The organism is Nitrosomonas sp. HPC101 (assembly GCF_009833125.1).
GTDB lineage: Bacteria > Pseudomonadota > Gammaproteobacteria > Burkholderiales > Nitrosomonadaceae > Nitrosomonas.
In genome coordinates this window covers 57672-115342 of record NZ_QRCC01000005.1, presented here as the reverse complement: position 1 = coordinate 115342, position 57671 = coordinate 57672, and the positions used below count along the sequence as shown (strand labels likewise).

General features: G+C 49.0%; 42 protein-coding genes and 2 pseudogenes (2 of these 44 cut by a window edge). 16 read left to right on the top strand and 28 right to left on the bottom strand.

What is annotated here, in order from left to right; all coding sequences use genetic code 11:
* Positions 1-694 carry the 5' portion of an ABC transporter ATP-binding protein gene (locus ABO04_RS04635; RefSeq protein ID WP_160809523.1) on the bottom strand. Its footprint begins 125 nt before the window's first position, so only the first 694 of its 819 coding nucleotides appear in the window; it begins with the start codon at positions 692-694; its stop codon lies beyond the left edge, outside the window.
* A 124-nt stretch (positions 695-818) separates the two neighbouring features.
* Here ABO04_RS04635 and ABO04_RS04630 point away from each other — a divergent pair, with 124 nt between their 5' ends.
* Positions 819-1694 (top strand): thermonuclease family protein, encoded by an 876-nt coding sequence (locus ABO04_RS04630; RefSeq protein ID WP_160809522.1) that lies wholly within the window; start codon positions 819-821, stop codon positions 1692-1694.
* Positions 1695-1827: 133 nt separating this feature from the next.
* On the opposite strand, the gene ABO04_RS04625 is transcribed toward ABO04_RS04630, so the two are convergent.
* Positions 1828-2514, bottom strand: coding sequence for a TIGR04211 family SH3 domain-containing protein (locus ABO04_RS04625; protein ID WP_160809521.1), 687 nt, complete (start codon positions 2512-2514; stop codon positions 1828-1830).
* Positions 2515-2613: 99 nt separating this feature from the next.
* Positions 2614-2805 (bottom strand): hypothetical protein, encoded by a 192-nt coding sequence (locus ABO04_RS04620; RefSeq protein ID WP_160809520.1) that lies wholly within the window; start codon positions 2803-2805, stop codon positions 2614-2616.
* 116 nt (positions 2806-2921) lie between these two features.
* On the opposite strand from ABO04_RS04620, the gene cutA reads away from it, so the two are divergent.
* The 3 genes from cutA to ABO04_RS04605 all read left to right on the top strand — a co-directional run bounded on the left by cutA (position 2922) and on the right by ABO04_RS04605 (position 5916).
* Entirely contained in the window at positions 2922-3260 is a 339-nt protein-coding gene (gene cutA / locus ABO04_RS04615) for a divalent-cation tolerance protein CutA (RefSeq protein ID WP_164504265.1), read from the top strand.
* Between the two features lie 12 nt (positions 3261-3272).
* Complete coding sequence (dsbD, locus tag ABO04_RS04610) at positions 3273-5213, top strand: protein-disulfide reductase DsbD (protein WP_160809518.1); 1941 nt, start codon at positions 3273-3275, stop codon at positions 5211-5213.
* A gap of 157 nt (positions 5214-5370) precedes the next feature.
* A complete protein-coding gene (locus ABO04_RS04605) occupies positions 5371-5916 on the top strand; it encodes a TlpA disulfide reductase family protein (protein WP_160809517.1) in 546 nt (181 codons plus the stop codon).
* A 411-nt stretch (positions 5917-6327) separates the two neighbouring features.
* Here the strand turns inward: ABO04_RS04605 and apaG are convergent, their stop codons facing one another.
* Positions 6328-6711, bottom strand: a complete 384-nt coding sequence (apaG, locus tag ABO04_RS04600) for a Co2+/Mg2+ efflux protein ApaG (protein WP_160809516.1) — start codon at positions 6709-6711, stop codon at positions 6328-6330.
* Here apaG and ABO04_RS11785 point away from each other — a divergent pair.
* Positions 6710-7030, top strand: a complete 321-nt coding sequence (locus tag ABO04_RS11785; protein ID WP_164504260.1) for a hypothetical protein — start codon at positions 6710-6712, stop codon at positions 7028-7030. The two genes, apaG and ABO04_RS11785, sit on opposite strands and share 2 nt — an antisense overlap.
* A gap of 535 nt (positions 7031-7565) precedes the next feature.
* Here the strand turns inward: ABO04_RS11785 and ABO04_RS04595 are convergent.
* Positions 7566-8099 (bottom strand): hypothetical protein, encoded by a 534-nt coding sequence (locus tag ABO04_RS04595; RefSeq protein WP_160809515.1) that lies wholly within the window; start codon positions 8097-8099, stop codon positions 7566-7568.
* 519 nt (positions 8100-8618) lie between these two features.
* Between ABO04_RS04595 and ABO04_RS04590 the strand changes: the two genes are divergently transcribed.
* Entirely contained in the window at positions 8619-9014 is a 396-nt protein-coding gene (locus ABO04_RS04590) for a DUF2007 domain-containing protein (RefSeq protein ID WP_240141424.1), read from the top strand.
* Positions 9015-9400: 386 nt separating this feature from the next.
* On the opposite strand, the gene ABO04_RS04585 is transcribed toward ABO04_RS04590, so the two are convergent.
* The 5 genes from ABO04_RS04585 to rpsO form a co-directional block, all read right to left on the bottom strand.
* Entirely contained in the window at positions 9401-12595 is a 3195-nt protein-coding gene (locus tag ABO04_RS04585) for a multidrug efflux RND transporter permease subunit (RefSeq protein ID WP_160809514.1), read from the bottom strand.
* Positions 12596-12612: 17 nt separating this feature from the next.
* Entirely contained in the window at positions 12613-13821 is a 1209-nt protein-coding gene (locus tag ABO04_RS04580) for an efflux RND transporter periplasmic adaptor subunit (protein ID WP_160809513.1), read from the bottom strand.
* A gap of 88 nt (positions 13822-13909) precedes the next feature.
* Positions 13910-15463 (bottom strand): efflux transporter outer membrane subunit, encoded by a 1554-nt coding sequence (locus ABO04_RS04575; RefSeq protein WP_160809512.1) that lies wholly within the window; start codon positions 15461-15463, stop codon positions 13910-13912.
* 332 nt (positions 15464-15795) lie between these two features.
* Entirely contained in the window at positions 15796-17925 is a 2130-nt protein-coding gene (gene pnp / locus ABO04_RS04570) for a polyribonucleotide nucleotidyltransferase (protein ID WP_160809511.1), read from the bottom strand.
* A 179-nt stretch (positions 17926-18104) separates the two neighbouring features.
* Entirely contained in the window at positions 18105-18374 is a 270-nt protein-coding gene (gene rpsO / locus ABO04_RS04565; protein WP_160809510.1) for a 30S ribosomal protein S15, read from the bottom strand.
* Positions 18375-18752: 378 nt separating this feature from the next.
* Here rpsO and ABO04_RS04560 point away from each other — a divergent pair, with 378 nt between their 5' ends.
* Entirely contained in the window at positions 18753-19301 is a 549-nt protein-coding gene (locus ABO04_RS04560) for a DUF488 domain-containing protein (RefSeq protein WP_160809509.1), read from the top strand.
* 12 nt (positions 19302-19313) lie between these two features.
* Here ABO04_RS04560 and zwf read toward each other — a convergent pair whose 3' ends face one another.
* The 10 genes from zwf to galU all read right to left on the bottom strand — a co-directional run bounded on the left by zwf (position 19314) and on the right by galU (position 33236).
* Positions 19314-20804, bottom strand: a complete 1491-nt coding sequence (zwf, locus tag ABO04_RS04555; protein ID WP_160809508.1) for a glucose-6-phosphate dehydrogenase — start codon at positions 20802-20804, stop codon at positions 19314-19316.
* A 3-nt stretch (positions 20805-20807) separates the two neighbouring features.
* Positions 20808-21716 carry a phosphogluconate dehydrogenase (NAD(+)-dependent, decarboxylating) gene (gene gnd, locus ABO04_RS04550; protein WP_160809507.1) on the bottom strand — a complete coding sequence of 303 codons (909 nt, stop codon included), beginning with the start codon at positions 21714-21716 and terminating at the stop codon, positions 20808-20810.
* Positions 21717-21785: 69 nt separating this feature from the next.
* Entirely contained in the window at positions 21786-22868 is a 1083-nt protein-coding gene (locus ABO04_RS04545) for an ADP-ribosylglycohydrolase family protein (protein ID WP_160809553.1), read from the bottom strand.
* A 275-nt stretch (positions 22869-23143) separates the two neighbouring features.
* Positions 23144-24337 carry a J domain-containing protein gene (locus tag ABO04_RS04540; protein WP_160809506.1) on the bottom strand — a complete coding sequence of 398 codons (1194 nt, stop codon included), beginning with the start codon at positions 24335-24337 and terminating at the stop codon, positions 23144-23146.
* A 97-nt stretch (positions 24338-24434) separates the two neighbouring features.
* Positions 24435-25610: a pyridoxal phosphate-dependent aminotransferase gene (locus ABO04_RS04535; protein ID WP_160809505.1), complete on the bottom strand. Its 1176-nt coding sequence runs from the start codon at positions 25608-25610 to the stop codon at positions 24435-24437.
* Entirely contained in the window at positions 25607-27724 is a 2118-nt protein-coding gene (gene ovoA / locus ABO04_RS04530) for a 5-histidylcysteine sulfoxide synthase (protein ID WP_160809504.1), read from the bottom strand. The genes ABO04_RS04535 and ovoA overlap by 4 nt, the downstream gene beginning before the upstream one ends.
* A gap of 188 nt (positions 27725-27912) precedes the next feature.
* Positions 27913-29634, bottom strand: a complete 1722-nt coding sequence (locus ABO04_RS04525) for a hypothetical protein (RefSeq protein WP_160809503.1) — start codon at positions 29632-29634, stop codon at positions 27913-27915.
* Positions 29635-29656: 22 nt separating this feature from the next.
* On the bottom strand, positions 29657-31021 hold the full coding sequence (locus tag ABO04_RS04520) for an NAD-dependent succinate-semialdehyde dehydrogenase (protein WP_160809502.1): 1365 nt from the start codon (positions 31019-31021) through the stop codon (positions 29657-29659).
* A 26-nt stretch (positions 31022-31047) separates the two neighbouring features.
* Positions 31048-32157, bottom strand: a complete 1110-nt coding sequence (locus tag ABO04_RS04515) for a hypothetical protein (protein ID WP_160809501.1) — start codon at positions 32155-32157, stop codon at positions 31048-31050.
* A gap of 200 nt (positions 32158-32357) precedes the next feature.
* On the bottom strand, positions 32358-33236 hold the full coding sequence (gene galU, locus ABO04_RS04510) for a UTP--glucose-1-phosphate uridylyltransferase GalU (protein WP_160809500.1): 879 nt from the start codon (positions 33234-33236) through the stop codon (positions 32358-32360).
* A gap of 174 nt (positions 33237-33410) precedes the next feature.
* Between galU and ABO04_RS04505 the strand changes: the two genes are divergently transcribed.
* Positions 33411-36695, top strand: a complete 3285-nt coding sequence (locus tag ABO04_RS04505) for a mechanosensitive ion channel domain-containing protein (protein WP_160809499.1) — start codon at positions 33411-33413, stop codon at positions 36693-36695.
* An 82-nt stretch (positions 36696-36777) separates the two neighbouring features.
* Here ABO04_RS04505 and dnaJ read toward each other — a convergent pair whose 3' ends face one another.
* The 4 genes from dnaJ to purB form a co-directional block, all read right to left on the bottom strand.
* Positions 36778-37887, bottom strand: a complete 1110-nt coding sequence (dnaJ, locus tag ABO04_RS04500; RefSeq protein ID WP_160809498.1) for a molecular chaperone DnaJ — start codon at positions 37885-37887, stop codon at positions 36778-36780.
* A gap of 174 nt (positions 37888-38061) precedes the next feature.
* Positions 38062-40002 carry a molecular chaperone DnaK gene (gene dnaK, locus ABO04_RS04495; RefSeq protein ID WP_160809497.1) on the bottom strand — a complete coding sequence of 647 codons (1941 nt, stop codon included), beginning with the start codon at positions 40000-40002 and terminating at the stop codon, positions 38062-38064.
* Between the two features lie 63 nt (positions 40003-40065).
* A complete protein-coding gene (gene grpE, locus ABO04_RS04490; protein ID WP_160809496.1) occupies positions 40066-40653 on the bottom strand; it encodes a nucleotide exchange factor GrpE in 588 nt (195 codons plus the stop codon).
* A gap of 137 nt (positions 40654-40790) precedes the next feature.
* On the bottom strand, positions 40791-42167 hold the full coding sequence (gene purB, locus ABO04_RS04485) for an adenylosuccinate lyase (protein ID WP_160809495.1): 1377 nt from the start codon (positions 42165-42167) through the stop codon (positions 40791-40793).
* Positions 42168-42285: 118 nt separating this feature from the next.
* Between purB and ABO04_RS04480 the strand changes: the two genes are divergently transcribed.
* Positions 42286-42900, top strand: a complete 615-nt coding sequence (locus tag ABO04_RS04480) for a glutathione S-transferase (protein ID WP_160809494.1) — start codon at positions 42286-42288, stop codon at positions 42898-42900.
* A 286-nt stretch (positions 42901-43186) separates the two neighbouring features.
* The gene (locus tag ABO04_RS04475; protein WP_160809493.1) at positions 43187-43456 is read left to right on the top strand and encodes a Rho-binding antiterminator; all 270 of its coding nucleotides are present in this window, start codon (positions 43187-43189) and stop codon (positions 43454-43456) included.
* A gap of 22 nt (positions 43457-43478) precedes the next feature.
* Here ABO04_RS04475 and ABO04_RS04470 read toward each other — a convergent pair whose 3' ends face one another.
* On the bottom strand, positions 43479-44204 hold the full coding sequence (locus ABO04_RS04470) for a glycosyltransferase (protein WP_160809492.1): 726 nt from the start codon (positions 44202-44204) through the stop codon (positions 43479-43481).
* Between the two features lie 389 nt (positions 44205-44593).
* Positions 44594-44854, bottom strand: coding sequence for a hypothetical protein (locus tag ABO04_RS04465; protein WP_240141422.1), 261 nt, complete (start codon positions 44852-44854; stop codon positions 44594-44596).
* On the opposite strand from ABO04_RS04465, the pseudogene ABO04_RS12040 reads away from it, so the two are divergent.
* The 6 genes and pseudogenes from ABO04_RS12040 to ABO04_RS04440 form a co-directional block, all read left to right on the top strand.
* Positions 44816-45140 (top strand): annotated as a pseudogene (locus tag ABO04_RS12040) (IS1595 family transposase); the annotation flags it as partial. The gene ABO04_RS04465 and the pseudogene ABO04_RS12040 sit on opposite strands and share 39 nt — an antisense overlap.
* Positions 45141-45357: 217 nt before the next feature.
* Positions 45358-53838 (top strand): glucoamylase family protein, encoded by an 8481-nt coding sequence (locus ABO04_RS04460; RefSeq protein ID WP_160809490.1) that lies wholly within the window; start codon positions 45358-45360, stop codon positions 53836-53838.
* Between the two features lie 467 nt (positions 53839-54305).
* Positions 54306-54944: a uracil-DNA glycosylase family protein gene (locus tag ABO04_RS04455; RefSeq protein ID WP_240141421.1), complete on the top strand. Its 639-nt coding sequence runs from the start codon at positions 54306-54308 to the stop codon at positions 54942-54944.
* Between the two features lie 310 nt (positions 54945-55254).
* On the top strand, positions 55255-55542 hold the full coding sequence (locus ABO04_RS04450; RefSeq protein WP_160809489.1) for a coiled coil domain-containing protein: 288 nt from the start codon (positions 55255-55257) through the stop codon (positions 55540-55542).
* 42 nt (positions 55543-55584) lie between these two features.
* Positions 55585-55743, top strand: a complete 159-nt coding sequence (locus ABO04_RS04445; RefSeq protein ID WP_160809488.1) for a DUF1328 family protein — start codon at positions 55585-55587, stop codon at positions 55741-55743.
* A gap of 88 nt (positions 55744-55831) precedes the next feature.
* Positions 55832-56098 (top strand): hypothetical protein, encoded by a 267-nt coding sequence (locus ABO04_RS04440; protein ID WP_160809487.1) that lies wholly within the window; start codon positions 55832-55834, stop codon positions 56096-56098.
* A 50-nt stretch (positions 56099-56148) separates the two neighbouring features.
* On the opposite strand, the pseudogene ABO04_RS12035 reads toward ABO04_RS04440, so the two are convergent.
* Both ABO04_RS12035 and ABO04_RS04435 read right to left on the bottom strand, forming a co-directional pair.
* Positions 56149-56334: pseudogene (locus tag ABO04_RS12035) on the bottom strand (integrase core domain-containing protein); the annotation flags it as partial.
* A 223-nt stretch (positions 56335-56557) separates the two neighbouring features.
* Positions 56558-57671, bottom strand: partial view of a GNAT family N-acetyltransferase gene (locus ABO04_RS04435; RefSeq protein ID WP_160809486.1) — the 3' portion only. Its footprint extends 122 nt past the window's final position; only the last 1114 of its 1236 coding nucleotides appear in the window; its start codon lies off the right edge, out of view; its stop codon occupies positions 56558-56560.

The following is a 57671-nucleotide window of genomic DNA, read 5'->3' as shown; positions in this document are numbered from 1 at the left end:
CACGCACTTCATCCGGTGTCCCATGTGCAGCAATTACTCCGTCTGCCAAAAAATAAACGTAATCAACAATCCGCAGTGACTCCTGAATGTCGTGTGTTACCAGAATAGAAGTCATACCGAGCGTGTCAGTCAAGCGCCGGATCAACCCTCCAATCACACTCAACGAGATTGGATCCAGGCCGGTAAATGGCTCATCGAACATCATCAGCATCGGGTCCAGCGCAATCGAGCGAGCCAGCGCCACACGCCGTGCCATTCCACCGGAAAGCTGGGCTGGCATCAGATGATGTGCTCCACGTAAACCCACTGCATGCAGTTTCATCAGTACCAGATCCCGGATCATCGATTCAGGGAGATTGGTATGCTCACGCATCTGAAAAGCAACGTTATCGAATACTGACAAATCCGTAAACAGGGCTCCAAACTGAAACAACATACCCATCTTGCGCCGCAGTTTAAATAATTCATCCCGGCCAAGTTCATGTACCACCCGCCCTGCCACACTGACAGAACCGGCCGATGGCTTGGCTTCACCGCCAATCAGGCGCAGCAGTGTAGTTTTTCCTGATCCGCTCCCACCCATGATGGCAATCACCTGTCCCCGGGATATATTCATATCGACACCATTCAGAATTACCCGGGAGCCATAGGAAAAATTAACATTTTTGAATTCAATCAGCGGAAGGGTAGCCATCAGTTTTTGTCTTTCAACTTCCAAAAGTTCAGCGACATAAGTAACATCTCCACGGTTGCGCGCCAATCCAGATACCGGTTACGCCAATCTCCCAGCCCAAACATTTCCCTGACACAATCCATTTATGCATTTTACCAGAGCCCCTCGGATACAGCCCAACCTGTCATTCTTTTTCCTGAAATTCTGTCTTTTTACAATTATTCCAGTTGTTCTGCATACTCAACCGGGCCTGGCCGACACCATCTATCGCTCTACGGATCCCCATGGTCAATCCCTTTATTCGGACATCCCCACGGCAACTGCAAAACCACTGCAGCTTGCCACCCAGCCAGCCCAGAACAAGCACCGGATCATCCGGGTTATCGACGGTGATACCGTCGTGCTCGAAAATAACAAACGAGTAAGATTGCTGGGCGTGAATGCACCCGAAATCGAAAATCGGTTTCGCCCGGCAGAACCAGGCGGAATTGAAGCAAAAAAATGGCTGCAAGGAAAGCTATCAGGGCGCAACGTCTATCTGGAACATGACCGGCAAACACAAGATCACTATAAAAGAATGCTTGCTCACCTGTATCTTCCGGACGGTGAACACATCAACCTATCCCTGGTGGAAAAAGGACTGGCCACCGTCAATCTGATCCCCCCAAATCTGCTGCACGCCAGTACCCTGATCAAGGCACAACAACGGGCGGAAGCAAAGGAACTCGGAATCTGGTCAATGAAACAATACCAGCCACGCCAGTTGATCAAACTTGCCGAAAAACCGCTTGGCTGGCAACGCTACCGGGTAAAAGTCACAGCACTCAAACGCAATCGCCGGTTCAGCCGCCTCATTGTTAGCAAAAATATCGACCTCTCTATTGCCAACCGGGATCTGGCCCTGTTCCCATCTCTGGAAACCTATCTGAATAAATCATTGGAAGTACGCGGTTGGGTATCGCGCAAAAAAAACCGTTTTTCGATACACATTCAGCATCCAAGTGCACTGATTCTGTATTAACAGGTCATTGCGCGATCAAAACTGTAAAGCGCATGGACAGGCAGAAGTCAACACCATGCAACGTCACGAGCAAGTTCCACAAAAATTTCTCGACAGCCTGCTAATTCAAACTTAATTACAAATCCGGATACTGTTAAAAATCATTGTAACGTGACCGCTTGCGCCATTGAATTCGTGGAATAACCAGTCCCAGAAATAAACCAGCAAATAACACCAGCGCACCTGCGTAAAACCACTCACGCTCAACCTGTTTACCCAATGTCTGGTTTTCTTGCTCAAGCTTGCCAAGCTTTGTCGTCAAAACATCTGTTTGCCGCCGCATTTCCTGATTCTGATTATCAAGCTGTACGGCATTGGCAGCCAACTGCTTTATTTTAGACAGCTCGGTTTCCAGCTGATTATTATGCTTCTCAAGCGTTGCTACCCGCCGTATCATTATTTCATATTCATGCCTGATAAAATCAGCCTGGGCGCGCGGACTCTCTCTCTCCGTAGGATTGCCGGATCCTGAAAATTGATTGCTTAATTCTTCAAGCAATATCCGCGCCGCCGGCTCAACCATCAGATGACGCGCCAGCACCCATCCCTCGGCTCCTCCGACAGCCCGAACCCTGGAATAACCTTTATCCCGATCTTGTTCCAGTATTTCCAGCTCAGCGCCACTTTTCAGCATCTTCACAATTGCATGCTTATGGCTGGGACCTGTCCGCATCAGCACTTCCACCTGATCACTGGTATAGCCTTTTTCAGCTCGAACCGTCAGTGGCAACATACACAGAAAAATGACAAAAACAATCAGAGAACAGGTAAGTTTACTCATTTCACGTATAGTGTGGTTCCGGAAACACGGCAGCACAATTATTACTAACAGATACCGAACATCCGGATTTCATGCTGGCCTGATCCAAGAATGCTGGTGCTACTTGTCATCGAATCCTGATATGAAATACTTGATCAGCAGGACCATGAAAAAAGGGAAAGCACTCAATGTTGTCATCAAATAGTGCTCATAGGTAAACTGATCCCCTTCATCCATAATGATATAGGTAAAGAAAACACCAATAGGAAAAATTACCGTAATGGACTGGAGTAATACAAACAGATTTTTCATCGTACTGCCTTACACCATCTTCTTATTGCCATGGAAAATTATATTTCAACTACAATAGCATATCATATAAATTCAGATGGATTATGCTGGGGCAGCAATTCCCAAAACCGTATGAAATGACCGAATCATCCCGAATCCTGCTTGTTCTGACCAGCTTTCCGGACGAAGCAAGTGCCAGAAAGCTGGCAAAAGTACTGGTTGATCATCGGTTGGCAGCATGTATTAATATTTTGCAAGAGTGTACTTCAATCTACCGCTGGCAAGATCACATTGAAACAACCAGTGAAGTACCGGTTCTGATCAAAACCACCCGGGGGCGCTACCAGGATGTGGAACAGGCGATTAAATCACACCACCCCTACGAACTCCCTGAAGTTATTGCTGTCTTTCTCGATAACGGATTGCCTGCTTACCTGCAGTGGGTTGCCAATGAAACAACTGAAACAGATATCTAACCGAGATAACCAATGCGCTGGATAAAATTCATTTTAATTTTGCTGTCACTCTGCCTGATCAGCACGCACGTCCTGGCCGAAGAAAGCCGGTCCGGGGGATTAATGAGTATTCTGCAACGTCTGGGGATGAATACTGACCAGGCCGAACAGGAGCTATTGCCACCAGATGAAGCGTTCAAACTGTCACTTGAAGTACGGGATGACCACACGCTGGTCGCTCATCTGACACCAGCCAAGGATTACTATCTTTATCGTGACAAGATCGCTTTTGAATCAAAAAGTGAAGGGATCCACATCGAGCAAGTCACGCTGCCATCCGGGAAGATGAAGGATGATCAGCTTTTTGGCAAAACTGAAGTGTACTACCAGCCCCTGGAGGCTGTTATCACACTACGTCGGGACAAACCTGTTCCGGAACAACTCTCCCTATCCGCCTCCTACCAGGGTTGTAATGAACCGATTGGTGTATGTTATGCACCCATCAACAAGGAAAAGGAACTACTGCTGCCTGTCCTTAAGGCCATGGTAAGCACAGCGGCTGACGTCATCAGCAGCAGCGCTCAGGCCGCGAGCACAAACCCCACCGCTGAGTTATTCCAGGTACCCGGTGATGCGCCGCTGTTTGAAACAGAATCCTACAAAATAGAACGCCTGTTCGCTAGTGGCAATTTCTGGCTGATTTTGAGCGGTTTTTTCGGCATCGGCCTGCTACTCGCCTTTACGCCCTGCGTATTCCCCATGTTTCCGATTCTGTCCGGCATCATTGCCAGCAAGGGGCAACAGATGTCAAAACTGCGCGGCTTTATGCTGGCGCTCGCCTATGTACTGGGCATGTCGATCACTTACGCCATCGCCGGCGCGGCAGCAGGCCTGTCTGGTGCAATGCTGTCTGCTGCACTGCAAAACGCCTGGGTGCTTGGAACGTTTGCGCTGGTCTTCACTGCACTGGCATTTTCGATGTTTGGTTTCTACGAATTGCGATTGCCCGCTTCCATACAAAACAAACTGGTTGAGGAAACCGGTCATTTCAGAGGGGGACAATTTGCTGGTGTATTTGGAATGGGTGCACTGTCTGCCCTGATCGTCAGCCCCTGTGTCGCCGCACCACTGGCTGGTGCATTAATCTACATCAGCCAGACACGCGATGTCATACTGGGCGGTTCAGCTTTGTTTGTCATGGCGCTCGGAATGGGCGTGCCACTGTTGCTGCTGGGAGTCTCTGCCGGCGCACTGCTGCCCAGATCCGGTGCGTGGATGAAATCCATCCAGCAATTTTTCGGTGTCCTGCTGCTGGCTGTCGCCATCTGGCTGATCTCGCCTGTAATCACGGAAGTTACGCATATGCTACTCTGGGCAGCGTTACTGATCATTTCCGCCATCTATCTGCATGCGCTTGATCCACTTCCCAACCAGGCACCGGGCTTCAGTAAATTCCTCAAAGGAGTGGGTGTCATTGCACTATTGACTGGTATCGCATTACTCATCGGCGTCCTGTCCGGCAGCCGGGATGTTTTGCAGCCGCTATCCAGATTCAATCTGGCTGCAATGCCTCTTTCCGCACAGCTTACCGAATCACCAGCAAGCACAAACAACCTTCTGCCGTTCAAGCAGGTAAAAACAGTCGCAGAACTGGATGAACTCATTCGGAAATCACGGGGACGTTACGTCATGATCGACTTTTACGCTGACTGGTGTGTTTCCTGCAAGGAAATGGAACGTTTCACCTTTACCGATCCGCATGTCCAGGAGCGCCTGAAAAATGTCGAACTGGTTCAGATCAACGTAACCGAGGGAACACCGGATGACACCGCACTGCTCAAACGTTTCAAGCTCTTCGGGCCACCCGGAATCTTGTTTTTTGACTCGCAAGGGGTCGAGATCCCCAACATCAAAATCATTGGCTATCTCGACAAAAAAGACTTTGTTACCGTGCTGGATGCAATACTACTCTGATAATCAGGAAGCAACCTATCCACACCCGCACCATTTCACAGGCATGACAAGTTCACATCATGTCTTGAGTACGTCGCCTGTATAGAGAATACCCGATACTGATATTCGCTATCTATGTGCTGTACCGCGTAAAATCCACTTCTTTCCGGAATCCTCTATGTCCAGACCCAACAAATTTTCATTTTACGTTATTGTCGCTATCCTTTCTCTGGCCGCCGGTGTTGCCTATAAATCCAGAGAAATGGGTATCACAACTACCCTGCCGGATAGCGTCAGGCAGGTTGCAGCAGAAACATTCTTCAACACGACACTCTCAACCCCGGAAGGTATTCCTCAGGCTATGTCGCAATGGCAGGGGAAAGTTATTGTTGTCAATTTCTGGGCAACCTGGTGTCTACCCTGTCGGGATGAAATTCCTGAGTTGATCGATACGTATACGACGTACCACCAGAAAGATTTTGTTATCGTCGGAATCGCCATAGACAACGCCGAAAAAGTCGCTGCGTTCAGCAAGGAGTTCAATATCAACTATCCTGTCCTGGCCGGGGAATTCGATGCCTTTACACTGGCAGAGGCTATGGGTAATCCGCAGGGTGCCCTGCCCTTCACCGTGACTATTGATCGCAATGGTACGATCATCGATACCCACTTGGGGCGAATCAAGAAACAGCAGATAGAGAAAATCATTCAACCGATACTGTAACACCCCCTTTATATCGTAAGACTGGTAAAAGTGTTATTTCTCTGGAGAAAATCATCTCAAGTTCTTACCCAGGATGCCTGAACAGAAATTACCAGCGCATCTAATCCTTGCTGCTCAGCTTCAAATGATTAATGTATCAATGGAACGGAAATGGAATCAGCCGAGGTAAAATCCATCTTGTTTGAATAGCAACTCCATAAGAATCACTTCATTACGTTCTCGACTGCGAACCACTATGGCTTTCAGGCTGTCCGTACAGCAAAAATATCGCCGACTCTTTTTTGCAGATCCAGCCGGTTGCTGAACTCCGATAGACAATATTTTGGTGAAATCTTCCTCCCCCAACGGAGTTGGAATCAGATATAGCGCAAGCATACCGCAGAGCATTGTCAGCGGATCAACGTTCACAAATCAGTGTAGCACACGCGGCACGCTCAGAATGAATTCAGGAATTTCCACCGAAAAATGAAAACCATCTTCAGCTACCATCTGGTAAAACCCCTTCATGGAGCCCGCAACAGAGGAAATTGCAGTTCCACTGGTGTACTCAAAACTCTCGCCAGGTTTAAGCAAAGGTTGCTCCCCAACCACACCTAACCCCCGTACCTCCCGTATCGCTCCACCAGCATCGGTGATGATCCAGTGGCGGCTCACCAGTTGAGAAGCCACGTTCCCTGTATTACTGATCGTAATCGTGTAGGCAAACACATACTGTTCCTCTGCGGGATCTGACTGATTCTGCAGGTAAGCAGTATGCACTTCCACCTTGATGTTATATTTCTGGTCATTTTTCATGCTGCATATTCCACACTATTTTGCAGGCAACAGCAAGCAACTCTATGCGGTAGCTTGGAATGCGTGCATCCTTGTACGTATTCCCATGCCGGACGGCCGTGCATACTTGAGCGATATGGCCAAAGGTACCCGCTGGGCGACAGACAACGGCGCCAAACTAGCCAACATCAGCTATAATGGAGCGACATCTGGCAGCGTAGCTGTGAGCGTCAACTACTCCGACAATATAATGGTGCAGTACGCACAGAGCTGCACGGCAACACAGTTAAGGAAGATGATAAGCCAGACCTCAGCTTTACCTGGAACACTATTCCGCTGAGTGATGACAGCATGCCCTGGTAGCGTACGTCTTTGATGCTGCTGGCAAGCAACTTGGGAGTGTCCTCGTCGGTTACTATAAACGTAAAAATAACGACGCCGGCTCCACGATAGAACCGCCACTACAGATTATTCGATTCAACCTCAAGGATGGCCGGAAAGTTGGTCATTTCGAAAATATCGAGATAAAGGCTGACAATAACACCCACAAAATTAATCTGAAAATCGATGGTAATTCAATTGCCGCTATTAACGATAAATCATTGAACTATCATTGGAATACATGGGGCAGCGCACCGAGCGACAGCATGCTAATGGTGACCGCCGAAGCACCCAATATCACAAGATCGTAATCAGTCAAACAATTACCGTAAGGAACTGATCACCACTGGCTTTCAATTTTCTAACAGTTAAACATCCTGTTTGCGCAGGGTGTTTTTGGCAGAAAACTGAAAATCTAATCTGTTCAGTATCTCAGCGCGAAGCGCATCACAGCGTCAGGGATCAACAACCTGAGTCTTATCAACAGCTATGCATCAACGATCATGCTTCCCTGCTTCGGGGACAGGTTCTGCAAATTTTGTCTGCCCGCCAAATTCCTTGCGTACAGCCTGCTCTTTAAATTCTTCCTGATTCGATTCATCCCCGAACTCTCTGCGCGTTGCCTGTTCTTCAAATTCCATACGCTCATCCTGTATTTCATTACCCTGAATTACTGGCTGTATGGCAGACTTACCAGTAGCTTCTGCGCCAGACGCCACGATATACACGGGCTGGAAAAGATTTGAATTCCGGAAAATAGAAAAAATATGCGCTGTATCCTGTTTATTTGTCAGGATCTGCTGATCGAATCCTGAAATAGCCGGGTGTGCCGTTCGCAAAGGTAATAATGCCACCCTCATGCTGGCTGAGGTATCCATAGCATCAGCTATAATGGCAGGAAACGAAAACACAGGTGATGACAAACCTGTCAGGCTGGCAATGAAAGTAATTGTAGCAACGTGTCGCATGGCATGCCCTCCGGATAAATGATGATGAAAATAACGAAATACCTCTTGTATAAACAGCATCAGGAGTCAAGTTAACCCTGCAGTATAGTATTTCTGTAGTGCAGCTCCAGGCAGAAGGAAAATGATCGCATTTGGTTTATTTGGATTTGGTCATTGCTCCCTTTACAAAGTCAGCAGAAAACCTCTTTACCAGATGGCAGGAAAATGACTATTTCAGCTTACTGGACAGCAGATGATGTCATTATTCCTGCTACGCTAGCATTGATCTGACAAAGTGCACCATGCACTTCGTATACAAGCAGCAGGTCGTAGTACTAAAGCTGAAACTCATGACACTATTGCAACAACCGTTTTCCTGCCAGAACTGCTCGAAGGTCGTATGTGCTGGTATTCGATCACCCATATCGCTCGGCATCACGCAGATCTGACCGTTATACTCAAAGCTGTAGCAGGAAATTTTTCACGTTAAGCCGCTATATTACTGCCATCATAGCTGCCCGGCCACAACTATCGCTGCGCGAAACATTGCACGATTCCAGACTGCCAGCTTTGGTGCTATCGACCCATGGGAAGCAAAAAATGACTGGTGATGTCAGTTTGATCAAATCATTATGTAATAATCTTGTTCGCTATATGAAAAAACTTTATATCGCTAATAATTTGCTGGAAGCGCACATCATTCAGGATCTGCTGGAAAGTGCCTATATCCCATCCAGGTTGTTCAATGAGTATGCGCAGGGAGGCGTGGGAGAAATTCCATTTACCCATGCTTATCCTGAGGTATGGGTTGTACGCGATCTTGACTACGATCGCGGACGGGCAATCGTTTCAACCTACGAGCAGATGCCACAAGTGACTGATAGCATTTTCTGCCCGAAGTGTGGTGAGGAAAATCCGGGTAATTTCCAGCTATGCTGGCAATGCGGTGCTGGGCTGGAGGTTGTCAAGGAAAGATTTTACCCCCCCAGCGTATGAAAAACTACCCCGAGGGAAAGGATGTTGCGATCAAACTGCGTTCTGCGCTATTTATCTACGAAAATCGTGAACAGTGAATTTACTGCAAACAAATAGCCTTTCAATTCTTTATAAAACCTAGAGGCACGCCGGCGAATCCTCCACCAGGGAACCTCTGAAAAACGTCAGCGAGGCAGTCAGTTCAAGGAAAAAGACAGCAAAAAAGCGGAGTTTATTCGCAATAAATGAGCATTTTGAGCCGACTTTTAACACATAAATGAACAACGCAGGTGGTTTTTCAGGGGCTCCTCAACATCGCGCATGTATGTTCCTGTTCCTTACCTCGGTTATGTGTCAGTGCCACCTGCAGTTCTTTATCCTTGCAGGCATTCAGCTCGAAATAACCATCATTTGCCATCAGCATCTTCCTTATTGCTGGCAATAATTGCCTGATTTCCAGTTTCAGTTTGTACGGCTTCGGAAACAGGGCGTCTGCTGCGATGGGTAATTTTTCCGATAAGCACGAAAAAAAGTGGTACAAAAAATATAGCCATAAAAGTAGCCGCCAGCATACCTCCAAGCACGGTAGTGCCGATAGCTATACGACTGGCAGCGCCTGCTCCGGATGAAATTGCAAGTGGAAACACTCCCATGATAAAGGCCATGGAAGTCATGATGATCGGACGGAAACGAACCCGGGCTGCTTCCAGAGCAGCTTCGGTCAGTGATGCACCGTTGGCATATAAGTCATTGGCGAACTCTACAATAAGAATAGCGTTTTTAGCGGATAACCCAATCAGAGTAATCAATCCAACCTGGAAATAAATATCATCGGTTAATCCACGCATCCAGATAGCCAGCAATGCACCCAATATGCCGAAGGGTACCGCTAAAATGACAGCAAATGGAATGGACCAGCTTTCATATAAAGCAGCCAAGACTAAAAACACCATGAGCAGAGCAAAGGAAAGTATCCATATTTTTTGCCCACTGTCCGCCTTTTTTTCCTGATAGGTAATTCCGCTCCAATCGAGAGCGTAGCCCTTGGGTGCCAGTACTTCATCAGCTACTTCCTGCAGTGCACTCAGAGCCTGTCCGGAGCTGTAGCCTGGTGCTGCACTTCCCAGCACGAGTGCGGAATTGAATCCGTTGAAATGAGTCACCGGATCCGGACCGCTGTTGAACTCGGCGGTCACCACAGAATCGAGCGGTATCATTGTACTGGTTGTTCCGGATTGGGCACGAACGTAGATATTGCGAATATCATCCGGGCTGGATCGATACTCGGGTGGCGCCTCGGTTTGTACACGATAAACGCGGCCAAACTTGACAAAGTCATTCACGTACAAGTTACCAAAATAAGCCTGCATCGTATCGAAGACATCCGATATGGGTACACCCAGGGCTTTGGCACGTTCGCGATCTACATGGGCATATAGTCTGGGGGCACTGACACGGAAGTTGGTGCCGGCCATGCCGATGGCCGGATGTTCCATGACCTTGTTTACAAATGCCTGGGCTGTTTCGGCAAATTCTGAAAAATCTCCTCCGCTTGGATCCTGCAATTGAATTGAAAAGCCACCTGTTGCACCCAACCCTCGGATCGAGGGTGCGTTAAAGGAAAGTATCAGCGCTTCAGGGATTTTTGCAAATTCACCAAATGAACTGGCAATCAGGTTCTGCACCTGGTTTTCAGTGTCTTTTCGTGTATCCCAATGGTGCAGTGGCACGAACATCGTGGCGTGATTCGGGCCACGGCTACTGAAAACAAAATTCATGCCAGCCATTGCATCAGTCGAATGAATAGCCGGAATGGATAGAAAATAATCTTCTATTTTTTTCAGAACCTTTTGGGTACGAGAAATGGATGCGCCATCCGGAAGTTGAACGATCGTAATAAAATAACCCTGATCCTCTTCCGGAAGAAAACCTCCCGGCACCGTTTTGAACAAGCCGACAGCAAAAAATATCACTATTAAAAAGATGAAAATTGATAACGCCGATTTTTTTATGATCGTACCGGCCATGTTGACGTAACGCGCTTGTGCCCAGTCAAATGTTCGGTTAAAAATTTTCCATAGCCTGTTAGGAGAATCATGACCAGGTTTAAGCACGATGGCACATAAAGCAGGGCTGAGTGTCAGCGCGACGAAACCGGATATCATGACTGACAACGCGATCGTTATGGCAAATTGTTTGTACAGTTCACCGGTAATACCGCCTAAAAATGCAACGGGCAGGAATACCGAAGCAAGCACCAGGACGATGGCAATCAGTGCCCCGAATAATTCCTGCATGGCCTTTATTGCGGCATTTTTAGGCGTGAGGCCATTGGTTATATGGCGTTCGACGTTTTCCACCACGACAATCGCATCATCCACCACGATACCAATGGAGAGCACCATGCCAAACAGAGTGAGTGTATTGATTGAGAACCCCAGTGCCTCCATCCCCATAAACGTACCAATGAGAGAAATGGGCGCTGCGACAGCCGGTATCAGCGTGGCACGCCAACTTTGTAAAAAGACGAAAACAACCAGCACGACCAGCAGCAAAGCTTCCGCCAGCGTTTTTACAACCTCATTGATTGAAACTTCAATGAATGTGGTGGTATCGTAAGGCACATCATAGGACGCACCAGCAGGAAAATCCTTGGCAAGCGCGTCCATTTCATTACGGATACGCTGTGCTGTTTCAAGCGCATTGGCGCCAGGTGAAAGATAAGTCAGCAAAAAGGTATTGGGTCGTCCGTTCTGGCGCGCTTGCAGATCATAGGATTGTGCACCCAACTCTACTCGTGACACGTCTTTCAATCGCACCATGGAGCCATCCGGATAAGCCCGGATGATCATGTCTTCAAATTCCTTGACCTCGCTCATCCGCCCCTTGGTCATAACGGGAATGGTGAGCTCAGTCTCATTGATTACTGGCTCGCGGCCAATTCTCCCAGCAGGAAAATCCCGATTCTGCTCACGAACGGCAGCAACAATATCACTCGGTGTGAAATTGAGCTGCGCCATCCGGACAGGATCGAGGATCAGCCGCATGGAATAATTCTGACCGCCAAAGATTGAAGCATCTCCAACACCGGGAAGTCGTTTTATATTGTCGAGTACTCTGAGTACGGCGTAGTTCGACAAAAATATGGTGTCGTGAGCAGGGTCGGTAGAGCTCAGTGCAACAACCAGCAGTAGATCAGGTGAGGTTTTCTTGACCGTTATCCCTTGCCGGATCACCTCATCAGGCAGTTGCGGTTCAGCCAGTTTCTGCCGATTCTGGGTTTGTACTTGTGCGATATCGATATCCGTCCCAATTTCGAATGTGAGCCTCATTGTCATGTGGCCGTCGTTTGTGCTGGTGGATTCGTAATACAGAAGATTATCGATACCCGGTAGCTGCACTTCTATCGGGCGTGCAACGGCCTCCGCCACCACATCCGCACTGGCACCCGGATAATCCGCATCAATTTGAACAACAGGCGGTGTGATCTCAGGAAACTGGGCAACCGGGAGATCACTCAGGGAAACCAGACCGACAATTACGATGATGATGGACAATACCGATGCAAAAATCGGTCGCTCAATAAAAAAACGGGAATTCATGGCACGCCTTACGCGGTTTATTCTTGATGATTGCTTGAGGAGGTCTGGTTTTCTTCTTTCTGCTGGTAAGGGACAGGATCTACTTCAACGCCTGGATGGACTCTGTGAATTCCTTCCACGATCACCTGCTCTCCTGCACGCAGGCCGCTTTCAATCAACCATTCACTGCCACGCCATGCGCTGGCCAGTACTGGACGGAGTTCTGCCTTCCCTTCATTAATAACATAAACGAATGAGCCGCTCGGCCGTTGCTGCACAGCACGCTGGGGAATCAAAACTGCTCCTGTTCTGCTGTAACCTTTAATGCGAATTTTGACAAACTGGCCCGGGTAGAAGTGAGCTTCTCCGGGGGGATTTTTGCCGGCCGGGTTGGGAAACATGAATCGCCCCAGCAGCATGCCGGTTTCAGGCCGTATCACGATATCTTCAAAATCCAGCAATCCTTCTTCCGGATAGATACTGCCATCGGAAAAAGTCATCACACCACGCAGCTGAAAAATACTTTCAGGTCTCTCAATCTTGTGCTCAGAAAGCTCACGGCGAAGGCGCAACAAATAACTTTCTGGAATATTCACATTGACATACATAGGATCCAGCTGATCGATGGTGGTCAACAGATTGGTCTGAGCTTCGATCAGGCGTCCTTCATAAAACTGACTGCGGTTAATCCGGCCTTCTACCGGTGCAGTGATAAGTGTGTTGTCCAGGTCAAATTTAGTCCTGATCACATCGTTCTGTGCCGCATCCAGAGTCGCTTTCGCACTGCGTACCTCAGCTATAGCATCATCAACATCTTTTTTGCTGACTGCTTTTTGTTTCAACAGTGGTTGCACCCGGGCCAGATCCTTGTTGGCTTGTTCCAGCCGAGCCTGTGCCTGGGCGACCATTGCCTTACTGCCCAGATAAGCGGCTCTGAAAGGAGTTGGATCAATCAGATACAGCTTGTCACCTTTTTTGACATTACGCCCTTCAATAAAAAATATTTTTTTGATGATACCGTCTACCTGTGAGCGAATTTCAACGGGTCGGAAAGATTCCGTTTGTCCAATGAACTCGGGTTCATCCGCGATTGTGCGGGTGGTAACAGTGGTTACTTCAACCTGCGGGGGAGGGGGAGGAGAATCTGTAGGTGATTTTGAACACCCTGCCAGAAAAGCAAGGAGCAGCAAGCAACCTGTTATGCCCGGATTGGCGTGTGTGGCCGTCTGACGAAGCGTTTGATACATAATATTATTCTCGGTAGCTCGGAAGAAATAATCAAAAGATATTCTGAAGTCGGGATAAAAATCATGAAAGGGCTGTTTACAGCTTGTTTCAGTGGTTGTGCAGCAGACCAGTGGATATAGGCAGCGGTACATCAGCATCGACACCATCAGTGATCCAGCCCCCACCCAGTGCCTTGTAAAGCTGGACAACAGAAACCAGATGCAAATGACGGGCAGCTACAAGTGCAGATTCGGCATCAAACAGCTTGCGTTTTGTCAGCAGCACATCAACGTAACTCGTAATGCCTCCCTGATAGCGCAGATCAGCTATCTGTAAAGCTGAACCCAATGCCTCAACCTGTTTCTGCTTGGCATGGTACTGATCGTTTGCCGTTCGAATGGCAGCAAGTGCATCTTCAACCTCCCTGAATGCTACCAGAATAGTTTGTTCGTACTGTGCCAGCGCCTGTTTTGCCTGTGCTTCTGCCGCCCGCTGTTCATAGCCAAGTGTTTGTGCGTTCAGCAATGGTCCCGCAATACCAAATCCAGCAGTACCGAATTTGCTGTCAGAATCCAACAGACTTGACAGCCCCGGGCTGGAAAATCCAAAAAATCCGGTTAACGTTATTCTGGGGAAACGAGTGGCCTTGGCCACCCCGATTCTGGCAATAGCTGCCTTAAGGGTTTGTTCCGACTGTAAAATATCTGGGCGTCGCTGTAATAACTCGGAAGGCAGTCCGGGGGGAATAGTAAGAGGAGTAGATTGCCCACTCAGTGAATATCCTCGCGCTATCGGTGCAGGCGTTCTTCCTGTCAGCACACTCAACTCATTTTCCTTTTGAGCAATCTGCCTTTCCAGTTCTGCCACCTGGGCAGCGGCGGCAGCACGTTCTGCTTCAAACTGATCCAGATCAAGACGGGTAGCCAGCCCCCCTTCCAGTTGCGCTCTGGAAATGACGACAGACTCCTCCCATGAAGTCAGTGCGTTGCGTGCAATTTCCAGTTGGGTATCAAACTGTAAAAGATCGAAATAGGATTGTGCCACTGAACTGACTAACGTCAGAACAACCGCACGGCGGTTTTCTTCGCGCGCCAGCAGATCTGCCCGGGCAGCCTCATTAGCACGGCGGATTCTGCCCCAGATATCCACCTCCCAGTTCAAAATACTCTGTCCGTAATAGTTATAGGGCGTCGGAAATCCCTTGCGGCTGAATCCCCCCAGAGTATCTATCGGTGCGTTACCTTCGACGGTGAGATTCGGAATAAAGTCCATCCGAGCAATCCCCAGACGAGCCTGAAGTTCCTCAACGCTGGCCGCCGCCTGCTTAAGATCCTTGTTTTCGACCAAAGCCTGATCGATCAGCAATTGCAGCTTCTCATCCTGGAGCAGCTCCCACCAGGGAAGATTGGCAATAGATTGCCCTTCTGTCTGAGATAAACGGAATTTTTCTGCGGCATCCACCTGAGGACGTGAATAGTCTGGACCCATTGCGCAAGAGGTGATCAACAGGCTTGAACATAACAGCAGAACAGGTGTTTGATAGCGATCCGACTGAGTTGAAACGGATCTCCTATATTTAATGCGAGATATTACGGGCAACCGGAAAAGTATGGATGTAACAATTCCGAATATTCGAAAATGGGAACTTAAATGCGACGACATACCATTCCTTTTTTAAACCCTTAATGAATAAGGGTCTATTATGCCTTGACTTTTAACATCTGACCAAAATTCAACAGGGATACCGGACGAACAGATCTGCTGAAAACAGGACTGACGTATTTACACGAATACTGCTTGCATAGTCAGTAAAACTGATAGCAAAAAAGTATTCGCACCTTATTTCTGCTTAGCGACAGAAAAAACCGAACCTCGCAATAAATTAAAAAGTGGAGAAGGTTTTCCTGGAAACGTCATTCCTGATTGAAACAAGTCCAGCCTCCGGAGAATACCCTGGGATAAAGACAAATCGTAGTTTATTGTTAAACGTCCGTTTATTTTTCACCATTTTCCAGAACGGCTGCGGCTGCGGCCTCCGCATCAGCTGTGGCAGCCTTCATGCTAAGTCGCAGCCGACCCTTTTCATCTGCCTCCAGCACTTTAACACGAACAATCTGGCCCTCCTTAAGGTGATCAGCAACACTTTCGACTCGCTCATTGGCAATTTGAGAAATATGAAGCAAGCCGTCCTTCCCTGGCAGGATACTGACGATAGCACCGAAATCAAGCAGCTTAAGTATTGTCCCCTCGTAAATTTTGCCAACCTCAACGTCTGCAGTAATATTTTCAATCCGTCTTTTCGCCTGTTCACCGCCTTCACTGCTCACACTGGCAATTGTTACAGAGCCATCATCAGAAATATCAATAGTCGTTCCGGTTTCCTCGGTTAGCGCACGAATAACAGCCCCGCCCTTACCAATCACATCACGTATTTTCTCAGGATTAATCTTGAATTTGATGATGCGCGGTGCATGAGCCGACACACTGTCTCTCGCGATCGGAAGAGACTGCTTCATAATATCCAGAATATGGAGCCGCCCTTCTTTCGCTTGCAGCAAGGCTATCTGCATGATTTCTTTAGTGATCCCTTGGATCTTTATATCCATTTGCAATGCAGTGATGCCCTGTTCGGTACCTGCAACTTTGAAATCCATATCGCCCAGGTGATCTTCATCACCCAGGATATCAGTCAACACGGCAAATCGATTGCCCTCCTTGATCAATCCCATGGCAATACCAGCAACATGCGCTTTCAGGGGCGCTCCTGCATCCATGAGCGCAAGACACCCCCCGCACACAGAAGCCATCGAACTTGAACCATTTGATTCTGTAACTTCGGAAACCACCCGCATCGAATAGCCGAACTCCTCCACTGGCGGCAGGACAGCGAGCAAGGCACGCTTAGCCAGTCGTCCATGCCCGATTTCACGCCGTTTGGGTGATCCCACTCGTCCGATTTCACCCGTAGCAAAAGGAGGCATGTTGTAATGAAGCATGAAACGGTCAGAATAATCTCCCTGGAGCGCATCAATTTTCTGTTCATCCCGGGCAGTTCCCAGTGTAGTTACTACCAGTGCCTGTGTTTCACCCCGTGTGAACAGTGCCGAGCCATGAGTACGTGGCAAGACACCATGACGAATGGTAATGGGTCGAACCGTACGTGTTCCACGACCATCAATACGGGACTCCCCGTCAAGAATGCTGTTGCGCACGATTCTCGCTTCGAGCGCGAAACCGATTTCCTTGACTGCTTGCTCACTGGGTCCTTCCTCTGTACCTGCTTTCAATTCGGTCAATACACGATTCCAGATTTCACTAATTGCTTCTGTTCTGGCTGATTTTTGTTTCAGCCGGAATGCATCGCGCAAATCGGCTTCGGCCAGCTGAGTAATTTTTTCAATGAGCGACAGGTCTTTCTCTGCCGATTGCCAATCCCATGCCATTACACCAGCTTCATCAGCCAGTTCATTAATCATGTCGATCACTTGCTGCATTTGGTCATGACCGTATGTCACGGCTTCGAGCATAACATCCTCGGAAAGCTCATTGGCTTCTGATTCGACCATCAGCACAGCTTTCCGGGTACCTGCCACCACAAGATTAAGTTGCGACTCGCCGAGCTGGGCTGTGGTTGGATTAAGGATATATTCGCTGTCAATATAACCTACACGTGCTGCGCCGATGGGTCCGTCAAACGGGATACCAGAAAGTACCAGCGCTGCAGAAGCACCAATCATCGCAGGAATATCAGCATCAATTTCAGCATCTGATGACAATACCATTGCAATGATCTGTACTTCATTATAAAAACCGTCGGGAAAAAGCGGACGTATCGGCCGATCAATCAGCCTAGAGGTGAGTATTTCCTTTTCGGAAGGGCGTCCCTCGCGCTTGAAAAAACTTCCCGGAATACGTCCGGCGGCATAAAATTTTTCCTGATAATCTACGGTGAGCGGAAAAAAATCCTGGCCGGGTTTGGTTTTCTTATCTCCTACTGCTGTAACCAGTACAACCGTATCACCCATGGAAACCATAACAGCGCCATGTGCCTGTTTGGCAATTTCTCCAGTTTCGATGGTGAGCGTATGGCGTCCGTAAGTGATGCTTTTTTTTATCGGTTTCAATTAATAACCCTTCTTTGATCAAATCATGCCCAAGGTTGATTGCAAAATTGTATTTACGTGCAGATCGACCAGGATTGTTCGGCTTGGAACGCAGAGCAGATGACTAACCAGATTCATCTGCAGTTTTGAATTATCTGCGATAGTTTGTGGAATACGACAATTAATGACTACATGACTTTTTATTTTCTCAGACCAAGACGTTCGATCAGGATCTGGTAACTGTCGCTGTTTTTTGATTTCAGATAATCCAGCAGTTTGCGTCGTCGACTCACCATACGCAGCAGACCACGACGGGAATGATGATCTTTGACATGTTCCTTGAAATGACCAATCAGGCTATTGATTCGCGTTGTCAGTATGGCCACCTGCACCTCTGGCGAGCCGGTATCTCCTGCTACTCTCTGATAATCCTGTATAACCTGACTTTTTTGATCAGTTGTTACTGCCATTTACTTGCTCCTGCTTGATAATGAGTTCATATACTTAACCAATCGGCGATTTTACTCTTTAATAAATTGCTTGCCAAATCAAATCAAAGTACTGGAAGCAATTGTGCTTTATTAATCACTGGTTTCCATTCCATTTTTAAAGCAATATCCTGAACTCACCCCGTTCGCTGCAGACTGATTACAATTTATTGTAATTTTCATGTTGCCGCACTCCTCACCAGAATAGCTGCCTAGACACAACAAAATAAAAGCCGGGAGCATACCTGAACAGTAAGCTGTCAGGGTGTAATATATCTCAACAAATCATTCATCCGCTTTACATCGATGATCAGACACCACGAAGTGCTCTACTGTCGTAAAGCGTAAACAGGACCAGAAATGAATCCCTCTTTCTACACCATTGGGCATTCGACCCGCACACTGGAAGAATTTATCGATTTATTGCGTATGGCAAAGGTAGAACTGGTCGCAGATATACGTACTGTTCCAAGGTCACGAGCCAACCCGCAATACAACCGGGATACATTACCTGACAGTCTGGCAACGTTTGGGATTGACTACGAATTCATCGCGCAGCTGGGCGGTTTGCGCAGCAAATCCAGAACCGTACTGCCGGATGTAAACAGCTTCTGGAAAAATCGGAGTTTCCACAATTATGCCGATTACGCCCTTTCAGACGCATTCCAGGAAGGCTTGGACAAACTGATTGAGTTGGGGCACAAACGCTGTTGTGCCATGATGTGTGCCGAAGCAGTCTGGTGGCGTTGCCATCGCCGCATTGTTTCTGATTACCTGCTGGCACGCGGTGAAGTCGTTTTCCATCTGATGGGGCATACGCGGATAGAAGCAGCACATTTCACTGAGGGAGCACACGTTCACCCCTCCTGTCAGGTGACCTATCCTTCACAGCATACTGCGATCGATTAGAAATTCTTACAACTAAAGTTCATTGCGCCAGACTTGATCATCGCTGTCAAACAAACGATTGGCTTCAGCCGGCCCCCAACTGCCGGCAGAATAAGTCGGAATGTATTCGCGATCAACCGTCCAGAACTTCAGGATCGGATCGATCACCCGCCACGCCCATTCAGCTTCATCAAAACGGATGAACAATGAACGATCGCCTTCAATAACATCGAGCAGCAGTGTTTCATAAGCATCCAGTATCTGCTCGTCTGTTCTGAGGAAACTCGCGTTCATCTGCATCACCCGGGTATTCATATTGAGACCGGGTTGCTTGACGTGAATTTCCATACGCATCGATTCTTCCGGCTGAATCGAAAGCAGCATCCAATTGGGTGTAATCGATTCCAGTGGCGTTTCACGAAAAAGCTGTTGCGGAGGATGTCTGAAGCGAATTGCAATCATCGAATGCTGTTTGGGCATACGCTTTCCCGTTCGCAGATAAAAAGGGACACCACGCCAGCGCCAGTTATCAATATAGAACTTGGCTGCGACAAAGGTTTCAGTAATTGAATCTGGTTCGACATTCTCTTCCTGCTGATAGCTTACTACCGTCGACCCATCAATATTACCGTGTGTATATTGTGCACGTACGGCATGCGCATGCACCGCACGTTTGGCGATCGGACGAATCGAACGCAACACCTTGACCTTTTCATCACGCAGGGCATCTGCCTCCAGTGCTGGCGGAGGTTCCATCGCAACCACTGTCAGCAATTGCATCAGATGATTCTGCAGCATATCGCGCAATGCACCTGCATGATCATAATAGCCGGCACGTTTCTCAATACCGCCCGATTCCGCCACCGTAATTTGTACATGATCGATAAAATTGCGATTCCATAGTGGCTCGATCAAGGTATTGGCAAACCGGAAAACAAACAGATTCTGTACTGTTTCCTTACCCAGGAAATGGTCAATACGATAAATCTGCTCTTCATCAAAATGCTGATGCAACACACGGTTCAGCACTTGTGCCGATTCAAGATCTTCTCCAAACGGTTTCTCGATGACTATCCGGTTCATGCCGCGCGGTTCATTCAGGCCAACAGCTTTAAGATTTTTGATCACTGCAACAAAATCGGCTGGACGGATGGCAAGATAAAATACTGTGCGGGAACAGGCTAGTCCAGGCGCCAGATCAGCGACCAGCGCACGATAGGATTCCACATCGTTGAAATCTCCCCGTACGTAACGAAAGCGCGTAAGAAATCGATCCAGTACTCCTTGACGGGAAGGCTGGCTGGCCTTGTCTTTCAATGCTGCACGGACGTAGCCAGTCAAATCATCGGTTACCCAGTCATGACGCGCGAAGGCAACGATAGAAAGATCATCCTCAAAGCGACCGGCATTCTCCAAATTAAATAATGCCGGCAACAACTTGTGTGTTGAGAGATCGCCAGTTGCGCCAAAAATGACAAACGAGCAAGGCAGCCTTCCCGGTTGATTTGTCGTTGCATCGTCCATTTCTTAATCCCTCCTGATGGCATGGCCACCAAAACCATGGCGCATTTTCGCAAGTATTTTGGCGGCATAATCATTCTTGCCTTGCGTAGCAAACCGCATCATCAGTGCAAGTGTGATCACAGGGGCTGGAATTCCCTGCTCCAGAGAGGCAAGTGCCGTCCAGCGACCTTCGCCTGAATCCGCCACAAAAGGAGCAATATCATCAAGCATCTGATCTGCAGCCAGAAAGTCCGCAGACAAATCCAGCAGCCACGAACGCACCACGCTGCCGTGTCGCCACAATTCAGCAATCGCGGCAAGATCAAGATCAAACCCTGGTTTATCCTTCATCAGCGCAAACCCTTCGGCAAAGGCTTGCATCATGCCGTATTCGATCCCGTTATGAATCATTTTCACATAATGTCCCGATCCAACCGGGCCAGTATGCAACCAACCCGTCTCCGGGGTGGGTGCCAACGCTTCCATATAGGGTTTCAGGCGTGCTGCAACCGCATCCGATCCACCAAACATAATGCAATAGCCATTTTCCAGTCCCCATATTCCTCCGGAGACCCCGGCATCAGCAAATTCGATACCCTGCTCTGCACAACGCGCCGCACGCAGTGCATCCTCTTGATAATGTGCATTGGCACCATCCACGATCAGATCACCTGGCGACAACAACGGTAACAATACGGAAAGCGCTGTTTCAGTGACTTCACCCGCTGGCAGCATCAGCCATATGATGCGAGGCTTCTCAAGCGCGGCGACGAGATCGGCATAGTTTCTGCACGCACTGTGCCCCGTTTCACCAGCCAGTGTCTCGGTAACATCAAAACTGCGATTCGTTATCGCAATTCTTTTACCTCCCCGGGCGAGACGGCGTGCCATATTGCCGCCCATACGCCCCAAACCCACCATACCGAATTCCATCTTCTTCTCCTTTGTATAGATACAATCAGGAATACCGACCAATCGATCATGGAATCAAAAGCGTCGGCCTCAGGCGGAATCCACCATAGCAGCAAGATCCGTCGCTAATTTACCCAGCATTGCCGAATCATCGAGTCCGTCAAGCAAATACTGTGGAATCCCGGACAAACCGGTTTGTGCACCCACGAGCGCCCCGGTCAGAATGGCACGCGCCTGGTTCTGCCCTCCACCATTGATCGCATGGAGAACGGCTGATTTAAAATCGTCACGAAACCTTGCGGCCAGATAATAGGCAGCCGGTAACTGGTGATAAATCGCACACGGCATGCCATATACGATAGACACCTTCCAGGCCGGCTCGATCCGAATTTCGGGATCTGCGGCCGCTGCAGCCATATAAGAAGGTGTGAGCAACGCATCCGGGGAAGCAAAACGGCCTGCACGCGGAGGATCCGGATCACCAGGACGCGGTGGTTGCAGATCATCAGCAGTTACAGCGTGGAACGGCAGCGCACCACTTTTTACAAGATCCATGAGTTTTCCCGATAAATCGGTATCAAACGCATGCCCCTGAACCAGCAGTCCCAGTACCGCACCGTATGCAACGGTCATCGAAACAATTGTTTCATCTGCCTGGGTCAGTATCGTATTCGCTGAAACTGCTGCTGCAAGTTTGTCTGGCCGGCCCCCGTAACGAACGGCAATTGCAAGCGTACGTTCCGCTGCCTCGGTCGTATCCGCGTGACTACCCGTCTGCCCCCAGGGCAGCTTCTGCTGCACACGCCGCCGCCAAGTTTCACGAATCGACTGACTGGTATAGCCACCCGGGCCGTTAGCCGGTGTACCATCCAGTAACGGAAACAACTCACCATCCATGCGATGGCAGAAATCTTCAGAATCATAACCACCGCACTCAACCAGCGAACGAACCATCAGCTTCAGAATGAAGCCGGACTGTGATAACTGCCCTGCTTTCAACCCGGCATGATATCGATCCGGCCTGGGGTCAGTGTACCCGGTGATCCAGTCACCATAATCACGACGAAGCTCGGAAAGATTGTAATACCAATGCGGCCCCAATCCCAAAGCATCACCGATAAACGCGCCCATGATGGCTCCTGCGGCACGATCCTGTATATCTTTATCCGGCATACGACCTCCTGTTTCCATATATTCTCAAGTTGCCCCGACGCTTCGTCATTCAGCTCTGTCATCGTTACACCATCAAAGCGCACCACAATTTGTAACCCATAGTGCTCGTTGTCGTGCGCCACGTAAACGGCATAGACATTCCAAGGAATGCCTGGATGAGGGGATGACTTTTTATACTGTTGCCGACGTCATATTGCACTTCTTCTGCCATCCTAGTCGTTTCCAGTCGATCCGCCAAGTGGCATAACTACAGTATTCACGCATCCGGATTAATTTCAGCGCTTGTGGTAACGAGAAGGCGGCGCGGAAAATCTGTCCATCAAATCATCCAGCATTTGCAGCTCATCGAACTCATCGATCCCGTCATTCATCTGATAATGCTTGATAAAGATAGCGAGCTGTTTAGCATCCCGAAAAGCTTCCAGATCAATATCGGCTTGCCGCAACTCCATTTCCATTCGCGCGATTTCGGCATCCATCGCTTTGTCAACATGAGTCGGTCTGATCTTCAGTGTATACGGTACCAGCGAGCGATAGGGCGTCAGTAGTGATGTAAGTTCAGCCTTGAGTTCTGCCAGTTGCTCACGCAGCACCTGGATATAGTGTTCAATGCGCTCGACAGGCAGATTGGTAAGATAGTCGGCATCAATCTGTTCAATTTCGAGCTGGATGTTCAGCAGCCCAAACAAATCGCCTCGATCATAAGCCTGGTTAACACGCTGCATCAGAGCAGTTTTTTCATCCACTGCCAGACTGGTGCTTGCGCGATCGGGATGCAGACTGCTGGCCAGTTTGCGATAGATTTCACGTATTGACTGGCCAATCTCTTTTTTCCCCACAGCACGCTGCTCCTCAGCAGCAGTTTGTTTGGCCGTCTTACGTTGGTGCGAAGCCGATTCAGCCTTGTTTTCAGCTTCTTCCTGCTGTTGACGCATGGCCTTTGCAAGCATTTCCTCAATGCCGCCACCCGTACAATCATCGTCCAAGTGTACACCAAACAGGTTTTCAATCATGTCTTGTGCGATTGCCTTGTCAAGCTCGGCCTGATCGTCATAGCTGAGGTCGCTATACTTGTCATGCAACGCCACGATTGCCTCATCATGCTGCTCAAGTAACAGATCGTGTGCCAGATTGAGAATGATGTCGCGTAACTTAGCACGCTGCTGCCTGCCACGAACGACATTGCGCTGATGAAATTGCGTATCCAGCAGATGCAGTATGGCGATACGTTTTTCGCGCAGGCGTGTAAACAAGGGTACCAATTCACTGCTCATACGCTGATTGTAGCGTTCACCGTAGGTATGCCACTCTACAACCCGGGAACGTTGCGCGTCAATTTGCCGCACCAGGTGCCGGAAGGCTGCCTGCTGTCTGGTTTGCGGTTTTGTATGTGTCAGAACATCGGTGACAGTCAGTTCGCTGCTATCACCGGGATCAAACAATGATTTTTGCCGGGGTGTACGAGACATGGCGTGCATTCCAGAGTGAAAAAGCAGAATACAGATTCAACATTATCTCCAACAAAACATCCAGTTCTTCCCAAGGCCACAGGGAACCAACTTCTTTTCAGGAAACCCTTCTTCGTTCAAGCGCGCTGCGAATATTATCCAGCGCTTGTTTGATATGGCGGCGAGGGGTTCCGATATTCATGCGCATGAAACCGCTGCCCGCCTCGCCATAGGTAATACCAGCGTTCAAGCCGATTCCGGCCTCAAAAATGAAAAAGTGTTTGAGTTGATCATCGTTCATACCAAGTCCACGACAATCGAGCCACAACAGATAGGTACCTTGCGAAGGAATCAGCTGAATTTGTGGCAGATACTCTGCCAGATAGTGCCGAACCATCTCGCGTGAAGTGTCCAGATATGCCATCAGTGCATCCAGCCACTCCCCACCCGCATGATAAGCCGCTTCAAACGCCACCACACTGAACGGGTTGGCGGCACTGACATGCATCCTCTCCAGTTGATTCCGGATGGCCCTCCGGTACTGCGGATCAGGAACAATCAGTGCGGACAGGTTAAGGCCCGGAATGTTGAACGTTTTGCTGGGCGCCACTGCCGTGATAACTGCTTCCGGTGCATCTGCCAAGCGGGCCAATATGTGATGTTTATAATCCGGATAGATCAGATCGGCATGAATTTCGTCAGAAATAATAATAAGCTGATGTTGTCCAGCAATATCCAGCAGTCTTTCCAACTCCGGCTTGCTCCACACTCGGCCAACCGGATTATGGGGTGAGCAAAACAGCAGCATACGCGCGGAGACAGCCTGTTGTGCCAAATCGGCAAAATTCACGCCGTAGCGCCCCTGTTCCAGTTGCAACGCATTGTTCAGCAGCCTTCTGCCGGTTTTTTTGACTACCGAAAAGAACGGGTAGTACACCGGTGGCTGAACAATAACTGATTCACCCGGCTCGCTCAGTGCGAGGAGGGTGGTACTCAGAGAGGGTACTACACCGGGACAGAAAACGATCCATTCACGCTCAATTTGCCAGTCATGGCGTGATTTCAACCAGTCAATCAGCGCAGCATACAGACTGTCAGGCAGTTGCGTATAGCCATAAACAGGGTGAGCAGCACGTTTGGCCAACGCTTCGGTAACAGCAGCCGGAGCAGCAAAATCCATATCGGCCACCCACAGCGGCATGACGTCCGGGTGGCCGAACGCTATCGCGCGACCATCGTATTTAGTGCTGTATGTCCCGCTCCGATCAATTTCGCAATCGAAATCATTACTCAAGCAATCTTCTCCCAGAGAGTCACTTCCGACAGCGTATGCTGAAATTTGCGCCGGGTTTCACGGATCACGAACGGTACCTGCTGCGGCTCCCCAAGCAATTGAAAATGGTTGCCGAGCATTTCTTTCAGGCCATCCAGTGTAGTGAAATTTTCACCATCCCGTTTGAAGCCACCGATCCAATGTGCTCGCTTGGTGTGTTCCTCCAGCCAGGTATAGGGTGAAGCAAGCAGCAGCAACCCTCCCTGATTAAGCCGTTCATGTACCATTGTCAGGAATCTGGCGGGTTCATACAAACGATCAATCAGGTTAGCTGCCAGGATCAAATCATATCCCGTCAGTATCGGTTTAAGATTACAGGCATCTCCCTGGAAAAATTCGACCTTGTGTCTGACGCCCTCCAGCCCCAATCCGGCAAGCGTACATTCCCGGTAAGAAACCAATTCTCCTTCATCCACGAGGGTATAACGCAGAATGCCATGTTCCGCCAACGCCACGCCCTGATTAATAAAGCGCGCGGAAAAATCAACACCGGTGCTATGATCGAAATGCTGCGCCAGCTCGAATGTTGCCCGCCCGGAAGCACAGCCCAGATCAAGTGCAGTACGTGCAGGACGATCCCCCATTGCCGCAATGGCCAGTTTTGCCAGTGTCGCCGGAAAATTAGGTACATCGAAATAAGTATCGCCGTAGTGAAATTCCGCATACTCCGACAATAATCGGTCGGTTTCGTAGTGTGAACTGTGGTGTGCAGCAGATACGGCAGAAATCACATAACGAAAACCGGCATGCTGAAAAAAGTGCCTGCGGAACGCATAGCGCGATGCGTGGATGGATTCATTTCCGCATGAAATCCATGAACCTCCCTTGATGAGATTATGCCGATCATCAAAAGTGGGCGTCGTGAAATCGTCATATAGCGGATGTACCTCAAAACCGGGAAATGGATGCATGGGCGTTTCTGTCCATTGCCAGACATTGCCCACCACATCAAAAAACTCGCCCTGCCGAAATTCATCTACCGGACAACTGGAGGCATAGTAATCAAGATGAATGTTGCCCTGTGCCCGTTCAACGCCGGATACCTCGGCCAATCCGGCGACATCGTACAAACGGTACCATTCATCTTCAGTGGGTAAACGTACCGGCTGCCCGGTTGTTTTTGCCTGCCAGTTGCAGAATGCTTTGGCCTCATGATAATTCACCTCTACCGGCCAGTTCCAGGGCATAGGCACTTCTTCCATCATCAGACGCAGCCACCATTGATCTTCGCGCCGGATCCAGAACGTCGGATGGGCAGCATTGCTGAATTTTCGCCAGGCCAGCCCTTCCTCCTCCCAGTAATCATCCGTTTCATAGCCGTGTGCGGTGACAAAATCGAGAAATTCCTGGTTGCTTACCAGATAGCGGCTGGCCTGAAAATCAGGCAATTCGGCCTCATGATGACCATACTCGTTGTCCCATCCATACACAGGGTCGGTTTTGCGCTTGCCCAAAATCACCTTACCAGCCGACACAGGGATCATCTCGTTTTCCGGTGCATTTCCGCTCCCGCGACAGGACTGCCAAGCAGGATGAGGCTGTACATGATCAAGCTTGTGCTGACGAATCAACACGGAAGAAGTTTCCAGGTGAATACGCTCATGCTCCACCCCCATCACAATCGCCCACCACGGGCTTTCCCACGAAATCGGCAAAGTCAGTGGCAGCGTGCTGATCAGGCCATCCACTGTCTCACGCATAGTACGACGATAAGCCATCACCTCCTCAACGGTCGGCCAGTCATAGTGCGTCGCATTCAGATCATCCCAGCTCATTTCATCCACCCCCACAGCAAAGATGGATTCCAGCCTAGAATCAATACGTTCCGTCAGCACACCCGCCAGAATCAATTTATTGATGAAAAAAGTAGCGGTATGGCCCAGATAAAAAATCAGGGGATGGCGCAGCGCAATGGGTTTGATGTAATAAGCTTCATTACTACGCAGGGTCTCGAACAATCGCTCATACCGATCCAGCGTCGTATGAAAATAGGCGCGCAACTCCTCACGCTTGGCTGCAGCATCATCACCGCTCAGAGCAGGCGTTCTTTGAAACAATTCGGGTTTAACAGACATAAGCTACTCAGGACAATGATCCGTCCTTTTCAAAAAAGGCAGATTATAACGCCACTTGTACGGTGATCACCGTTAAAGAGGGCGATTAAGGCGAGACCAGACAGCAGAATACCTTCACTTTCCAGCTTCCTGATCATCGCCAGCCTGACAGGCACGAGGATAAAACTGGAATGTTATCCGCTCCTGTTTCATTGCCCCATACGGGAGGCAGAAAGGGTAATATCTGCATGTTCCCAGGCTTTCCTGAAGCGCGCCTCGATCATATCTGCTTCTGCTGTCTTGTTTTGTGCACGCAGCGCCTGCTGCAGGCCAAACAGTGCCCAGCCATTGTCACGATTGCGCCGCAGATCTTCCCAGTACACGGTTTCTGCTTCATCCGGACGGCCCGATTCCAGCAGGATCGCGCCCAGTGCCAGACGTGGCGGGTAATGCCATTCAGCCGGTTCCGTATAAACCAGACCATCCTCAAGCCGGACGGCCCGTTCCAGATGGCTAACAGCGGATTCAAATTTTCCGTGAGCCGCCTCGATTTCGCCGGCCAGTACTTCAGGTGCGATTCTCAATATGGCATATGCTGTATTTTGAGAAAGCAGCGGGCGGCCAAGCGAAGGATCCTGGATCGTTTCACGCAATTGCTCCAGTTCTTCCCGTGCCTGCTGTAATTGTCCGACCGCCACATGAGCAAGGCCGCGTACATAATGCCAGCTGCCTCTTAGAAAGGCATTATCAACAGGCGGTGCAGGCTCTGCGAGTACACTTTGCCATTGTCCAAACCGGGCAAGCGTCCAGTAAGGCAACACGCGGAAAGTTGCAGTAAAAGGCAGCTGATTCAATAACGTATCATCTACTTTACTGGCAGCTTCGCGTGCGCTGTTGAGTGCCAGCGCATACCGACCGCTGGCTGAGGCAGCAAACCAGAGAAAATGAATATTGTGTGGATAATACGCCATCGGGTACAGCCCCTGCGCCTTAAACTGCGCGATATATTCCTCGTCAGCCCTGATTGCCATCTGGTTGCTTTTCATGGCATCTGCATAACGGCCCACACGCTGATAGATATGCGAAGCCATGTGAATCATATGCCCTGCTTGCGGCATCAGTGTCAGCAGCGTATCTGCTGCCCGCTCGGCACGCTCAGGACTGGATGTAGGCTCCATCAGGTGGATATACATATGCAACGCGCCGGGGTGCTTCGGGTAGCGGCGTAATATATCTTCGGTCAATGCTACAATTTCATCTGTGCCTGCATACGGGTAACCATCACGCATCCAATAACCCCAGGGACGAAGATTCATGGTGGATTCCACATACAGCATGGCAATATCCGGATCGCCCGGAAAGCGGTGATGAACTTCGCGCATGGCATCCGCGTACGCTTTATCATTGATCTTGCGATCTCCAGCCATGCCTGAATAGCGTTTTTCAAGCGCCTGTATCAGTGCCTGTTCTTTTGGTGACGCCGTAACCATGTGTAATTTTGCCTGATTAATCAGCTTAACCGCCTGCGGCTCTTCACCTGCATCCATTACTGCATTGATATTGGGGCCAAGCACCAGCGCCTGCCCCCAATACGCCATTGCCAGTGCAGGATCCAGCCGGGCAGCTTCCTTGAATGCACGGCCGGCTTCGGCATGATTAAAACCATAGGCAAGATTGATCCCCTGATTGATAAACTGCTGGGCCAATCCGTTTTTTGTGCTGACAGGAAACGTATGCGTGCCGAGATTCAGCAGCGCCGAGGCTTGTCGTTCATCCGCCAATGATTCATCCGTCGCCGTCCTGGCAGATTCGCCGCTGGTCATGGCAGGTATTTCATTGCTGCCATGATCAGTATGGGCAAATGAACAGGGAATCTCTGTAATTGCCAGCGTCAACATGCAGCCGGCCACTATAAATTTTGAAACAAGCATGCGAACCTCTCCTTAGCAGTTTTTACCCCAAATTATCATAAACATTGATAGTCTTGATATTGGCAAATTCTCTCAGCCCCCACCTGGAAAGCTCTCGACCCAGGCCGCTTGCTTTGATACCACCAAAAGGCATGCGCGGATCCGATTTGGTAAGGCCATTGACAAACACGGCTCCCGCGTCCAGTTTCCGCGCGATCTGCTCACCATGCGTCAGATCACGACTCCACACACTTGCTCCCAGGCCAAAGCGAGTGCTGTTAGCCAGTGCAACCGCTTCATCCTCGGTGCGAGCAACAATCACCGGTGCTACCGGGCCGAATACTTCCTCAGTGAACACTGCCATATCCGGCGTCACATGGGTCAGCACAGTCGGGTCAAAATAGGTGCCATGGCGTTTCCCGCCCGTTCGTATCACCGCACCTTTTGCAACAGCATCCGCTACAAACCGCTCCATTTTTTCTGCAGCCTGTTCATTTACCAATGGGCCAATGTCCGTTTTTTCGTCGAGCGGCTCACCTACCACCAGTTTTGCAACTTCAACCAATAATGCGGCAATAAATGCCTCCTGAACCTCCTGCAGCACAATCAAGCGCTTGGCAGCAATGCAACTCTGTCCGTTATTCTGGAATCGTCCTGTCACCGCAGCTTTTGCTGCCGCAGCAGTATCTGCATCCGCCAGCACAATCAAGGGGTCGGAACCCCCCAGCTCCAGTACGGTTTTCTTCAAGTATCTACCAGCTGTAGCAGCAATAATCCTGCCTGCTTCAGCGCTGCCGGTCAGTGAAACACCTTGGCACAAAGGATGAGCAATGATCTGCTCAACCAGCTCATGGGAAACAAGAATCGTACTGAACAAGTCTTGTGGGAATCCTGCTTCATTCACTGCCTCCTGAATATTCAAGGCAGATCCCGTAACATTGGCGGCATGTTTCAACAAGGCACCATTGCCTGCCAGCAATGTCGGAACCAGAAAACGGATGACCTGCCAGAACGGAAAATTCCAGGGCATGATCGCCAGGATAACCCCCAGCGGCTCAATGACGACGCGATGCTTTCGGCCGTCTGCTGCAACTTCTTCCTCCGCCAACCAAGCTGCAGCATGAGTTGCATACACCTCACAAGTCCAGGCACATTTTTCGATTTCTGCCCGTGCAGCGCGGATGGTTTTACCCGTTTCTTCCGACATCAACCGGGCATATTGCTCAGATTTCTGACGCAGTACTTCTGCCAGCCTCAGCAAGCACTCCATCCGATCAGCCAGGGATGTCTGCTGCCATGCAAGATACGCTGCATGCGCATGTTCCAGCGCACTGAAAGCCACCGTTTCGGAATATTGCGTATAAGTTCGCAGTATTGCTCCGGTTGCAGGATTCCGGGTCAGAATCATGGCACTCCTTTCAGCCGGAAAACTACTCAATATCTTGTCTGCAAACTGAGCGGCTTCTCCTCTCCCAGTTGCTCAGCTGACAAGAAACAGATCTCCCCGCCCTGCTGCATGACCAGCTCGATAAATGTATCCACTACGTCATCTGTCACATCAGTTGCAGCAGCATCGTGAACAGTAACGATTTTCTGGTCGAAATCAATGACACCGGGTTGAATATAACCCTGGCGCACGAACAAGCGCGCCGCATTGCCTTCAATAATCGCCCGAAGAATCATGGAGAAGTCTGTCAGTAACTGATGTGCATTACGCGCCTGAGCAAGATGCTGCAAGGCAGTTTTAGCTCGGTTGAGACGATATTCAGTCAATACGGTTTGTACTTCCGGAATAAGTTTCTCAGCAGCTATCTTTAAATCAGGCACAGTGGTGACCGCTCCGACAATATCAGTCGGTTGATCACAGACTTCCTTAAAAAAAGCAACATTACGCGAATCCCCCACTACGATGACCGGCAAACGCTTATTTTCAGGGTTGTTCTGAATCTCTTGCAGACTTTTATCCACGCGATTAAAAAATTCCTTAAGATTGCCTGCGTCATTAGGAATCTGAGCACGATCCAATCCTTTCGCAGCAAACAGAAACGGATTTTCTGCCGGAAAACTGCCTGTTCTCAAGACAGTTTTTGAATCAAATTCATGGATCGGACGATCATTAAACGCTTCAATCAGGCGGGCAGACGTCCGCGAAATCACCAGCACATGATAATGAACTGCATCATTGATTGCCCGCACGAGATCGCGCACAGCAAAGGTATCATCGATGATTACCCGTTGCTCCCCGACTGCAAACGGAAAACGTGCAGCCGTCACACCGTGACGATTAGCAAAAATACCCAAGCTGTCAAGATTGTAATTATGATCAAGCGCATCAATTTTTTTATGAATTGCATCGATCATCACTTCAACCTCACGCTTGTCCAGCTGGGTATTTAAGCGATCCTCGGCTTCCTTGATCAGATTTTTCAGAGCGATTGCATCCTGTTTGTTATCCGGGAAAGTCCGGTGAGTAGGCAGCAGGATGCTGATAGCCAGATCATTCTGATGGTTATTCAACTGGTTTAGGAGTGATTCCAGGTTCATAAGAATTCCTTGATAGTTCAGAAAAGTTTCAGAAATAAATTGCTATGGTTATGCTCCATGCACTGCATCCCGCACAACTAAATTTTAAATGAATCTCAACATCATGAAACTGTAGAAACTTGCCTGCGATATAAACCCTTGATTAAGACATAAAATATCAGGCATCGTTTAGCAACAGCCCCCGGAGCCGTCTCAAATGATCAGTTGTCCCGCACACCACGTTGCTGCAGCCATGCCGAAAATTCGTCACCCACTTCAGCGTGAAGTTCACCCAAGTCCACAGTGGCCTGCAAAAATCCCAGCTTACTTCCGCAATCATAACGAATCCCCTTGTAGCGATAAGCAAAAACTTTTTCGTGCTGCAGGAGCCGGGCAATGCCGTCAGTAAGCTGGATCTCTCCCCCCACACCACGCGGCATGTTTTCCAGTTCCCTGAAAATACCGGGGGTCAGAACATAGCGACCAGCAACGGCCAGCGTCGTGGGTGCAACATCTGAAGCAGGCTTCTCAATAATTCCGTTAACATCCACAAGATCCGGCATCACGCTCTGGCCACTGACGATGCCATAACGCCTGGTATGTTCACGCGGCACATCCTGAACAGCAAGGATACTAGCTTGCCTTCTGGAAAACTGCTCGACCATTTGCGCGATTACCGCAGGTTCTCCGATCATGAGATCATCAGCAAGTAATACCGCAAAGGGTTCATTCCCAACCAGTTCTTTTGAACACAATACCGCATGGCCAAGCCCCATTGCACGAGATTGGCGCACATAAGTGCAAACCATGTCATCAGGGGCAATGCTGCGTGCGACATCCAGCAACACGGTTTTGCCAGCCAGCTCCAGCTCGTTTTCCAGTTCATAGGCAGTATCGAAATGATCTTCAACGCTACGCTTGGTACGTCCCGTCACAAAAATCATATGCCGGATTCCGGCAGCATATGCCTCCTCCACCGCATACTGAATAAGCGGCTTGTCCACTACGGGCAGCATCTCTTTGGCAGATGCCTTGGTCGCAGGCAGGAAGCGGGTGCCAAGCCCCGCAATCGGAAATACAGCTTTTTTCACCAGATTCATGACAGAAGATTATTTTGTTCAGATGCAGACAAGGATACCCGATCAACACTGATTTTTCTATGATGAAACCGGCATAATTACACAGTGAGTGCGCAGGCTGTTTACAGAAAGGCTGATGCAACCTCATACTCATTCACCATTCAGAAAACCGATTTTTCTCATTATGATTGACACATGAACAGATTGCTTCGCATTACCGTTTTCTTACTCTTGGTCACAATTGGCAGCGGATACGGCCACGCCAGCGAGCTGGATGAGGAGCTTCAGGCGATCCAGACAAAACTCGGCGTGCTGGGCAACGGCGAAGAGACACCACAAAAAAAGCGTCTGCGTGAGATTTACAATGACCATCAACAGGTATTACTCGATCATCAGGAGTATCTGAAAAAAACTGCAAATTACTCCCGACAGCTGGAGCAGTACCCAAAACAACTGCAACAACTGGAGAAACTTAAAAGAAACGAGACATCTACCGGAACAGCTACCACTACGCTGGACAAGCTGGCCAAATTGCCGCTGGAGGCGCTGGAACAGCGCTATGTTGCCGCGCAAGCTGATCTGTCCAATCTGCAAAATCAACAGCAAAAACTTGCTGCCGAAATCACTAAACTGCGACAGCGCGCAGTCACTGTTCGCGAGGAGCTTGCATCAGTCGGAACCTTGCGGGCAGAACTGGCGGAAACCCCTGCCGAAACGCAGAAAACGACTGATAAAAAAATACTGAATGCACTGGCAAATTATCAGGATGCCCAGTTACAGGCACTCACCGACAAAACACGCATGCTGGAGCTGGAATCTCTGGTATTGCCCAATGCTATTGAAGCAGCCTCATTGCAGGAAAAACTTACGCTGATTCCCGGGATTCAAGCGCTGGAGCAGGAAGCTGAAAGATTAGCAGAAGAAATCAGCCAGAAAAAACGAGTTGAAACTGAACAGGTAGTTGAAAAATCCCAGCAATTACTGGTCGAAAAGGAATGGCAATACCTGGGGTTGAAGAAACTTGCTCAGGATAACCAGTCATTGGCCAAAAAACTCAGCAGTTATGCTGAGCTTTCCTCCCAACTGGTCAATCAGAAAACGAATGATGAAAAACGTCTTGCTCTCGTCACACAAAGCTATACGGCGCTGCAGCAGCGGCTTGAACTCAAGGGAGAAGACACCGCGCTGGGAACGGAAGTCAGAAAGCAGTTCAAGGAAATCATGATTGAACCGGCCGTAGCACAAACCGAAAGAGCGCTGAGCAACGCCAAACTGGAGCTGTTCCAGTTTGAGCAGGAAAAGCTGCAAATGATGAATGAACGCGGCTATTTCAAACAAAAAATGAACGACGAAGATTTACCACCCAACAATACTCCTGCTTATCAGCAGCTTACCAATGCATTTTATGAATTAAAGCAATCCCGAGAACAAATGGCCGATCAGCTTATCCAGGTGCTGCACGGCTATATCAAGGAATTACAACTTCATCTCACGGTTCAACAGCAGCTTGTCGAGAAAATTGGTCAACACCAGCTGTTGCTGAAAGAAAATCTGCTGCTGACACGCAATGCGGAACCCATTTCCATGGATATCGTACAGAACATTCAGGATGCCATGAACTGGATGGCTTCACGCAAAATACAGGCTGCGATTGAAAAAACAGTCAATGCAACCTGGAAAAATATTGCCATTATTTTTACGCTATTCACATTAATATTCATTATTTTCCGGCACACCTACTGGCCGGTCTACTACACCTGGATCCAGACTGGAAACAATTTGCGAGGCCGGGTTAATCAGGACAGACTGTTATATCCCGTAGGGATGCTGCTATCCACTTTTTTCCTGGCGGGATGTGCTTACCTGCCTTTCCAGTTGTCAGCCTTAGTTTTGCGATACAGCGTCAATACAGAAATTGGCCATGCATTCTCGGTCAGCTTTCAGGCAGCCGCTATTGCAATGTTCGTATGGGTGTTCCTGCTGCTTTTGCTTCACCCGGAAGGCATGTTGATCGGGCAGCTCAAATGTGCTGAAAAACTTGTTCACAAAATGTACCAGGACGTTCGACACTTTGCGCCCGTCGTCGCTGTATTAAGTATCATGATTGCATTCACCGATGCTCTGGATGATGATCTGGTTCGTAATGGCTTTGGCCGACTTGCTTTCATATTGCTGTGTCTGGCACTTGCAATATTTGCATCCAGCTGGATGGCACTTACCCGTTCAGGCAAGGCACTCTACCAGGGTGAATCATTCAAGCTCGTTCTCCACCCTGCATTCTGGATGTCTCTCTTTTTCATCATACAAATTAGCATGATTGCCATGGCGGCAATCGGTTACTACTTTGCAGCAATTTATCAATATCTGCTGATATTTCAGTCAATCGCCTGGGCTGTATTGTGCGCCCTGGTCTTTTTCACAGGTTTTCGCAGTCTGTTGATCATTCAGCGCCAGATCGCATTTGAACGGGCAATTGAGAAACGAGAGGAAATACAGGCGCAACGCGCGGCATCCGGCAAAAGCGAAACCGATCTGCTGGACGATAACTATATTGATGTCAAAACAATCAGTAAGCAATCCGCAACCGTCCTGAAAATCAGTGTCTGGGCATTGCTGATTACCGGACTTGGATTGATCTGGGTCGATGTACTGCCAGCATTCAGCTTTCTGGAGAAAATCACGATCTGGCGCACATCAGTAGAAATCGATGGTGAAGTCATTCTGCAGCCCATCACATTGAAAACATTACTGGTTGCGATTATTATTCTGAGCCTTTCCATGATTGCCGCGCATAACCTGCCCGGCACGCTGGAGCTGCTGGTACTGCGCCATCTATCGCTCAACCCCGGTACAGGCTATGCCATGACCACCCTGCTCCGATACACAATCGTGATCATCGGACTCATGATAACGCTGCAGAAACTGGGAATGGAGTGGTCAAATATTCAATGGCTGGTTGCCGCATTGAGTGTCGGACTGGGCTTCGGCTTGCAGGAAGTGTTCGCCAACTTCGTATCCGGACTGATTCTGCTGTTTGAGCGCCCTATCAGAATCGGGGATGTGATTACGCTGAACAATATCAGCGGTACGGTCAGCAAGATTCACATTCGTGCCACAACCTTGATCGACGGTGATCGCAAGGAAGTGATCGTACCTAACAAGATATTCATTACGCAACAATTAACCAACTGGACGTTGAGTGATCAGATTACACGCATAGTAATCCCGGTAGGCATTACCTATCGTTCAGATTGCGACAAGGCACGCGCACTGCTATTGAAAATCGCACATGACCACCCGCTGGTACTGCGTGATCCAGAGCCCGCTGCATTGCTCCTCGAGTTTGGCGCCACTTCACTGAACTTCGAGTTACGGGTATTCACCGGACAATTGTCAGACAGGATGAAACTACAGCATGAACTGCATATGTTAATCAACCAGCATTTCGCGGAAGAAGGAATCAAAATTACACCCAGTTAGCAATAAATCCCAGCTATCTGACAAATCTACTGTAATCAGGAAATAACAATAGACAATAGGATAAAACTGCCACTGGGTTATCTCATTCGGTGAAAAACGCACGTGCCTTCTCCATCCAGGACTTGGCACGCGGATGATGCAATGAGCCATCTTCCTGACTGATGGATTCAAATTCTTCCAGCAATTCTTTCTGGCGCGAAGTCAGATTAACAGGCGTCTCCACTGCAACATGACAGAGCAGATCACCCGTCGATTGATTGCGTACCCCGGTTATTCCTTTACTGCGTAACCGGAAAATTTTACCGGTCTGGGTTCCGGGTGGCACCTTGATACGCGCATGCCCATCCAGTGTGGGTACTTCGATTTCCCCTCCCAACGCTGCCACAGTAAAGCTGATCGGGATCTCACAATGTAAATGGTTCCCTTCTCTCTGAAAAACAGGGTGACTGGCAAGATGAATGACAACATACAGATCACCCGCCGGCCCGCCGCTCGCACCTGCCTCTCCCTCACCCGTTAACCGGATGCTATCGCCTTCATCCACTCCGGCCGGAATCCTGACAGACAGAGTTTTATGGCGCTTGACCCGCCCTGCTCCATGACAATCCGTGCAAGGATCAGATACGACCTTGCCACTGCCATGACAATGCGAACAAGTTTGCTGGATCGAGAAGAAACCCTGTTGCATCCGGACCTGGCCATGTCCATTACAAGTCGGGCAGGTTTTGGGTGAAGTCCCGGGCTTTGCACCGCTGCCATGACAGGTATCACATACCTCCTGTCTGGGAATACGTATTTTGGTTTCTGCACCTCGTGCTGCCTGCTCCAGCGTAATCTCAAGGTTGTAACGCAAATCGGCTCCGCGGTGGACGCTAGCGCGTCCACCGCCACGCATACCGAAAAAATCACTGAAAATATCGCTGAAGGCATCACTGAACCCCTGTGCCCCTGCTCCACCCACCCCACCATTCAAACCAGCATGTCCAAACTGGTCGTAGGCCGCGCGTTTGCCAGGATCAGACAAGACTTCATAGGCTTCCTTGATTTCCTTGAATCGCTCTTCCGCCTTAGCGTCACCCGCATTCCGATCAGGATGATATTTCATCGCCAGCTTGCGGTATACCTTCTTCAGCTCGCTTTCGTCTACATCTCGACCAACGCCGAGCACCTCATAATAATCACGTTGACTCATAAAACATTCCTGCCGGCAGAAATCGGCCGGTTACTCCAGCAATTTGATAAAAGATTCATTAATAAAGGATGTAAAACGCAGAGATCAGAGTAAATATGTTACTTCCTCCTTTCTCTGCGTATCTTTTCAATACGAGCGACCACTATGCAAATTTCGCATCAACCCTGCAGGGAATCATTTTTTATCCTTGACTTCCTCAAATTCGGCATCAACGACTTCACCTTCGACCGGCTTCTCTCCAGATTGATCAGAAGCTGATCCAGCATTCGCACCTGCTTGCTGACCCGCCTGGGCCTGTTCCTGGGCATACATTTTCTCAGCCAGTTTGTGCGAAGCTTCGGTCAATTCCTGTGTTTTCGCATCAATCGCCTGCTTGTCTCCGGACTTGAGTGCTTCCTCGGCATCTTTCAACGCCACCTCGATCTTGGACTTTTCATCCCCCTCCAACTTATCACCGTATTCAGTCAGTGATTTTCTGACTGAATGAATCATGGCATCGCACTGGTTGCGGCTATTAACCAGCTCCAGCGCTTTTTTATCTTCTTCCGCATGCGTTTCAGCGTCTTTTACCATTTTCTGGATCTCATCTTCAGACAGCCCGGAACTTGCCTGGATCTTGATCTTGTTCTCCTTGCCGGTTGCCTTATCCTTGGCCGACACATGCAGAATCCCGTTAGCATCAATATCAAAAGTTACTTCAATTTGCGGCATGCCACGCGGTGCCGGTGGAATATCGGTCAGGTTGAACTGGCCCAGACTTTTGTTGCCGGATGCCATTTCCCGTTCGCCCTGCAATACGTGAATAGTAACTGCTGTCTGACTATCATCGGCCGTTGAAAACACCTGCTGGGCCTTGGTCGGGATAGTCGTGTTTTTCTGGATCAGCTTGGTCATAACACCGCCCAACGTCTCGATTCCTAATGACAATGGTGTAACATCCAGCAACAGCACGTCCTTAACATCACCCTGCAGTACCCCACCCTGAATCGCAGCACCAATCGCAACTGCCTCGTCAGGATTAACATCTTTGCGCGGCTCTTTTCCAAAGATCTCCTTGACCTTATCCTGAACTTTCGGCATACGGGTCTGCCCGCCGACCAGAATGACGTCATCAATGTCGGAAACGGATAAACCCGCATCTTTAAGCGCGGTCCGGCAAGGGCCTGCGGTACGTTCGATCAGCTCTTCAACCAGACTTTCCAGCTTGGCGCGTGTGATCTTGATTGCCAGGTGCTTGGGGCCCGAAGCATCTGCTGTGATATAAGGCAGGTTGACTTCGGTCTGCTGACTGGAAGACAGTTCAATTTTGGCCTTTTCTGCTGCATCCTTGAGCCGCTGCAGTGCCAGCATGTCTTTTTTCAGGTCAATACCACTCTCTTTCCTGAATTCTTCTACCAGATAACCAATCACGCTGGAATCAAAATCCTCACCTCCCAGAAAAGTATCGCCATTGGTTGCCAGTACCTCGAACTGATGTTCACCTTCGATTTCTGCAATTTCGATGATCGAAATATCAAACGTACCGCCCCCCAGATCATATACCGCAATTTTGCGATCACCCTCTTTCTTGTCCAGTCCGAACGCAAGCGCTGCCGCAGTAGGCTCATTGATAATGCGCTTGACTTCCAGTCCCGCAATACGGCCTGCATCCTTGGTGGCCTGTCGCTGAGAATCGTTGAAATACGCCGGAACGGTAATAACTGCTTCCGTGACCGATTCGCCCAGATAATCCTCTGCCGTTTTTTTCATCTTCATCAGCACTTGCGCAGAAACTTCCGGCGGAGCGATTTTCCTGCCGCGTGCTTCTATCCATGCGTCATTGTTATCAGCACGCACGATCTTATAAGGCGTGACACTGATATCCTTCTGCACCACTTCTTCATCAAACCGGCGACCAATCAGCCGTTTGATAGCGAACAAGGTATTTTCCGGGTTGGTGACTGCCTGACGCTTGGCAGATGCACCCACTAGAACTTCATTATCTTCTGCATAGGCCACAATCGACGGGGTCGTTCTCGTGCCTTCAGCATTCTCGATGACCTTGGGCTTGTTGTTCTCCATGACGGCAACGCACGAGTTGGTCGTTCCCAGGTCAATGCCAATTATTTTTGCCATAGTATGTCCTTTAAAAGTTGAAATTTATCCTGCCAACATGAAATAAGGGTTTTCCTGAAAATCTCAAGAGCTCTTTGCTTTGGAAACAGCAACCATGGCAGGCCGGATAACCCGTTCATGTAACACATACCCCTTTTGCATCACTTGCGTGACTGTGTTGGGAGGCGCATCCGATTCCACCGTGCACATCGCCTCATGCTGATGCGGATCGAACTTTTCCCCCTGTGGATTAATGGTATGAATACTGAATTTCTCGAAGATCGCCGCAAGCTGTTTGCGTGTAAGTTCCACACCATCCTTCAAACTGTCAATGGTGGAATTCTCCACAATCAGCGCAGCATCCAGACTGTCCATCACAGCCAGCAGCTGGGTAGCAAAACTATCGATAGCGTATTTGTGTGCATTGGCAATATCCGTTTGTGCACGCTTACGGATATTCTCGGTTTCCGCCTTGGCACGCAGCCAGGCATCATGATGTTCAGCCGCTCTTATCTCTGCTTCTTTCAACTGCTGCTCTAAATCAAGAGGGATATCTTCCCCGGCTTTTTCTGGATGTGCTGCTGATTCACCGGAATGATGTGTTTCCAGCGTCTCTTCCACTTCCGGCAACTTCTGTTTTTCGATAGATTCCTGATTATGTGACTCTTGCATAGACTTCTCCTATAACGGTGCCGGTGATATTGGGGGCAACATTTCGCTTTTCAACCCCCAATCGAAAAAATCATTGGTGTTGTGCCCAATCTCAATAGGTAAAGAGTAGCGATAATCGGAAAATCAGTTTCCTGGAATCAGTCGCTAATGTTTTTTGCCAGATGCGCTGCCAGGCCAATGTAACGCGCGGGAGTGAGCTGCAGCAAGCGCGCTCTTTCAGCTTCGGGGATATCAAGCTGCTCGATAAACTGTTGAAGTACGCCATGATCAATTCCCGCTTTTCCACGCGTCAACGCCTTCAGCTGTTCATAGGGATTGGCTATTCCATAGCGGCGCATCACAGTCTGAATCGGTTCCGCCAGCACTTCCCAAGTATGCTGTAAATCCTCCGACAAACGCGTTGCATCAATTTGTAATTTCCCTAATCCCTTGAGACATGAATCATAAGCCAGCAGCGTATGACCAAGCGCCACCCCCATATTGCGCAACACGGTTGAATCGGTGAGATCGCGTTGCCAGCGTGAGATCGGCAATTTCTCACTCAGGTGCCTGAGCAAGGCGTTGGCAAGACCCAGATTGCCTTCCGAATTTTCAAAATCAATCGGATTGACCTTATGCGGCATGGTAGAAGAACCCACTTCATCTGCCTGGGTTTTCTGCCGGAAATACCCCAGTGAAACATAGCCCCAGATATCACGATTCAAATCCAGCAGAATCGTATTGATTCGGGCATAAGCATCAAACAGCTCAGCCATTCCGTCATGAGGTTCGATCTGGATCGTGTACGGATTGAAAGTCAATCCCAGTTCCTCAACAAAAGAACGGGTAAAAGCTTCCCAGTCGAACCCGGGAAGGGCAATCATATGGGCATTGTAATTACCCACTGCCCCATTGATTTTCCCGGAAACAGCCACACCAGCAAGACGCTCACGCCCCTGACGCAAACGGTGAACAAAATTAGCCAATTCCTTGCCCATGGTAGTCGGCGTAGCTGCCTGCCCATGTGTACGAGCCAACATCGGAATATCGGCCAGTTCCCTGGCAAGCAGCGTGAGCCGTTTAATAATGCCATCGAGCGCGGGGAGCATGACCTGATCCCGGCTGTGCTTGAGCATCAGGCCATGTGACAGGTTATTGATATCCTCTGAAGTACAGGCGAAATGAATAAATTCAGAGAGGGCTGCAATCTCCTGATCTCCAGCCAGTTTTTCCTTGAGCCAGTACTCCACTGCCTTCACGTCATGATTGGTTCGCGCCTCAATGGATTTCACAGCGTCCGCATCAGCAATGGAAAAATGTGCTGAAAATTGATCCAATTGCGCAACGGCCTTGGCTGATAACGATGCAACACCAGTCAGAGTCGGAATATCCGTGACTGCTTTAAACCATTCGATTTCTACATGAATCCGGTTACGGATCAATGCATATTCACTAAAAAAAGGGCGCAAGGCTGCCACCTTCTGCTGATACCGGCCATCCAGCGGAGAAAGTGCAAGAAGTGTCGAGATATCCATCGATTAATGTTTAAATTCAGGCATTCACGGTGCGTGAGCGCGCATTTTAACACAGCTCGCCATCCTCCCTGAGCTGGGATAAAATGAGATTAATATTCAAAAACAAAAGGACAGCAAAATGAAGCTTATTGGATCACTGACCAGTCCGTACGTACGCAAGGTGCGCATCATGCTCGCCGAAAAAGAGATCAACCACGAATTTACCAACGATCCGCCATTCAGCCCCGATACCAAGGTTGCCCAGATCAACCCGCTCGGCAAGGTACCGGCCCTGATTATGGATGATGGCTACATTCTGTTTGATTCTCGTGTAATCGTTGAATATCTGGACGGCCAGAGTGGAACCGGCTCAAGCAGGTTTATCCCGGCTTCCGGACCAGAACGGTTGCATGTCAAACGCTGGGAAGCGCTTGCTGACGGCATCATTGATGCCTGCGTGGCCATTTATCTTGAACGAAAGCGTCCGGAATCGCAGCAAAGCCAGGAATGGATCGAACGCCAGCAGAAGAAAATTGACCAGGGATTGCAGGCGGCGGCTGCAGATCTGGGGGATCGTGCATGGTGCGAGGGCGCATCCATGACCCTGGCGGATATCGCACTCGGCTGCGCATTCGGTTATCTGGACGCACGCTTCTCTGAAGTTAAATGGCGAAACACTCACCCCAATCTTGCCCGGTTAGCTGACAAACTGGCGGAGCGCCAATCATTCAAAACCACTGTCGCTCCAAATTAACCGGCTAAAATAATTATCTCCGCGATGTTTAGGAAGCGATATGCCAGCGTCGCGGCTTATGCCTGACCCCGAACAGATTCTAACCGCTGTCGCAGGCTCTTTCAGTTAAGGAGCCCCCTGAAAACATTAGCGAAACAGTCAGCTCAAGGCAGAAGACAGCAAAAAACAGAGTTTATATGTAATAAATGAGCATTTTGGGCTGACTTTTAACACAGGAATGGCGATACAAATTGTTTTGCAGAGATTCCTTAAAATAAATGACTTCTTCTGACGACGGACAAATAGTATGACTCAACATATCTCCTGTGATTTGCACGACTATATCGAGGTAGCCTGCATGTACGGCTATCAGTTGAGGCTGATTCTGAAAGACCAGTCAGTCCAGGAAGGCAAGGCAAAGGACATTTTGACAGATGCGGAGAAACGTGAATTCCTGCTACTGGAAACCTCTGCCGGCTCGCAGCAGGTCGAGCTGATTTCACTCGATAAAATGGAAGTGCTGACACCAAATGCCCGGTTCAGAGAAGTCATCTTTCCGGATGCCTGCGAATCCTGAGCGTGTCAGCATAGAAACTCGATCAGCGCCTGCCGTCATACCACATAGACAGTTTCTTTTTATTACGTAATGTACTAAATGGAGACAGGACCAGCCGCAGGCATTGTCCGGCAATTTCCCATCCGCTATAAAGACGCGTCTTTCTGGAAGATGTTTCAAGCGGGTGTGCATTCAGAATCGCAAATTTGAGTTTATGCTTACGCCCGTATTTTTTGAGCTTCCGGCTCAGATCAATTTCTTCTGCCGCATACAGCGTCAGATCAAATCCCCCCACCTCCCTAAACGCTGCCGTGTTACACACCATCAACGCCCCCGCCATCCAGCCAAGTCGCACGGACAGCACCGTCCATAGCTTCAATAGGGCTTCCGCCCACCAGGGTTGATCCATCATATAAACCGTGCTGCCTGCGCCGACATGCCTGCCTTGTTTGATCAATTCAAAAATATCTCCCGTCAGCCCGGCATTCAGTTGGCAATCCGCATCCATGAATATCAGCCAGTCTCCACGTGCAGCATTTGCGCCGGCAGTTCTGGCTCGTCCGATGTGATTAACTGGCTCAAAAACAACGCAGGCTCCCGCTCGTTTAGCTAGACAAGCGGTAGCATCAGTAGAATTATTATCCACCACGATGACTTCATGCGTGTAACCATAAGAGCGATTCGCTGCCACTGCATCGGCAATTGAGCGCAGGCACTGCTCAATTAATTGCTCTTCGTTGAAAGCCGGAATGATAAAAGAAATATACATATAGTCAGTTTATCATCTCCTCTGTGCGATAGTCGCAAACACATGTCCGGACCCATATGAATCCTGACGACACGTTTGCCACATTTATCATGTTTTTCACTTACAAGTGATGGCACGAGTTCTCCAAAACATGCTGCCATCTTGCAGCAAAATGCATCAAAAAATACAATTATGGACAATTCACATTAACACTTGAAATTCTGATATCGGGTTCATCCAACCATGTCAGCACCCAACCCTCCCATCATCCATCACACCGCGACACCGGGCAGCAATCCAGACGCACTAGCCGTTCAGCACCTCGTTCAAGCCATTCCATTTCATGGACATATCAACCATTCACGGCTGGATAGAAATAGAATAAGTCAGGATCTGATTAGCAATGATGTTCAGCCAGGGTAACAGATAGTCATCATTGGGCTATAATACATGTGAAAAGCATTTCGGCTTAAAAATGCACATGCATAAACCGAATCCAATTTCAACCCGGACTGCCGCTGCCTGAATTTTTCAGGCACCACGGAACCGAAGCGCAGCAGCGCCAGAGCAGTCATGTTGCCCAACAGGGTTTCAGTGCCACGCTGTGCACTAAGCTCACCCACACCCGCGGTTTCAGTTTGAACGCCATCAATCAGTGGGCCCAGACACACCTGGTTCCGGGCAACATCGTGTTCTCTGATGGCTGGCCCGCTTCGCTGGGGTGACCACGACAGACTGCACGGCATCGTCCACTGTCGTTAGCAGGTGAAAGCCAAAGGACTTGCCTGAGCTCCAGTGGGCCAACACTGTAAATATGCCGCCCGCTATCTAGCCGCGTTCACGCATCGATTCAATCGCCGATTCGATTTGCGCATGTTCCATACGCGACTGCTCCTGGCTGCAACTACCTGTGCATCGCAACCCTTGCGCGTGATCCGGCTGGCTGAGGCTTGTTGCGAATCAGGAAAATCCATGATGGATCAACTCTTGTGTGGCAACGCACTTCACCCTGACAGCCCGAGAAATTTTAAAAAATAATTTTATTTCCAGGCTGGAATTCCTGGATTTTTTTCTTTCACAAGCGTATCCACAAACAAATGATCAAACTGCAAAACCTAAAATTCAATTACTTCTATCAAGGTCAAAAATCAGATATTACCTGCAGGTTTGCCGAATGAATTTCCACTTCATACAAACGTTCGATTTATTCCGCTCACACCTCCCAGGCAATAACGATCCGCTTATCCGTTCTACGCTCGGCCCGCACAGCAGTCCGGATCAACTCGGCGCAGCAATTGCCCGAGGCTCCCAGGTACACTTAGCTGGGCTTCACCATTTCAGGTTACGAGAACGAACACGTGAAAACGCACTTTACATTCGCGCAGTGCTGCGCATCCTGAATCGTGCTCAACAACGGGGCAAAACCATAACACCAGCTGCAAGCTGGCTGCTCAATAATACTCACGTCATTGAAGAGGCAATTACCGCTGTTTTACGTGATCTCCCACCTCGCTTCTATCTGCAACTCCCCCTCATGCCCAACTTCAAGGTATCACGTACACTTGCAATTGCCTGGGCTTATGTTGCAGATGTCGATAGTGCCATATCGGAAACAAGTTTTCGTACTGTCGTCGATGGCTTTCAAGCTATACAACCCCTGAATATCGGGGAGTTATGGGTATTGCCTTCGCTATTACGTTTTGTTCTGGTTGAAAATCTCCGACGCATGGCAATTCGTATCGTGCACACACACGACATGCGGCTAACAGCGAACCTCGTTGCCAACAGGCTGGCTGATGCATCACCCGAAGAAGAAGAAAGAATACTGGCTGATTATGCCCAATACGCACAAGACAGGACTTTTGCCACCCAGTTTCTCCATCGTTTACGTGATGGTTCCCACATTTCACACCAGGGATTGCTTTGGCTGGAATCCGCACTGAAGGCTGCTCAAACAAATGCCGAGCAGATCACACTTGATGAACACGCTGATCTGTCAATCCATGGAATCATTACCAGCAATATCTTCAGGAGTCTACGTCTTATCGATGATATCGATTGGGCCAACTGGTTTGAACATGTCAGCCTTATCGATCAGCTTCTGCGCACACGAACTGATTTCGCTGCGCTTGATTTTGCCTCACGCGATACGTATCGCAGCGCGATCGAAACACTTGCCAAGCGCTCAGGGTATAACGAGCATGACGTCGCCCGGCGGGTAGTGGAACTGGCTGAAATAGCACCAGACGAAACAATACACAATCTCGGCAAAGTTGACGTTGGTTGCTTATTGGTTGGGCCGCGACGGCGTGAACTGGAAAACGCACTCGGCTGCATCACACCCTTTGGCGAACGTCTCCGTTATGTATGGCGTAAAAGCAGCTGGCTTGGCATCATACTGCCGGTCAGCCTGATAACCGGGCTGTTACTGGCTGCTGTTATCTTGAAGCTGCATGCAGAAAAATCAGATATATATGTCATGCTACTGCTGCTTGTATTCTTCCTTGCTCCGGCAATCGAAGCGGCAAACGGTCTGTTCAATGCACTCGTTGCCATGCTGATCAAACCAGACAAACTGATTGGTTATGAATTCAAGCATGGCGTACCGGATGAAGCACGCACCTTTGTAGTTGTGCCCACATTAATCAGTAACCGCGATGAAGTTGAACAAGCCATACGCGGCCTTGAGATTCTCTATCTTGCCAACATGAAAGGCACGTTGTATTTCGCACTGCTATCTGACTGGCCCGATAGCAATACGGAAGAAACTCCTGCCGATCATGAACTGCTTGTCTTTGCACAAAAACAGATGGCAGCGCTCAATGATCGTTATCCAAATGAAAGCGACACCCGTTTTTATCTTCTGCATCGCAGCCGGCTCTATAACGAGGCAGAAGGTTGTTGGATGGGCTGGGAGCGCAAACGAGGCAAATTACAGGAATTCAATGCCCTGCTGCGCGGCGACACCCGCACGACCTACTTTGCGCCAGACAAACCATTGCCTGAAGATATCAAGTATGTGCTGACGCTCGACGCCGACACAAGAACAACGCGCGATGCAATTGCACGCCTGGTCGGAAAACTTGCTCATCCACTTAATTACCCGATATTGGATGTAGAAAGCGGACAACTTCGGACAGGCTACGGTATTTTGCAGCCGCGTATCACGCCATCCCTTACCGTCGGCGACAAAGCGTCATTATTTCAGCGCATCTTTTCTACCAACCGTGGTATGAATCCTTATGTATTTACAGCTTCGGATATTTATCAGGATCTGTTTATGGAAGGAATTTTTACTGGAAAAGGACTTTATCACCTTGATACGATGACAGCCGCCCTGCAAGGGCGTATTCCTGAAAATACCATTCTCAGCCATGATCTGCTGGAAGGAGCCTACGCGCGCACCGCCCTGGTCACTGATATCGAAGTCATTGAAGATTATCCAACCCGTTACCTGGTCGATTCCGCCCGCCGACATCGCTGGGTGCGCGGTGACTGGCAACTGCTACCATGGATTTTCAAACCTGATTCCGGATTATCAATGTTGTCGCGTTGCCAAATGCTCGACAACTTGCGTCGCTCAATCACATCGATCTCATGGATAGCTGCTGCAGTTGCAGGCTGGACACTCCTTTCTTCTGAATCAGCAGTGGAATGGCTGGCATTACTAACATTATGTCTGTTCTTGCCACAGGCTCCAGGTTTGCTAAGTGCACTGCTGTTGTTCGACAGCAGGACAACGCTCGGAAGTCACTTTGCCGCCTTCACTCGTGATGCCGTGCGGTTAATAACACAAATAGCGTCAAAAATCATTCTGATGGCGCACCAGGCATGGTCATTCAGTGATGCGATCTTGCGTACGCTGCACCGTTTGCTGATCAGCAAACGGCACCTGCTTGAATGGCGTACAGCTTCACATGAGACGCGACGCAGTGAACGCAGTCTCGCAGGTCACTTTCGTGTCATGTCGGGTGCACTGGTAATTGCCGCTGCCGGATTTTTTATGCCGCTAATATTCAATGTAGATGGAATAGCAACAGCGATGCTGTTTACAGCACTCTGGGCAGGATCACCCGTCTTTGCATGGCTCATCAGTCACCCGGCAGAAGCTGAAAACAGACTGAGAATTGCGCCAGAAGATATTGCTGCATTACGTCGTACTGCACGCCGGACCTGGCTCTATTTTGAAACTTTTGTCACAAACGAACACAATATGCTGCCACCTGATAATTATCAGGAAAAACCCATACCACTTGTCGCCGGTCGCAGTTCACCCACCAATATCGGTGTTTATCTTCTCTCCACGATCGCTGCACGGGATTTCGGCTGGATCGGATTTATCGAGACAGTAAAACGGCTGGAAGAAACACTTGCCACAATGCACAAAATGGAACGTTTCCGTGGCCATCTTTACAACTGGTATGACACACGCAGCCTCGAACCTCTTCAGCCTCTCTATATATCCTCGGTGGATAGCGGTAATCTCGCCGGCCACCTGATCACGGCTGCAGCAACCTGCAGCAACTGGTCTGCTGCACTGGCTGTTCATCTGCAAGGTGATTACGAAGGTATCACCGACTGCACCGATATTATGTATGAAACCCTCAAGGCACTGCCAGATGACAGAAAACAGCTCAGACCATTACGACAACGGCTGATTGAGCGCCTCAAAAGCATGCGTCATGCAGTCCGTTCATTACATAACGAACCCGGAACAGCTTCTATCCGCACGATCAATCTCGTTGCACTGGCTGCTGATATCGTCAATCTGGCAAAAGCTCTCGATGAAGAAATGCTTTCTCCGGCTTGCCAGAAACTGGTGCTGTGGGCACAAAATCTGGAAGAAACCTGCAATGCACATCTAAATGACACGCGCATTGACGCCAGTACAGTCAAACAGCTGCGCCAGCGGCTACTTGCTTTGCATGATGCATTAAGAAAATTTGCCTTTGAGATGGATTTTCAGTTTTTACTACGACCAGAGCGTAAGCTGCTTTCTATCGGCTACCGGGTGGCAGAGCATCAGCTGGATGAAAGCTGCTACGATCTGCTGGCTTCTGAAGCTCGGCTGACCAGCCTCTTTGCAATCGCCAAAGGTGATCTGCCAACCAGGCACTGGTTCCGCCTTGGCCGCCCGCTAACGGCAATCGGATTTTCCGGTGCCTTGATATCATGGTCTGGCTCAATGTTCGAGTATCTGATGCCTTCCCTGGTAATGAAGGAGCCATTGGGCAGTATCCTTAACCAGACGAATCAATTGATCATCGAGCGCCAGATTGCCTATGGTCGTAAAAAAGGTATACCGTGGGGTATATCGGAATCTGCCTACAATGCCCGTGACCGGGAAATGACTTACCAATACGCCAGTTTTGGCATCCCGGAATTAGGGCTGAAACGTGGTCTGGCTCAAGATACAGTCATCGCGCCCTATGCCTGTCTACTTGCTGCTCAGTTTCGTCCGAAGGAAGCGGTTGCAAACCTCATCCGGCTGGAAGCACTGGGCGCATCAGGGTATTACGGGTTTTACGATGCCGTGGATTTCACGCCAGAACGTTTGCCCAAAGATCGGAGATGTGCCGTGATACGTAATTTCATGGCACACCATCATGGTATGTCGATCATCGCCATCAACAATGCTCTGCTCAATGGCCGAATGCGTGAACGGTTCCATGCTGATCCGGTAATCGAAGCAGCTGAATTGCTATTACAGGAAAAAGCACCGCGTACGGTACCCACTATGCCTATTCATGCTGAGGCCAGTGATCGGATCAAGCCAGAACTGCTTGATCAACGCCCGGATTCACGGCTGATAGCAGATCCACTCATTGCCCCCCGTGCAATCAACGTCATGTCGAACGGCCGCTATTCGCTGATGCTGACCGCATCCGGCAGTGGTTACAGCCGTATCGGTGAAATCGCCATCACCCGCTGGGATAATGATCCCAATGAAGAACGCACCGGCACTTTCCTGTTTATCTCTGATCCTGTCACAGACGCATGGTGGTCAGCCACCACCGAGCCTAAACGTGTCCGTAATGAGGTGTGTCACACCACGTTTTACAACGACCGAGCCATTTTTTCTAAAACGGTGGGCCAGCTGCGCTCAGAAACAGAATGTCTCGTCATGTCCGAGTATGATGGAGAAATGCGCCGCATTACATTGTGGAATGATGGTGATGAAGATCGTCATATCGAGGTCACCTCTTTTGCTGAACTGGCTCTCGCACCCGAAGCAAACCATAACGCGCATCCGTCCTTTTCCAAAATGTTTGTCCGGACAGAAATCTGTCGCAACAATACAACCATCTTTGCTGAACGACGTAAACGTCTGGAAACCGAACTTGACATCTCGCTTGCCCATCTGGTTACCTTCAGCGAAGGCATGCTTCGTGAGGTCGAAGCTGAAACTGATCGCCGTGCTTTCATTGGTCGCGGTCGCTCTATTGCCAATGCGGCTGCCTTTGATCCCAAGGCACGACTTTCCGGAACAGCCGGCTTTACACTTGATCCTATCATCGCATTACGCGTTAAAGTGCGTGTACCCGCACGGCGTAAAACATCAATTGTTTTCTGGACTATCGCTGGCAAAGACCGTTCTGAAATTGAGCATCATATCCGTCGCCTTGCCCATCCTGGTTGCTTTCGAAGGCAGGCGAAGCTTGCCTGGACTCGTTCACAAATCCAGGCGCGTCACATAGGCTTAAAACTTGCAGAGACGTCTGGCATACAGAAACTTGCCCGCTACTTGCTCTATCCTCACCCGGTACTGCGAGCACCTGCAGATACAATTGCATCCGGTCTGAGTCAGCAATCGGCACTCTGGTCCCTGGCAATCTCGGGCGATTTTCCGATATTTATCTTACGTATCGCCGACATCGCTGACCTGGATATCATTATCCATGCCCTGCGTATTCAGGAATATCTGCGCAGCCGCAATCTGATTTGTGATCTCACCGTTATCAACGAGCAACCCACTTCTTACGTGCAGGATTTACAACAAGCAATTGAACAACTTTGCCACAATGCAAGATTTCTCAACGACACATCGGGATCATGTCAGCATATCTTCGTGGTACGCCGGGATCTGATAGATACAGATACTTATTATGCATTACTGGCGGCTGCTCATATTACTCTGCACACGCACAATGGTCCTGTTCTTGATCAAATCGAACATGCGGAAATATCTCTTACCCGCCACAAAATCACGCCCTCATCTCTGACTCGTTTGCAACAGGCCGCTCCGGTTACCGTGCACAGCAAAGATCTCGCTTTCTGGAATGGCTTTGGTGGCTTCGCAAATGCATATCAGGAATATGTCGTACGGCTCTCAGGCAACCGAGTCACACCACAACCATGGATCAACATCATCGCTAACGATAACTTCGGCTTCCACACTTCATCCGAGGGAGCGTCTTTCACCTGGAGCCGCAACAGTCGAGATTTTCATCTGACCCCATGGTCAAACGACCCTGTTACTGACCGGCCAGGAGAAGGTATTTATATTCATGATCTTGACACGGGTACGGCCTTTTCCCCATTTGCCTGTCTGTTGCGTGATCCAGCCGCCATTTACGAAGCACGTCATGCACGAGGCACATCCAGCTTCACAATTCAACGCAACCGCCTGGCAGTGACACTCACCCAACTTGTCGATCCGGTTGAGTCCGTAAAGATACAGCGCCTCCAGTTTAAAAACATAGATAGCAAGCCACGCAAATTCAGAATTTACGCTTACGTCGAGTGGGTACTTGGCAACAACCGCGCCCGTTATGTGCCCTTCATTGTAACCAACCGTGATCCGAAAACCGGGGCACTGAGTGCACGTAATCCTTACCACCTCGTGTTTGATAACATTACCGCTTTTCTGGCTTGTGACGGTAGTAATCAGTATTTCACCTGCGACCGGAGCGAGTTTATCGGCGCAGGCCATTCGACCGCCGCACCGGCAGCTGTCTTAACCGGTGCAACGCTGTCAGGCAGAACCACAGCAAATGCCGATTCCTGTGCGGTGCTAGCCTGCGATATCAAGATCGCACCGGGAGATGAATCAACGCTGCATTTTGTGCTGGGTACAACTGATTCACCACAGGAAATTTCAGCGTTGGTACAAACTCACCTAGCCAAAGATTTCAACATCCGTCTCACTGATAATGACGCAACATGGAATAGATTCGCCAGCACACTTCAGGTACAAACACCTGATCCTGCCTTTGATGCAATGGTAAATATCTGGCTGCCCTATCAGACTCTCACCTGCCGTATCCGCGCCCGTTCAGCTTTTTATCAGGCAAGTGGCGCCTACGGTTTTCGGGATCAGCTTCAGGATACGCTGGCACTGCTTTTACACGATTCCACACTTGCTCGTACACAAATCCTTAATGCAGCAGGTCGCCAGTTCGCACAAGGCGACGTTCAGCACTGGTGGTTGCCACTGAGTGGCTCAGGCGTACGCACCACCATCTCGGACGATGTAGTGTGGCTTGCCTACGCGACTTGGCATTACATCAAAACCACCAATGATCACGCCATTCTCGATGAAGAATTACCTTTCATTACAGGACCTGAGCTGGAACAAGGACAGGCTGATGTTTTCTTCACGCCGAAAACTGACGAAGAAAGCGCGTGCCTTTACGAACACTGTGCACGCGCGCTTGATCTCGCAATAAAACGAACAGGAGAAAATGGTCTGCCATTGATCCTCGGTGGTGACTGGAATGACGGCATGAATCTGGTCGGTAAAGCAGGAAAAGGCACCAGTACCTGGTTGGGCTGGTTTCTGCTTGGAACACTACGGAATTTTGCGCTTATTGCAAGGCAACGCAATGACGCAAAGCGTGCTGCAACCTGGGAACAACATGCCCGTCACCTGGCTTTCGCGCTCCAAGCTCACACATGGGATGGAAACTGGTATCAGCGCGGCAGCTATGACGATGGCACACCTCTTGGATCGCACATATCCGACGAGTGCCGTATCGATTCTATAGCACAATCCTGGGCAGTGCTGTCGGGTGCGGACGATCCCGAACGCGCCAGACAGGCAGTCAGCAAAGCGGTCGAAATGCTGGTTGACGACAATCGGGGAATCGCGCGTCTATTCACCCCACCCTTTGAACATACCGACAAGGAACCAGGTTACATCAAGCGTTACCCGCCAGGCGTACGCGAAAACGGAGGACAATATACCCATGCTGCTGCCTGGCTTGTGGCCGCACTTGCCGAACTGGGCGATGCAGATGAAGCATACAGGCTGTTCTCTTTGCTAAATCCGATTAATCACGCGCTCAACGAAACAGCCGCCTCACAGTATCGCGTCGAACCTTATGTAGTTGCTGCAGATATTTATTCCGAAGGCCATCAGGCCGGACAGGGTGGCTGGACCTGGTATACCGGATCAGCCGGCTGGCTGTACAGAACTGCGATCGAAAATATACTTGGTATTGTTCGGGAAGGAGATACACTCCGGATAAACCCGGCTCTACCTTCCACCTGGAACAATTTTTACGTTCAGTTATCCATCAATACGTCGGACTATCGCATTACAGTAAAACGTGCAACGACAGCCAGCATTACGCTTGATGGCAAATTGATCGAAAACTGCCTGATTCCAGTGGCAAGAAATGGTCGGTATGAAATCGTGGTTCATGTAACTTAAGCAGTAATTCTGCCGATTCGATAATTTTTTGCAGAAAATCACATGCATACAATCTGTGTTTGCAGCAATTTGTGGATTGATGTGTAAATTTGAGTCAGACAAATGCTGAAACGATGGTATTCAGAAGTTCCTTAAATCCAAGGCGATCATTTCGATTTGTCCACAGTTCCTGTGGATAAGTTTGTGTACAATTTGGGAGTGTGTCACTTAAGGTTGTCTTTTCAAACGAGATTCTCAAGTCTGCTGAAATTTTGAACACAAACTTTATTTTGTAAAAACAGTCACTTATTATTTCATCTCAATACTGGTGCTGGTTTGCAGGGTTATCAATATCTCTGATGGCAAGATGTGGATATTTTGATATGTGTCAAGAAAAATTCTGATGATATTTGAAGAATCAGGATTCTTATATTTTCAAAAGCAGCTGTCAGATGCGATTTTCTGTGTTATTCCCCGTTCTGGAATGCATGATGCGCGATTTTGCGAATGACAGGATGAATGTAAATGATCTCGAATCGCTAATCAGTCAGGTACGCCGCTGCACCTTATGTGCCGAACATTTACCGCTGGGTCCGAAACCGGTATTTCAACTGCATGAAACTGCCCGTATTCTGATTGTCAGCCAGGCACCAGGCAGACGGGTACACGAAACCGGTTTACCGTTCAGTGATCCTAGCGGCGATCGATTGCGCGAGTGGTTGAATGTGACTCACACAACTTTTTATGATTCCCATCAGATCGCGATTCTACCCATGGGGTTGTGTTTCCCGGGAACACGCAAATCTGGTGATTTGCCGCCTCGTCCCGAATGTGCGCCTGCGTGGCGATCAGCACTGTTATCACACCTGAAAAATATCAGGCTGACTCTGCTGGTAGGCCGGTATGCCCAAGCCTACTGTTTTAACCAGCAGGGTAAAAAACCAGCGGCAACACTGACAGAAAATGTTCGATCCTGGCGAAAATCCTGGCCTGACATCATGCCACTCCCTCATCCAAGCCCGCGTAATAACCTTTGGATGAGACGCAATCCATGGTTTGAGGAAGAAGTCATTCCAGTGCTTCAGGAACGTGTGGCAATGATTCTGAATCAGACAGCCGATGCCTGAGCTCCTATACCGAAATAGCGTCTGGCGTTATTTATCTCCGATCAGAAGCCCATCTACGGGCTGATTTGCATCAGGTTACAGCGCATCATAATTAATTCATTGAACTTTATATCTGAAACTCTCACCCTCTTCAAGAAAAGGTAACATTGCTCGAGTATGCTATTTCAATTATTTGTCTGTACTAAATACTTCTGCTTTACGGACATGTAACTGTGGAGTAGAGTAAATAACAGGTGCCTATTCATTAACTCAGAAAGCGATTTGCATTAGCAAATCATTAATAACCATAACTTGAAAGGAGTGGTAAATCATGAGTAATAGAGAAGCTTATATCCAGAAGGCTGAGGCTCAGTTAAAAGAGTGGAGTGCACAAATCGATCTCCTGAAAGCAAAAGGAGAAAATCTGGCTGCTGACGCTAAAGTCGATTTCAGGAAAAAATTAGATGAAGCAGAAGAAAAACGAGCTGAACTCTCATCTTATTTGGACCAGCTGGCAGATAAAACAGACAGTATCTGGGATGATATAAAGGATGAAGCAGAAGAAAAATGGAATACTGTCAGCAAAACATTTTCAGATTTTGTCGACAAATTCAAGTAAGCAGACTGAAACTTTCAATTGAAATGGAGGAGACTATGTTTAATGGCATTAGCTTTCTTTCTCATTACTGTTCTGGCTGGAATCCCGGGTTTTGCAGGTAAAGCAGAAACGCTTGCGTGGACGGCGAAAATCCTGTTCTTTGCAGGCCTGATCTTCACTGTAGATTTTTTATCTGCTGAACAAAAGAATACCCCTGTTTGAGTCGGTATTCCCGGTGAGAATGCAAGTAATTAATGCACGCCATACAGGGATTATTTGTACGTTCTGATTTTAAATAAAGGAGTAGGAAATGAAAAAAACCTATCTGCTGTCAGCTGCTCTTCTTATGTTTTTATCATCTTCCGTCATCGCAGAGGAAACTCTCACCGAGAAACTGGAAACAAAGACAAATGATGCTGAAAGGGCAACCAATAAAGCGATCAATCGTGTACAAGAAGCCACCTGCACAGACAGTGACGTTGAATGTTTGAAGCAAAAAGCGGAGAACAGGGCAAGTGAAGCCTATGACGCTACTAAAGACAAAGCATCTGAAATCAAAAATAAAGTTGACTGGTAATCCCCCATTTTCAGCAATACGCAACAGTAGGCTCCATTAAAAACGATGGGTTAATTTTTCTGTCTGGGGATGCCGCCGCCCCAAGCGATGTTGGGTCGTTCGTTATTGTAAGTCCAGCGCCAAGTGGTCGCACCGCGCTGGACTTCTTCCTGACTGTCGAACAGGTTTTAGGCGAGCCAATCGTAGTGTACGGTACGGTTATAGTGCTCAATGTATGCATTTTGTTGAAACTTGCCACCGAGTGTGAATCAGGGTGATGTATCGCCCGGTTGACCTGCTCCCCGCCTGCCCCGCCAGTCGATGATCTGACTATCCATGAACCGTGATCGCTTCATCTCGTAGAACTCTCAATAAGAAAATTCTGCTTCTGATTACGCCGCTTTTGAGGGGATTACCATAGCTGGGACTCAGCTCTGGTTTAGCGATGCGTGGCACGCACCCTGCGGATAGGATTTCAGATTAGTCTTGGTTGGTCGATCGTTTGCGGAGAATACGGCGGATTCTTGATTTCAGCCCGTGTTTCTCCATAAAATCTCCTATTAATTCGGAGAATGCATTGAATCCGCGCAGACTGTAAGCAAATAAACTCAGCGGAAATTTCCGTGGAATCAGGTGAAAATTCTGTTCTTCTCGATAAGTATTTGACAAGCTTCTTTTTTTCTCATTGTCACCATACAGAAAATCAAGTTGAGCAACACCCTTGTCAATCAGATCACGAACCCGGTAAATCTGCATGACCGTGCCAACGGATTTCTCTGCCCAGGCCGGATCATAACCGGTTTTTTCTGCATAATAAGTTCCGCCGTGAAGGTAGCCATGCTGAAATGCGACTGGTTCCCCGTTACAAATCAGGAGGTAACTTCGCATCCAGCCATTTTCTGCTGCAATCGTCAGATTACGGCGTGTTTCTGCACTATCGCAAATACCCAGGCCAAGCAGATTATGCTGATAAGTTTTATCTGATACTGATTGTGCCAGCGACAGGAACTCCGGCACCTCTTCAGGAGTAGTAAATACCCGATAGGAAACCATAATTTCAGGATCCTGTTCCAGCTGACGCAGTGTACGGCGGATATCCTTGCGAGTATTACGGCTCAGGCCCTGCATGTACTGATCAAAGTCTTCTGGCAATGCAATCAATCGTCTGTGATAAGCTCTTCCCGAAGGAAGGAGGTGGTATTTTTCATGGAAACCAGGATACTGCCGGATAAACTGGCCAAAAGCGGAATCCAGCTCAACGCCCAGCGCAAATAGCGTTTCACGCGGTCCAAGCGTTCCCCGCAAATGATCGAATAAATCAGGCAGCACTTTCTCGGCAGCAACACCCTGCTGTAATAAAGGGCCCGCAGTAATCGTGTAACGGCGAATCCTGTATTCCCACAGTGGGATCCCAAATAATTCATAGCTCAGGCTAGATGGATGTACAAAGAATGGTGCATACCCGCACAACGTACCATCCATCGCACAGCATACAAATAGTTTTACTGATTTGTCATGGCTGCGCTTGATGTAAAGCCAGTCTGGATCATGATCCATAACAGCATCGGGATGGTGCTGAATAAAATTTTTAAGA

Bases quoted from the DNA above. Each gene is read 5' to 3' on its own strand.
- ABO04_RS04630 (WP_160809522.1), top strand. From the start codon at position 819: ATGCATTTTACCAGAGCCCCTCGGATACAGCCCAACCTGTCATTCTTT.
- ABO04_RS04625 (WP_160809521.1), bottom strand. From the start codon at position 2,514: ATGAGTAAACTTACCTGTTCTCTGATTGTTTTTGTCATTTTTCTGTGT.
- ABO04_RS04620 (WP_160809520.1), bottom strand. From the start codon at position 2,805: ATGAAAAATCTGTTTGTATTACTCCAGTCCATTACGGTAATTTTTCCT.
- cutA (WP_164504265.1), top strand. From the start codon at position 2,922: ATGACCGAATCATCCCGAATCCTGCTTGTTCTGACCAGCTTTCCGGAC.
- dsbD (WP_160809518.1), top strand. From the start codon at position 3,273: ATGCGCTGGATAAAATTCATTTTAATTTTGCTGTCACTCTGCCTGATC.
- ABO04_RS04605 (WP_160809517.1), top strand. From the start codon at position 5,371: ATGTCCAGACCCAACAAATTTTCATTTTACGTTATTGTCGCTATCCTT.
- ABO04_RS11785 (WP_164504260.1), top strand. From the start codon at position 6,710: ATGCTGCATATTCCACACTATTTTGCAGGCAACAGCAAGCAACTCTAT.
- apaG (WP_160809516.1), bottom strand. From the start codon at position 6,711: ATGAAAAATGACCAGAAATATAACATCAAGGTGGAAGTGCATACTGCT.
- ABO04_RS04595 (WP_160809515.1), bottom strand. From the start codon at position 8,099: ATGCTGTTTATACAAGAGGTATTTCGTTATTTTCATCATCATTTATCC.
- ABO04_RS04590 (WP_240141424.1), top strand. From the start codon at position 8,619: ATGACTGGTGATGTCAGTTTGATCAAATCATTATGTAATAATCTTGTT.
- ABO04_RS04585 (WP_160809514.1), bottom strand. From the start codon at position 12,595: ATGAATTCCCGTTTTTTTATTGAGCGACCGATTTTTGCATCGGTATTG.
- ABO04_RS04580 (WP_160809513.1), bottom strand. From the start codon at position 13,821: ATGTATCAAACGCTTCGTCAGACGGCCACACACGCCAATCCGGGCATA.
- ABO04_RS04575 (WP_160809512.1), bottom strand. From the start codon at position 15,463: ATGTCGTCGCATTTAAGTTCCCATTTTCGAATATTCGGAATTGTTACA.
- rpsO (WP_160809510.1), bottom strand. From the start codon at position 18,374: ATGGCAGTAACAACTGATCAAAAAAGTCAGGTTATACAGGATTATCAG.
- ABO04_RS04560 (WP_160809509.1), top strand. From the start codon at position 18,753: ATGAATCCCTCTTTCTACACCATTGGGCATTCGACCCGCACACTGGAA.
- zwf (WP_160809508.1), bottom strand. From the start codon at position 20,804: ATGGACGATGCAACGACAAATCAACCGGGAAGGCTGCCTTGCTCGTTT.
- gnd (WP_160809507.1), bottom strand. From the start codon at position 21,716: ATGGAATTCGGTATGGTGGGTTTGGGGCGTATGGGCGGCAATATGGCA.
- ABO04_RS04545 (WP_160809553.1), bottom strand. From the start codon at position 22,868: ATGCCGGATAAAGATATACAGGATCGTGCCGCAGGAGCCATCATGGGC.
- ABO04_RS04540 (WP_160809506.1), bottom strand. From the start codon at position 24,337: ATGTCTCGTACACCCCGGCAAAAATCATTGTTTGATCCCGGTGATAGC.
- ovoA (WP_160809504.1), bottom strand. From the start codon at position 27,724: ATGTCTGTTAAACCCGAATTGTTTCAAAGAACGCCTGCTCTGAGCGGT.
- ABO04_RS04525 (WP_160809503.1), bottom strand. From the start codon at position 29,634: ATGCTTGTTTCAAAATTTATAGTGGCCGGCTGCATGTTGACGCTGGCA.
- ABO04_RS04520 (WP_160809502.1), bottom strand. From the start codon at position 31,021: ATGATTCTGACCCGGAATCCTGCAACCGGAGCAATACTGCGAACTTAT.
- ABO04_RS04515 (WP_160809501.1), bottom strand. From the start codon at position 32,157: ATGAACCTGGAATCACTCCTAAACCAGTTGAATAACCATCAGAATGAT.
- galU (WP_160809500.1), bottom strand. From the start codon at position 33,236: ATGAATCTGGTGAAAAAAGCTGTATTTCCGATTGCGGGGCTTGGCACC.
- ABO04_RS04505 (WP_160809499.1), top strand. From the start codon at position 33,411: ATGAACAGATTGCTTCGCATTACCGTTTTCTTACTCTTGGTCACAATT.
- dnaJ (WP_160809498.1), bottom strand. From the start codon at position 37,887: ATGAGTCAACGTGATTATTATGAGGTGCTCGGCGTTGGTCGAGATGTA.
- dnaK (WP_160809497.1), bottom strand. From the start codon at position 40,002: ATGGCAAAAATAATTGGCATTGACCTGGGAACGACCAACTCGTGCGTT.
- grpE (WP_160809496.1), bottom strand. From the start codon at position 40,653: ATGCAAGAGTCACATAATCAGGAATCTATCGAAAAACAGAAGTTGCCG.
- purB (WP_160809495.1), bottom strand. From the start codon at position 42,167: ATGGATATCTCGACACTTCTTGCACTTTCTCCGCTGGATGGCCGGTAT.
- ABO04_RS04480 (WP_160809494.1), top strand. From the start codon at position 42,286: ATGAAGCTTATTGGATCACTGACCAGTCCGTACGTACGCAAGGTGCGC.
- ABO04_RS04475 (WP_160809493.1), top strand. From the start codon at position 43,187: ATGACTCAACATATCTCCTGTGATTTGCACGACTATATCGAGGTAGCC.
- ABO04_RS04470 (WP_160809492.1), bottom strand. From the start codon at position 44,204: ATGTATATTTCTTTTATCATTCCGGCTTTCAACGAAGAGCAATTAATT.
- ABO04_RS04460 (WP_160809490.1), top strand. From the start codon at position 45,358: ATGAATTTCCACTTCATACAAACGTTCGATTTATTCCGCTCACACCTC.
- ABO04_RS04455 (WP_240141421.1), top strand. From the start codon at position 54,306: ATGATGCGCGATTTTGCGAATGACAGGATGAATGTAAATGATCTCGAA.
- ABO04_RS04450 (WP_160809489.1), top strand. From the start codon at position 55,255: ATGAGTAATAGAGAAGCTTATATCCAGAAGGCTGAGGCTCAGTTAAAA.
- ABO04_RS04445 (WP_160809488.1), top strand. From the start codon at position 55,585: ATGGCATTAGCTTTCTTTCTCATTACTGTTCTGGCTGGAATCCCGGGT.
- ABO04_RS04440 (WP_160809487.1), top strand. From the start codon at position 55,832: ATGAAAAAAACCTATCTGCTGTCAGCTGCTCTTCTTATGTTTTTATCA.